The organism is Cyanobium gracile UHCC 0139 (genome assembly GCF_034931325.1).
Lineage (GTDB): Bacteria > Cyanobacteriota > Cyanobacteriia > PCC-6307 > Cyanobiaceae > Cyanobium > Cyanobium gracile_B.
Window position 1 is genome coordinate 1 of sequence record NZ_JAYGHX010000012.1, and the last position, 53,609, is coordinate 53,609.

At 67.9% G+C, this 53,609-nt stretch carries 63 protein-coding genes and 1 riboswitch; of the genes, 37 read left to right on the forward strand and 26 right to left on the reverse strand.

From position 1 onward, the window contains the following. Positions 1-276, forward strand: a 276-nt coding sequence (locus tag VB738_RS14595; RefSeq protein ID WP_323306437.1) for a hypothetical protein, incomplete at its 5' end; no start/stop codon positions are given. Between the two features lie 39 nt (positions 277-315). On the opposite strand, the gene VB738_RS14600 is transcribed toward VB738_RS14595, so the two are convergent. The 4 genes from VB738_RS14600 to VB738_RS14615 form a co-directional block, all read right to left on the reverse strand. Then, the gene (locus VB738_RS14600) at positions 316-891 is read right to left on the reverse strand and encodes a ferritin (RefSeq protein ID WP_323306438.1); all 576 of its coding nucleotides are present in this window, start codon (positions 889-891) and stop codon (positions 316-318) included. Between the two features lie 215 nt (positions 892-1,106). After that, on the reverse strand, positions 1,107-2,144 hold the full coding sequence (locus VB738_RS14605) for a histone deacetylase (RefSeq protein ID WP_323306439.1): 1,038 nt from the start codon (positions 2,142-2,144) through the stop codon (positions 1,107-1,109). Then, a complete protein-coding gene (locus VB738_RS14610) occupies positions 2,069-2,386 on the reverse strand; it encodes a DUF1830 domain-containing protein (RefSeq protein WP_323306440.1) in 318 nt (105 codons plus the stop codon). The genes VB738_RS14605 and VB738_RS14610 overlap by 76 nt, the downstream gene beginning before the upstream one ends. A 117-nt stretch (positions 2,387-2,503) precedes the next feature. Next, entirely contained in the window at positions 2,504-2,806 is a 303-nt protein-coding gene (locus VB738_RS14615; protein WP_323306441.1) for a hypothetical protein, read from the reverse strand. Positions 2,807-3,012: 206 nt separating this feature from the next. On the opposite strand from VB738_RS14615, the gene VB738_RS14620 reads away from it, so the two are divergent. Next, positions 3,013-3,429 (forward strand): DCC1-like thiol-disulfide oxidoreductase family protein, encoded by a 417-nt coding sequence (locus tag VB738_RS14620; RefSeq protein WP_323306519.1) that lies wholly within the window; start codon positions 3,013-3,015, stop codon positions 3,427-3,429. 27 nt (positions 3,430-3,456) lie between these two features. Here the strand turns inward: VB738_RS14620 and VB738_RS14625 are convergent, their stop codons facing one another. Both VB738_RS14625 and VB738_RS14630 read right to left on the reverse strand, forming a co-directional pair. Continuing rightward, positions 3,457-4,140, reverse strand: coding sequence for a M23 family metallopeptidase (locus VB738_RS14625; RefSeq protein ID WP_323306442.1), 684 nt, complete (start codon positions 4,138-4,140; stop codon positions 3,457-3,459). An 86-nt stretch (positions 4,141-4,226) separates the two neighbouring features. Further along, positions 4,227-4,946 carry a hypothetical protein gene (locus VB738_RS14630; protein WP_323306443.1) on the reverse strand — a complete coding sequence of 240 codons (720 nt, stop codon included), beginning with the start codon at positions 4,944-4,946 and terminating at the stop codon, positions 4,227-4,229. A 280-nt stretch (positions 4,947-5,226) separates the two neighbouring features. On the opposite strand from VB738_RS14630, the gene VB738_RS14635 reads away from it, so the two are divergent. Next, a complete protein-coding gene (locus tag VB738_RS14635; protein ID WP_323306444.1) occupies positions 5,227-5,484 on the forward strand; it encodes a hypothetical protein in 258 nt (85 codons plus the stop codon). A gap of 47 nt (positions 5,485-5,531) precedes the next feature. Then, positions 5,532-5,936 (forward strand): molecular chaperone DnaJ, encoded by a 405-nt coding sequence (locus VB738_RS14640; protein ID WP_323306445.1) that lies wholly within the window; start codon positions 5,532-5,534, stop codon positions 5,934-5,936. A gap of 27 nt (positions 5,937-5,963) precedes the next feature. Here the strand turns inward: VB738_RS14640 and VB738_RS14645 are convergent, their stop codons facing one another. The 7 genes from VB738_RS14645 to VB738_RS14675 form a co-directional block, all read right to left on the reverse strand. After that, positions 5,964-6,590: a methyltransferase family protein gene (locus VB738_RS14645; protein WP_323306446.1), complete on the reverse strand. Its 627-nt coding sequence runs from the start codon at positions 6,588-6,590 to the stop codon at positions 5,964-5,966. A 49-nt stretch (positions 6,591-6,639) separates the two neighbouring features. After that, a complete protein-coding gene (locus tag VB738_RS14650; RefSeq protein ID WP_323306447.1) occupies positions 6,640-7,563 on the reverse strand; it encodes a lytic transglycosylase domain-containing protein in 924 nt (307 codons plus the stop codon). A 38-nt stretch (positions 7,564-7,601) separates the two neighbouring features. Further along, entirely contained in the window at positions 7,602-9,554 is a 1,953-nt protein-coding gene (locus tag VB738_RS14655) for an alpha-amylase family glycosyl hydrolase (protein ID WP_323306448.1), read from the reverse strand. Positions 9,555-9,558: 4 nt separating this feature from the next. Continuing rightward, positions 9,559-10,467, reverse strand: coding sequence for a carbohydrate kinase (locus VB738_RS14660; protein WP_323306449.1), 909 nt, complete (start codon positions 10,465-10,467; stop codon positions 9,559-9,561). A 4-nt stretch (positions 10,468-10,471) separates the two neighbouring features. Continuing rightward, the gene (locus VB738_RS14665) at positions 10,472-11,350 is read right to left on the reverse strand and encodes an HAD-IIB family hydrolase (RefSeq protein WP_323306450.1); all 879 of its coding nucleotides are present in this window, start codon (positions 11,348-11,350) and stop codon (positions 10,472-10,474) included. Continuing rightward, positions 11,334-13,469 carry an HAD family hydrolase gene (locus tag VB738_RS14670; RefSeq protein WP_323306451.1) on the reverse strand — a complete coding sequence of 712 codons (2,136 nt, stop codon included), beginning with the start codon at positions 13,467-13,469 and terminating at the stop codon, positions 11,334-11,336. Before VB738_RS14670 ends, VB738_RS14665 begins: the two co-directional genes overlap by 17 nt. A gap of 257 nt (positions 13,470-13,726) precedes the next feature. Beyond that, the gene (locus VB738_RS14675) at positions 13,727-13,942 is read right to left on the reverse strand and encodes a high light inducible protein (protein WP_323306520.1); all 216 of its coding nucleotides are present in this window, start codon (positions 13,940-13,942) and stop codon (positions 13,727-13,729) included. Between the two features lie 176 nt (positions 13,943-14,118). Between VB738_RS14675 and VB738_RS14680 the strand changes: the two genes are divergently transcribed. Further along, entirely contained in the window at positions 14,119-14,364 is a 246-nt protein-coding gene (locus tag VB738_RS14680; protein ID WP_323306452.1) for a hypothetical protein, read from the forward strand. A 4-nt stretch (positions 14,365-14,368) separates the two neighbouring features. Here VB738_RS14680 and VB738_RS14685 read toward each other — a convergent pair whose 3' ends face one another. Together VB738_RS14685 and VB738_RS14690 are read right to left on the reverse strand one after the other, a co-directional pair. Next, positions 14,369-15,325, reverse strand: coding sequence for an isopenicillin N synthase family dioxygenase (locus VB738_RS14685; protein ID WP_323306453.1), 957 nt, complete (start codon positions 15,323-15,325; stop codon positions 14,369-14,371). Between the two features lie 12 nt (positions 15,326-15,337). After that, positions 15,338-16,144, reverse strand: coding sequence for a prohibitin family protein (locus VB738_RS14690; RefSeq protein WP_323306454.1), 807 nt, complete (start codon positions 16,142-16,144; stop codon positions 15,338-15,340). Positions 16,145-16,239: 95 nt separating this feature from the next. Here VB738_RS14690 and VB738_RS14695 point away from each other — a divergent pair, with 95 nt between their 5' ends. The 3 genes from VB738_RS14695 to VB738_RS14705 are packed head-to-tail and all read left to right on the forward strand — an operon-like array spanning position 16,240 to position 20,180. Further along, complete coding sequence (locus VB738_RS14695; protein ID WP_323306455.1) at positions 16,240-17,175, forward strand: malate transporter; 936 nt, start codon at positions 16,240-16,242, stop codon at positions 17,173-17,175. 36 nt (positions 17,176-17,211) lie between these two features. After that, positions 17,212-17,793 (forward strand): rhomboid family intramembrane serine protease, encoded by a 582-nt coding sequence (locus tag VB738_RS14700; protein ID WP_323306456.1) that lies wholly within the window; start codon positions 17,212-17,214, stop codon positions 17,791-17,793. Between the two features lie 5 nt (positions 17,794-17,798). After that, a complete protein-coding gene (locus VB738_RS14705; RefSeq protein ID WP_323306457.1) occupies positions 17,799-20,180 on the forward strand; it encodes a type II CAAX prenyl endopeptidase Rce1 family protein in 2,382 nt (793 codons plus the stop codon). Here VB738_RS14705 and ppk2 read toward each other — a convergent pair. From ppk2 to VB738_RS14720, 3 genes are all read right to left on the reverse strand, one after another. Then, positions 20,171-21,148, reverse strand: a complete 978-nt coding sequence (gene ppk2 / locus VB738_RS14710; RefSeq protein ID WP_416233189.1) for a polyphosphate kinase 2 — start codon at positions 21,146-21,148, stop codon at positions 20,171-20,173. The two genes, VB738_RS14705 and ppk2, sit on opposite strands and share 10 nt — an antisense overlap. A 93-nt stretch (positions 21,149-21,241) precedes the next feature. Next, positions 21,242-21,436: a hypothetical protein gene (locus tag VB738_RS14715; RefSeq protein WP_323306459.1), complete on the reverse strand. Its 195-nt coding sequence runs from the start codon at positions 21,434-21,436 to the stop codon at positions 21,242-21,244. Between the two features lie 59 nt (positions 21,437-21,495). Continuing rightward, entirely contained in the window at positions 21,496-21,633 is a 138-nt protein-coding gene (locus VB738_RS14720) for a hypothetical protein (protein ID WP_323306460.1), read from the reverse strand. Between the two features lie 228 nt (positions 21,634-21,861). Here VB738_RS14720 and VB738_RS14725 point away from each other — a divergent pair, with 228 nt between their 5' ends. The 9 genes from VB738_RS14725 to VB738_RS14765 all read left to right on the forward strand — a co-directional run bounded on the left by VB738_RS14725 (position 21,862) and on the right by VB738_RS14765 (position 29,836). Then, entirely contained in the window at positions 21,862-22,140 is a 279-nt protein-coding gene (locus VB738_RS14725; RefSeq protein WP_094584066.1) for a DUF3136 domain-containing protein, read from the forward strand. 68 nt (positions 22,141-22,208) lie between these two features. Then, positions 22,209-22,369: riboswitch (guanidine-I (ykkC/yxkD leader) on the forward strand. Between the two features lie 31 nt (positions 22,370-22,400). Continuing rightward, positions 22,401-23,615 carry an agmatinase gene (speB, locus tag VB738_RS14730; RefSeq protein WP_323306461.1) on the forward strand — a complete coding sequence of 405 codons (1,215 nt, stop codon included), beginning with the start codon at positions 22,401-22,403 and terminating at the stop codon, positions 23,613-23,615. 3 nt (positions 23,616-23,618) lie between these two features. Further along, positions 23,619-24,023 (forward strand): hydrogenase maturation nickel metallochaperone HypA, encoded by a 405-nt coding sequence (locus VB738_RS14735; protein ID WP_323306462.1) that lies wholly within the window; start codon positions 23,619-23,621, stop codon positions 24,021-24,023. Positions 24,024-24,029: 6 nt separating this feature from the next. Beyond that, the gene (gene hypB / locus VB738_RS14740) at positions 24,030-24,731 is read left to right on the forward strand and encodes a hydrogenase nickel incorporation protein HypB (protein WP_323306463.1); all 702 of its coding nucleotides are present in this window, start codon (positions 24,030-24,032) and stop codon (positions 24,729-24,731) included. Then, a complete protein-coding gene (gene glnT / locus VB738_RS14745) occupies positions 24,731-26,095 on the forward strand; it encodes a type III glutamate--ammonia ligase (protein WP_323306464.1) in 1,365 nt (454 codons plus the stop codon). The genes hypB and glnT (VB738_RS14745) overlap by 1 nt, the downstream gene beginning before the upstream one ends. A gap of 137 nt (positions 26,096-26,232) precedes the next feature. After that, positions 26,233-27,243 carry an ABC transporter substrate-binding protein gene (locus VB738_RS14750; protein WP_323306465.1) on the forward strand — a complete coding sequence of 337 codons (1,011 nt, stop codon included), beginning with the start codon at positions 26,233-26,235 and terminating at the stop codon, positions 27,241-27,243. A gap of 5 nt (positions 27,244-27,248) precedes the next feature. Continuing rightward, positions 27,249-28,025 carry an ABC transporter permease gene (locus VB738_RS14755; RefSeq protein WP_323306466.1) on the forward strand — a complete coding sequence of 259 codons (777 nt, stop codon included), beginning with the start codon at positions 27,249-27,251 and terminating at the stop codon, positions 28,023-28,025. A 5-nt stretch (positions 28,026-28,030) separates the two neighbouring features. Beyond that, positions 28,031-28,798 (forward strand): ABC transporter ATP-binding protein, encoded by a 768-nt coding sequence (locus tag VB738_RS14760; RefSeq protein ID WP_323306467.1) that lies wholly within the window; start codon positions 28,031-28,033, stop codon positions 28,796-28,798. A 12-nt stretch (positions 28,799-28,810) separates the two neighbouring features. Beyond that, entirely contained in the window at positions 28,811-29,836 is a 1,026-nt protein-coding gene (locus tag VB738_RS14765) for an aromatic ring-hydroxylating dioxygenase subunit alpha (protein ID WP_323306468.1), read from the forward strand. Here the strand turns inward: VB738_RS14765 and VB738_RS14770 are convergent. Further along, positions 29,809-30,024 (reverse strand): hypothetical protein, encoded by a 216-nt coding sequence (locus VB738_RS14770; RefSeq protein WP_323306469.1) that lies wholly within the window; start codon positions 30,022-30,024, stop codon positions 29,809-29,811. The genes VB738_RS14765 and VB738_RS14770 overlap by 28 nt on opposite strands. A gap of 19 nt (positions 30,025-30,043) precedes the next feature. Then, positions 30,044-30,913 carry a sugar phosphate isomerase/epimerase gene (locus VB738_RS14775; protein WP_323306470.1) on the reverse strand — a complete coding sequence of 290 codons (870 nt, stop codon included), beginning with the start codon at positions 30,911-30,913 and terminating at the stop codon, positions 30,044-30,046. Positions 30,914-31,073: 160 nt separating this feature from the next. On the opposite strand from VB738_RS14775, the gene VB738_RS14780 reads away from it, so the two are divergent. From VB738_RS14780 to VB738_RS14795, 4 genes are all read left to right on the forward strand, one after another. Continuing rightward, on the forward strand, positions 31,074-32,045 hold the full coding sequence (locus tag VB738_RS14780; RefSeq protein WP_323306471.1) for a fatty acid desaturase: 972 nt from the start codon (positions 31,074-31,076) through the stop codon (positions 32,043-32,045). A gap of 11 nt (positions 32,046-32,056) precedes the next feature. Then, positions 32,057-33,106 carry an alpha/beta fold hydrolase gene (locus tag VB738_RS14785; RefSeq protein WP_323306472.1) on the forward strand — a complete coding sequence of 350 codons (1,050 nt, stop codon included), beginning with the start codon at positions 32,057-32,059 and terminating at the stop codon, positions 33,104-33,106. Positions 33,107-33,163: 57 nt separating this feature from the next. Beyond that, entirely contained in the window at positions 33,164-34,411 is a 1,248-nt protein-coding gene (gene glnT, locus VB738_RS14790) for a type III glutamate--ammonia ligase (protein WP_323306473.1), read from the forward strand. Positions 34,412-35,052: 641 nt separating this feature from the next. Then, positions 35,053-37,053, forward strand: a complete 2,001-nt coding sequence (locus tag VB738_RS14795) for a glycosyltransferase (RefSeq protein WP_323306474.1) — start codon at positions 35,053-35,055, stop codon at positions 37,051-37,053. Here VB738_RS14795 and VB738_RS14800 read toward each other — a convergent pair. Next, entirely contained in the window at positions 36,962-37,318 is a 357-nt protein-coding gene (locus tag VB738_RS14800) for a helix-turn-helix domain-containing protein (protein WP_323306475.1), read from the reverse strand. The genes VB738_RS14795 and VB738_RS14800 overlap by 92 nt on opposite strands. A 145-nt stretch (positions 37,319-37,463) precedes the next feature. Here VB738_RS14800 and VB738_RS14805 point away from each other — a divergent pair, with 145 nt between their 5' ends. The 10 genes from VB738_RS14805 to VB738_RS14850 all read left to right on the forward strand — a co-directional run bounded on the left by VB738_RS14805 (position 37,464) and on the right by VB738_RS14850 (position 45,315). Beyond that, on the forward strand, positions 37,464-38,531 hold the full coding sequence (locus VB738_RS14805) for an alkene reductase (protein ID WP_323306476.1): 1,068 nt from the start codon (positions 37,464-37,466) through the stop codon (positions 38,529-38,531). A gap of 1 nt (position 38,532) precedes the next feature. After that, complete coding sequence (locus tag VB738_RS14810; RefSeq protein WP_323306477.1) at positions 38,533-39,051, forward strand: NAD(P)H-dependent oxidoreductase; 519 nt, start codon at positions 38,533-38,535, stop codon at positions 39,049-39,051. An 8-nt stretch (positions 39,052-39,059) separates the two neighbouring features. Next, entirely contained in the window at positions 39,060-39,752 is a 693-nt protein-coding gene (locus VB738_RS14815) for a pirin family protein (protein ID WP_323306478.1), read from the forward strand. A 72-nt stretch (positions 39,753-39,824) separates the two neighbouring features. Next, positions 39,825-40,190: a hypothetical protein gene (locus VB738_RS14820; RefSeq protein ID WP_323306479.1), complete on the forward strand. Its 366-nt coding sequence runs from the start codon at positions 39,825-39,827 to the stop codon at positions 40,188-40,190. Positions 40,191-40,203: 13 nt separating this feature from the next. After that, complete coding sequence (locus VB738_RS14825) at positions 40,204-40,632, forward strand: Hepatitis C virus core protein (protein WP_323306480.1); 429 nt, start codon at positions 40,204-40,206, stop codon at positions 40,630-40,632. Between the two features lie 95 nt (positions 40,633-40,727). Further along, positions 40,728-42,896 carry a glutamine synthetase III gene (locus VB738_RS14830; RefSeq protein ID WP_323306481.1) on the forward strand — a complete coding sequence of 723 codons (2,169 nt, stop codon included), beginning with the start codon at positions 40,728-40,730 and terminating at the stop codon, positions 42,894-42,896. Positions 42,897-43,030: 134 nt separating this feature from the next. Continuing rightward, on the forward strand, positions 43,031-43,297 hold the full coding sequence (locus VB738_RS14835) for a DUF3136 domain-containing protein (RefSeq protein ID WP_323306482.1): 267 nt from the start codon (positions 43,031-43,033) through the stop codon (positions 43,295-43,297). 109 nt (positions 43,298-43,406) lie between these two features. Then, positions 43,407-43,826, forward strand: coding sequence for a tellurite resistance TerB family protein (locus tag VB738_RS14840; RefSeq protein ID WP_323306483.1), 420 nt, complete (start codon positions 43,407-43,409; stop codon positions 43,824-43,826). After that, positions 43,823-44,956: an NAD(P)/FAD-dependent oxidoreductase gene (locus VB738_RS14845; protein WP_323306484.1), complete on the forward strand. Its 1,134-nt coding sequence runs from the start codon at positions 43,823-43,825 to the stop codon at positions 44,954-44,956. The genes VB738_RS14840 and VB738_RS14845 overlap by 4 nt, the downstream gene beginning before the upstream one ends. Before the next feature lie 86 nt (positions 44,957-45,042). Then, entirely contained in the window at positions 45,043-45,315 is a 273-nt protein-coding gene (locus tag VB738_RS14850) for a hypothetical protein (protein WP_323306485.1), read from the forward strand. A 34-nt stretch (positions 45,316-45,349) separates the two neighbouring features. On the opposite strand, the gene VB738_RS14855 is transcribed toward VB738_RS14850, so the two are convergent. From VB738_RS14855 to VB738_RS14865, 3 genes are read right to left on the reverse strand one after another with little or no spacing between them, the layout of a single operon-like run. Then, entirely contained in the window at positions 45,350-45,628 is a 279-nt protein-coding gene (locus VB738_RS14855) for a DUF427 domain-containing protein (protein WP_323306486.1), read from the reverse strand. A 59-nt stretch (positions 45,629-45,687) separates the two neighbouring features. Next, complete coding sequence (locus VB738_RS14860) at positions 45,688-46,290, reverse strand: DUF2808 domain-containing protein (RefSeq protein ID WP_323306487.1); 603 nt, start codon at positions 46,288-46,290, stop codon at positions 45,688-45,690. A gap of 27 nt (positions 46,291-46,317) precedes the next feature. Further along, positions 46,318-47,598: a glutathione S-transferase gene (locus tag VB738_RS14865; RefSeq protein ID WP_323306488.1), complete on the reverse strand. Its 1,281-nt coding sequence runs from the start codon at positions 47,596-47,598 to the stop codon at positions 46,318-46,320. A 120-nt stretch (positions 47,599-47,718) separates the two neighbouring features. On the opposite strand from VB738_RS14865, the gene VB738_RS14870 reads away from it, so the two are divergent. The 5 genes from VB738_RS14870 (at position 47,719) to VB738_RS14890 (ending at position 50,630) form a co-directional block, all read left to right on the forward strand. Further along, complete coding sequence (locus VB738_RS14870) at positions 47,719-48,237, forward strand: phycocyanin subunit beta (RefSeq protein ID WP_323306489.1); 519 nt, start codon at positions 47,719-47,721, stop codon at positions 48,235-48,237. Between the two features lie 521 nt (positions 48,238-48,758). Then, positions 48,759-49,148, forward strand: a complete 390-nt coding sequence (locus tag VB738_RS14875) for a hypothetical protein (RefSeq protein WP_323306490.1) — start codon at positions 48,759-48,761, stop codon at positions 49,146-49,148. After that, positions 49,133-49,414 (forward strand): hypothetical protein, encoded by a 282-nt coding sequence (locus VB738_RS14880; RefSeq protein WP_323306491.1) that lies wholly within the window; start codon positions 49,133-49,135, stop codon positions 49,412-49,414. Before VB738_RS14875 ends, VB738_RS14880 begins: the two co-directional genes overlap by 16 nt. A 14-nt stretch (positions 49,415-49,428) precedes the next feature. Beyond that, positions 49,429-49,767, forward strand: a complete 339-nt coding sequence (locus VB738_RS14885; RefSeq protein WP_323306492.1) for a P-II family nitrogen regulator — start codon at positions 49,429-49,431, stop codon at positions 49,765-49,767. A 140-nt stretch (positions 49,768-49,907) separates the two neighbouring features. After that, complete coding sequence (locus VB738_RS14890) at positions 49,908-50,630, forward strand: SDR family NAD(P)-dependent oxidoreductase (RefSeq protein ID WP_323306493.1); 723 nt, start codon at positions 49,908-49,910, stop codon at positions 50,628-50,630. 6 nt (positions 50,631-50,636) lie between these two features. Here VB738_RS14890 and hemN read toward each other — a convergent pair whose 3' ends face one another. Both hemN and VB738_RS14900 read right to left on the reverse strand, forming a co-directional pair. Then, the gene (gene hemN / locus VB738_RS14895; RefSeq protein WP_323306494.1) at positions 50,637-52,007 is read right to left on the reverse strand and encodes an oxygen-independent coproporphyrinogen III oxidase; all 1,371 of its coding nucleotides are present in this window, start codon (positions 52,005-52,007) and stop codon (positions 50,637-50,639) included. Positions 52,008-52,056: 49 nt separating this feature from the next. Next, a complete protein-coding gene (locus VB738_RS14900) occupies positions 52,057-52,746 on the reverse strand; it encodes a biliverdin-producing heme oxygenase (protein WP_323306495.1) in 690 nt (229 codons plus the stop codon). A gap of 148 nt (positions 52,747-52,894) precedes the next feature. Between VB738_RS14900 and VB738_RS14905 the strand changes: the two genes are divergently transcribed. Next, a complete protein-coding gene (locus VB738_RS14905) occupies positions 52,895-53,320 on the forward strand; it encodes a hypothetical protein (protein WP_323306496.1) in 426 nt (141 codons plus the stop codon). Positions 53,321-53,609 lie beyond the last annotated feature (289 nt).

The following is a 53,609-nucleotide window of genomic DNA, read 5'->3' on the forward strand; positions in this document are numbered from 1 at the left end:
GCCATGGCCGCCATGACCAACACCGGCGACAGCCTCATCGGCAGCCTCTGCCGCGACATGGCCGCGGTGCGCCAGCACTGGCTGCAACTGAAGGGACAGCGAGCCGTGTGCCGGGACGATCGGCTCCGCCTGAGGCTCGGCCGTGAAACCTGCCGACTGGAACAGCGGCGCTTGGAACTGCAGCGACAGGCCCGTGCGCTGACGCGCCTGCCCCTGCGCGATCCCCTCGGGGTCGCCTTCCTGCTGGAGATCACCAGCCGGCCCCTGGCCGCCTGAGCCGCGCAGGGACGGGAGCCGGTCCCCGCGGGTTCAGACCTAAGGCGCCGGCGGCGCCTGCGCCGCCGCCAGTTCCCCGTCAATCAGGAGCATGGAGGCAGCCTCCTGGCGCCCGAATCGCACCCGGCCGAGCAGGTGGGCCGCACCGTTCTCGGCGGCAATCTGGCCCTGGATCATCGGATCGAGGAAGACGGTGGTGCGCACATCGCCGGCGCGCTCGGCCATGGAATAGAGCAGCTGGAGCGACGTGGTGACATCGGCCTCGAGGCTGAAGGCGTCGGCCAAAACCGACTCGGGGTCACTCCATCGCTGGCAGGGGGCGGGCAGCTCCCCGAGGTCCACCGTCTGTCCACGGGCGATCAGATAGTCGGCCATCAAGCTGGCATGCAGCTGTTCGCCGCGGGACTCGGCCATGAGGTGGGCAGCGAATCCGCGCAGTTCCCGCTCGGCGAACCAGATGGACATGGCCCAGTAGGCGGCGCTGGCCTTGCGCTCCAGGCCGAGGTGGTCCTGCAGACCCTCGAGCAGCCCAGCCTCCATGGGCTGGGCCATGGCCCTTCCGGCGGGCCCGGTGGCCACCGCGGTCTTGGGTAGGGAGGAAGTCGAGGAAGTCATCGTGAGCGGCCTGGGGGGAAGGACCCATTCACCGTCCGCACAATTTAATGAGCCTGGTAACGAAACGACCCACTGGGGAGCGACCCTTTCCGCAGGGGTCGCCGGAAGGTGTCGCCGGGACGGGTCCCATGGGAGGCCGCCCTGCGCGTGCCCATGCTCGCCAGGGCGCTGCTCGGCCTGCTGAACAACCGCGAGACCTGGCTCTGGTGCCATGGTCAGCGTGGCCCGGTGTCCCCCAGCAGGCAGGCCACGTGGGCGGCACTGGCCGACGCCAGGCCTTCCAGGTCGTAGCCGCCCTCCAGAGCGGAGACCAGACGGCCTTGGGCATGGTCCGCCGCAATGGTGAGCATCAGCTGGGTGAGGGCCGCGAAATCGCTGTCCTGCAGGCGGAAATCCCCGAGGGGATCTCCGGCCCTGGAATCGAAACCGGCCGAAATCAGCACGAAGTCCGGGGCGAAGGCCTCAGCCAGCGGCAGCAGCTCCTCCCGCCAGGCGGCCACCAGCTCGGGCCCCGACGTCCCAGCCGGCAGGGGGCAGTTGCAGGTGGTGCCGGCGCCGGCCCCCTCCCCCTGATCCCGGCGGGTGCCGGAGCCCGGATAAAGCGGCGCCTGGTGGCTGCTGAAGAACAGCACCGAGGGGTCACCCCAGAAGATGTCCTGGGTGCCGTTGCCATGGTGCACGTCCCAGTCAACGACCAGGATCTTTTCGAGACCATGCACCGCCTGCAGATGGCGGGCGGCGACGGCCACGTTGTTGTAGATGCAGAAGCCCATGCCCCGCGCGGCACTGGCATGGTGCCCCGGGGGCCTGACAACGGCATAGGCCCGACGCACCCGCTGGTCCATGACGGCCTCCACTGCCGCCAGCACACCCCCCGCGGCCAGCCGCGCCGTGCGCTCCGAGTGGGGGCTGATGGCGGTGTCACCGGTGGAGAGCTGGTCACGGCCCGCCTGGATGTCCTGCTTGACCCGCTGGAGATAGCCCGGCGTGTGGCAGCGCAGCAGTTCCGCATCCGTGGCCGGACGAGGCGGCAGAATCCGGCAGCGGGCCAGCAGACCGGCCCGTTCCAGACCCTGGATCACGGCATCGACCCGGGCGGGGCACTCGGGATGCCAGGGGCCGGTGAGGTGCTCGCGATAGCTGGCGCTGCAGACGATGCCGGTGGTCGGGTCCGGCGTCAGTGGGGCAGAAGGCAGACCGAGCTGGCGTTGCCCCTCACCCCCACCGCTCGGCTCGGAACCTGGGGCAGCCATTCCGGACGCGACGACACCTCACTCTGCTGCATGGCCAGGGCGTCGGCGGGGAGCTGTTCGGTGAGGACGACACCCATCGAATCCCGCGCCCAGATCTCCACATCCGTGGCGGGCGGGCAATGGAAGGTGAGCACTTCAAAGGGAAAGACAACACGCTCGAGGAAGAAATCCTCGGGTCCGCAGCAGCGGATGATCCGCATCCGTTCCGAACAGTTGCGATAGCTACAAAGCAAGGCGTCCATGGCTCCCTCCAACCTGACTGCAACCTGACCATGGCATCAACACACGCTCCCCTGGCCGTGTCCGTTGCCGATGCGACGAAGGCTCGGCAATGAGTGTTTCTACCGCTTAAAGGAAGCTCAACTGCGTCTGAGCCAGTTCGGAGCTCCGCTGAACCAGTCACCCAGATCGTCCCGGCCGGGATTGAATCCGCCGTTGTCACAGGGGTCGCCCAGATCCAGCGAGCCCATGAAACGGTCGAGTTCCGATTCGGGCTCCCCCCTTCGCTGGGTGCGCTGGGCCCGCCGCAACCAGCTCCAGACACTGGCATCACGATCAGCGAACTTCTGAACATAGATGCGCTCATGGAGGCTGACAGGGCGGGAATCGGCAATCCTGCCGATGATCTCCTGGAGCCTCAGACGGGTGGTTGGTGTGAGCATCTTGCCAGTCATCCATTGGCAGAGGATCTAACCGTTCTGAGGAATCGAACGGTGCCGAGGATCACAGAATCCAGCCACCTGTCAGGACTTGGTGAAATCGATCCATGCCTGCTCCGGCGCCACTCTCTCGTCGCCGGCGGCAGAATCGCTAGACACGATCACGCGGCCGAGGCCACGGCCGCTCACCCTTGATTTCCCCTGCAACGATGGGCGCCCCCCCATCCCGACCGTTCGATACAGCCCCGCAGACCCTGCGACTCGTCTACGACGGAGGCTGCCCCTTCTGCCGTCACTTCGCCCTCAGCAGCGAACTGCGTGGCGGGATCCCCCATCTGCAGATCGTCGACGGGCGGGCCGACGCGGCCCTGCGCCGTGACCTCCGGGAACGGGGCCTGCCGCTGGCACAGGGCGCGGTCCTGCTCGAGGGGGAGAGGGCCTGGCACGGGGCGGAGGCGGTGCGCCAGCTGTGCGCCCTGATGCAGCCCAGCGATCCTCTGCTGCAGCTGCTGGCTTCACTGTTCGACGGACCGTCCCGCAGCCGCCGGCTCTACCCCCTGCTGCTGGGAGCGCGGCGCCTGGCGCTGGCCCTGCAGCGGCTGCCGCTGGATCCCGACCGCCCCTGAACGACGGGGCCCTCCGGCCCCCCTGGCTCAGGGCAGCGGCGGCAAGGGCGCCCGGCCCGCCACGGAGGGACCCGTGCCGATCGTCTGCAAGAGCGGGGAGGGATCCACCGCCACCAGCCGGCCCTGGCGCAGCTGGCGCCACTCGAAGTGCAGATGGGCCGTCGTGGCCGAGCCGCTGCTGCCCACCCGGCCGATGGGCTGCCCCGCCACCAGGCTCTCCCCAGGCAGAACCGCCACATCCAGCAGGTGGGCGTAGAGGCTCTGCCAGCCGAGACCGTGGTCGATCACCACGAGCAGGCCGTAGCCACCCACCTCATCCACCAGCCGCACGGTGCCCGGCAGCACGGCAAACACCGGCGTGCCCTCCGGGGCGATCAGATCGAGGCCGGTGTGCATGCGCCAGGCGTTGCGCGCGTCAGCCAAGCGCCAGCCGAAGGGGGCCTGCTCGCTGGGCTGCAGGCCGAGGGGGTAGCCCAGGGCTCCGGCCTGCTGCACCGGGAACGCCCCCACCGGAGCCGGCCGGTAGCGGGACCGCAGCGGGTCCGGCAGACGGTCGTTCTGCCCGAGGTCCCCCACCGGCACCTCGAGGGGAATCTCCGACGGCCGGGGCGGCGGCTCCCCCATCGCCAGCAGGGGAAGGGGCGCCAGGGACAGGGGCAGCAGCCAGGGCAGGGCCAGCGCCGTCAGAAACCGTCGGAAGCGGGAGTCCATCCGCCTGCTGCAAGGGAACCGTGCAGGTCTTGGTAACGCCCCCGGCCGTCGCTGCCAAGGCGGGATGCCCATGGAGACCGGCTCGGTCAGGGACCGCTGGCCATCTCCTGGCTCTCCGGCAGAACCACCATGGCATTGGCGACGGCGGTGTCCATCACAATCCGCAGCGCCAGGCAGGGATCGATCACCTCCCGACCCATGGTGATCGCCTTCTGGGCCACCAGGCCGAACAGGATCGGCCACTCCACCGGTTCGGGGCAGAACCGCTGCGCCAGCGGCAGAAGAGCCGGCCAGAGGCTGGGCAGCGCCTGCAGGGATTCCGGCGACGGCTGGTGGGCGTCGGGCACCTGCGGCACACCGAAGTCCCCCTGCCCGAGGCGTTCGATCCCTTGGCGCCAAAGGGCCGTCGGGTCCGGCAGGTCCGTGCAGCCCGCCTGCTGGGCGGCCCCGGCGGCCAGACCCCAGGTGGAGGTCGGATCGTTGAACAGGGCCTGGACGAGCCCCTCACCCACCAGGCAGGAGCCCCCGTCCCCGGTGTCCACCACATGCAGCCCCGCGAGCTCCGCCCGGCCGGCCGCCCGGGAGCGGGCCCGCACACCGACCTGGCAGGCCTGGCCCGCCAGGGCACCGCAGACCGCCAGCAGCGATTCGACGTGCACACCCCGCTCGGACGCCATGGCCTTCAGGAGCCGACGGCTGATCTCTTCGGCACCGATCCGGGCCCCGACCAGGGGGTCCTGGACCCGGCGGGCGGCGATGGCCTCATCGATGGCCGCATCGAGGGGATCGCGGGAGGGAGCTGTCATGGCCGCAGGGAACGGATCTCACGGGGGTCCATCACCAGCGTTCCCGGCCCCCGTCGCGACGCCATCGCCGCCACGGCAAGAGGGTGGGTCCGGCAGGGGAGATGGATCACCAGCGCGCCCGCGCGCTTGTCGCACCAGCCCTGGGGTCGGGGATCCCTGGCCGCCATCGGTGGCCAGGGATCAGGAAAGGATGCGCTGCGCTCCATCGGGTCATCTTCTCCTCACGAGAGCGTCACAGGGCGGAGCGGTGTTAGGACTGTGGGGATTCTCTCCATGCCCGATGCGAGCCCTCAGCTTCCTCTTCGCCCTGATGGTGGGTCTGGCGATGGCTTTTCTCGCACCGGCGTTGGCCGGCGGCCATGGTCAAGCCACCGCGGCGATGGCAGCTCCCGAAATGGCCGTAATCGCTCCCGTCTCCACCGGCGAGGCTGACACCGACAGCATGGCAACGGATCTCCTGCCCACCGATGTGCTCGCCAGCGACCTGCTCGCAGAACTGGGCATCGATCCAACCCTCACCCTTGATGGCGCCGTCTGAGTCGCAACCAACCTCTGCACGCAACGGTCGGGCTGGCACCTGAAACCATGGCTCGCACCCTGCTCGACACGCGCCTGACCCTGGTCTCCCTGCGGCAGGATCAACACGCCAGCGCTTCCTCGGAGGGGTCCGATGGGGCTGTCGGCAAAGGCTTCGCCTCGGCACGCTCCCGCGGCCATGGCAAGCCCTCGGGCACCAAGGGACGCCGCAAGAAGGGCACGGGCCTCTCCGCCGCCGACCACGGGCCCCTGGGCCGGAGCCCCAGCCTGGAGGCCATCGAAGCCAGGGCACGCCTCGGCCTGGCCCTGGGGGGTCGGCTGCGGGAGGCCGATGTGACGGTGGCCTGGAAGAGGGCCGCCGCCGAGCATCACCCCGACCGCGGAGGGCGTCACTCCACCATGCAGGCGGTGAATGCGGCCAGGGATGTCCTGCTCGGCAGGGGCCTCAGCTGACGACAGGCATCGGAACGATGCGCCCGCTCACACCACCCCCGGAAGCAGCCACCAGCTGCTTTGCCGATAGGCCTCGAAGCCTGGATAGCGTCCGGCCATGGAAGCATCCTTACGGATCATGCGGGACAGGTACAGCGCCAGAACGGAGGCGGGCAACAGCCAGGCCCACGGCGACCCGGCGATCACTGCGAAGCTGCTGTAACGGAGCAGGTCGCCAAGGTAGTTGACATGGCGAACGCGGCGCCACGCCCCATCCGCCACCAGGGTGGCCCCCAGGGCCTTGGCGGTCCCCTTCTGCACGTCGGCCGCCGTGTTCAGCAGCGATCCGAAAATGTAGAGACTGAGCCCCAGGGCGATCGTCAGCGGAGCCATGGGCATCGGATTGGCCATGGCCAGCCAGCCCGGCACGGCATAGAACACCCCGACGTAGAGCACCACCGCGACGGCCTGGGGCGGCTGAACCACCTCGGTGAAGAGTTGGGTGGTGCGCCAGGGGAACAGCACCTCCTCGAGCAGCCACCAGAGGCAATAGCTGACGTGAAGAGCCAGATAGATCGCGACCCGCTCGGAATCCAGGCCCAGCACCAGGGCAGGGATCAGCAGCCCCACGATGGTGGTCACCTTGGCGATGTTGATCGCTTGCAGCTGGGTCATCGGCGGCTGGGTCATCGGGGCCCGACGGGGTCCCATGCTGGCAGGCGGCTCAGCGCCCTGGAGGGGCCGAGGCGGGGAAGCGCTCCAGATAGGTGGCGACCGCCAGGGGACGGGGCTGGTTGTAGCCCACCGGCAGCCAGAGGTCGCCGGCAGAGGAGGCGTAATGGATCTCCCAGTGGTAAAGGCCGGTGAAGGCCGCCGGATCCATGCGCAGCAGCTCGGCGTACAGCAGCACGGCCCGGACGTAATACCGGCTGTTGTTGTAACCCCAGAGTCCCCGGCGGATGTCCCGCAGACCTCCGCGGCGCACCAGGTAGCGGGCCGCGGCATGGATGGCGTCTTCGGGATCGCGAATGTCTCCCTTGCCGATGCCGGGCTCGGCCCAGGTGCTGGGGAGGAACTGCATGGGGCCCCGGGCGTCGGCGACCGAGACGCCATCGATGCGGCCCATGCCCGTTTCGACCAGGTTGATGGCGGCCAGGACCTCCCAGGGAATCCCGGTGGCGGCGGACGCCTCCCTGTAGTAGCGGAGCAGGTCGGCCGCGGGCTCCGGGGGGATGATCCGCCAGGCGGGCACGACGGCGGGCCGTCGGCCTCCCCGATGCATGGCCAGAAACTCCCGGCGAGCCGCCAGGTGGCGGTCCATCACCCCCCGCCAGTGCAGCGGAAGGAAGGCCCGCACCCTGGCGGCCAGGGCCGGATCGGCGGCGAGCCGGCGATAGGTGACCTGCTGGCGATGTCCCAGCTCACCGAGGAGCCCGGGCGGGGTGGCGGCGGACCGGAGGGCCAGTTCGGCGGCCGCCAGCTGGGAAGCGATGGCAGCAGGGTCCGCCGGCAGCCGGGGATAGGCCCGCAGAGCGGGCTGCGGAGGCGACAGCGGTGTCGCCGTGGGCGCAGGCTGCACCGACGCGGTGACCGCCACCGCCGCCGAAGCCAGCAGCAGGGCCAACAGAACGGGTGTGACGACGCGCATGTGCAGGGGGAGCGTCGGGCGGCAGGAGGATCGGGCGTTCAGGTCTTGGTCAACCAGTAGAACTGGTAAGCCTGCAGCACGATGCGGCTGCCGGACTGGGACGGCCGGCGACCCGTGTGAAGATCAACCAGTCCGTCGTGACTGTTGAAGACCGATGGCACCAAGCTGTCGAAATCGAAAAAGCGGGGCTGGTCGTTGAAGTTGGCCACCACCATCACCAACTCCGATGGCCGCAGATGGTTGGTTCGCACGAACGCCAACAGATGGTCATTCTCCAGCGGCAGGATCTGGCGATTATTGAAATCAGCGAAGGCAGAGATCTCCTTGCGGATCGCGATCATCTTCTTGATCGCCGAGAAAATCACATACTCCACGGTTCCCTGCTTGCGCCTGAGCTCCGCCCTGTCCCAATCAATCTTTGGACGATGCACCCAGCGGGTGTCATTGCACTTGCTGGGGTCGTCATAAAAACTGTAATCGTTCAAGACACCCAAGGCATCGCCATTATAGATGAGTGGAATACCACCAAACGACAGAATGATGCCGTGCATCAGCAGAATGCGGCTGATGGCTGTGGCGATCAGCTGCTGATCCTTCGATTCGAGTGCCGACTCCAGTCCAACGAGTGAGGCCAGGGAGCCGCAGATTCGCGCATCACCCGTGGTGTCATTGGGCATGAAGGTAAGTCCCCTCGGAATCGCATCGAAATCCCCTTTGAAATAGTCGATCAGAAAGCGCCGGTGGGCACGGGGGTCGTAGCCCACCTGCTCGATGTCGATATCATCGAAGCCGAAGCCGATGTCGTCATGGCAACGGACGTAGTTAAGCCAGGTGGCTCGCTCCAGCTTATTGGGCAGGCTCTTGAGTCCCTGGCAGAGGAGCCGCGTGTTGCGGGTAGCCACAGCATCCCAAAGCAATGCCATCAGGGTGGCGTTGTAAGCAATTTCACATTCTTTGGCCACGATGGCGTCTTCGCCGAAATACTTGGTGATCTCGGTGGGGGCCACAATGGCCTCGGCGATGAACAGAACACCCGGCGCGGTCACCTGGCAGCAGTCCTTCATCAACTGCAGGATGAGGTGGGCCTTGCGTTCGTTCTGGCAGGTGGTACCGAGCTTCTTCCAGAGGAAGGCCACGGCATCGAGCCGTAGAACATCCACGCCCTGGTTGGCCCAGAACAGCAAGACATCGAGCATCTCGATGAAAACCGCCGGGTTGGAGTAGTTGAGGTCCCACTGGTACTCATGGAAGACCGTCATGACCCACTTGCCCATCTCCCCATTCCAGGTGAAATTCCCCGGGTCGCTCTCGGGGAAGACCTCGGGCATACTCTGCTCAAAGACATCAGGAATATCCCTGTCGTCGAAAACGTGGTAATAATCCTGATAGTGTTGTTCCCCAGCCATGGCACGCCGGGCCCACTCGTGTTCATCCGATGTGTGGTTCAACACAATATCCAGCACCAGCAGAATCTCACGCTTCCTGAACTCGTCGGCGATCCTGCGGAGATCATCGAGGGTGCCGACCCTGTCATCAATCCGGCGAAAGTCACTGATCGCATAGCCACCGTCACTCTTGCCGGATGGGCACATCAGGATCGGAAGGATGTGAACCATATTGATGCCCAGCTCCTGAAAGTAGCTGATCTTGCTGGCCAGATCTGCCAGGTTCTCCGCAAAGCCATTGGAGTAAACTGCCATCCCAACCCACTTCTGGGAGAGGAACCAGTTGTAATCATCCTCCCGACGCATGTCGAGCGATTCAAGATCAGCCGAACGATCAATGTAACCCCGAGCCATAGTCTCGACGAGACGCAGGAGCTGGAACTTGAAGTCGTCTCGATGACCGTAGAGGGTGACGAACAATGAATGGATGGCATAGAAGTTTGCACCCAGCCTGGTGTAGAAATGACGTAAGTCCTGGCGGCGGATCTCTGGACGAAGGTCATCCAGAATTGAATTCAGCAGCGAATGGGAGATTTGCTCGTACATCGACTCAGCCAACCCCCCATGACGTCAGGAACTGTGCATAGACCGACGGATCATCGATGGTGGCCCCACGGCGTGACACCAGGCCCGCAGCGAAATCCCCGGCACGGGCCAGGCTCTCGGCCCATGGCCACCCCTGGCTGAGTCCCAGCAGGAGCACGGCGGCAAACCCGTCCCCCGCACCAACGGTGTCGACGACCGGGCCAGCGGCGGCGGGAGCGACGGAAACGACCTCGCCGCCACGCCAGAGCAGAGCACCGAGGGCACCACGGGTAACCACAAGGGTCTCCAGCCGGTGGGACTCGGCGAAGCGATGCATCGAGGCGGCCAAGGCGACCCCGTCGTCCTCGTCGGGCGGGGCGTCAGCGGTCAACAGGGCCAGCTCCGCCGCATTGAGCTTGACGTGGTGGGCATCCTCCACCAGGGGCAGAACCGTCTCGATTGACCACCAGGGGCGGCGCAGGTTCACATCCAGGACGATCGGACCTTGATGCCGCGACTTCAGGGACGTCAATGCTGCCGCCGATGCGGGGTGTCGGAGGGCCAGGGTCCCGTGGTAGAGGAGGCCCATGGCAGAAACCGCGCACGGTTCGGGTGGATCGATGAAGTCGTAGGCACTGCCCGAGACGATCTCGTAGCGGGGCTCGCCACCCACGAGGGTCACGCTCACCTGACCGGTGGGATGGGACGGGTCTGACTGCAGAGCCGAGACATCCAGGCCCCAGCGCCCCATGGCGGAGCGGATTCGTTCGCCTCTGCCATCCCTGCCGACCCTACTGACGAGTCGGGGAGCCAGGCCGAAACCCCTCAGGTGCCAGGCCACGTTGAACGGGGCACCACCGAGGACCTCGGTGGCATCCGGAAAACAATCAAACAAAACTTCGCCGAAAATCGTGATCGAACAGTGCGTCTGCATCGGGTCAATCCAGCTCCCTCACGGCATCGGCATGGAAGTGGCCGATGCCTTCGAGGATGCCGGCACTGTAGTTGCCATTCATGCCCAGGAAGCCTCCCTTGGCAAGATACAAACGATCCCTCGTGCCGCTGCGTTCAGATTCGGCCGTGGCCTGAGCCGCCACGTCGGGATGGGCATTGGCGACCAGCACGGCAGGAATGGCGCTGGTGAGAACCGAGAGGTCATTACCACTGTCACCGGCAAAGATCGTCTGCCCGTGGGAAAATCCTTGCGCACGCATGAGAAACTCGACCGCATGGAGCTTTCCCGCCCGTTGCGGGAGAATATCCAGCAGCCCGATGGCTGCATTCTCGTCGATGCTGTGAATCAGAGAGGCAGCGATGGCGTGGTCCTCAAGGCGGGTAAGGATTTCCCTTGTCAGGACCGGCAGATCGGCATCCAGAGGGATGAAGTAGCTGAGTTTATGGGAATTCTGTCTGTTCTCAGGCTGCAGAGCCAACCCGGACAGACCAGCCAGAACCATCGCCAGATCTGACCAACCAAAGCCCTGCCAGTCGTGAGAAATGTGCAAAAACCACGCCTCCAGAGGAGACCAGCCATGGGTCCGTTTGTCGTAGATGGAACTGCCAACATCCCCAATGATCCAATCGGGCTCAGGAAGGCGGTACTCCTGGATTGCCTCTTCCACCAAGGCCAGATCTCTACCGGTCACGTAGGCCAGCGCCGTGTGCGGCCTGGAGACCAGACGCGCAAAGGCCGGGCGTGCACCCACCGACTCGGTGGAATCTCCGTTGGGCAGCAGGGTCCGATCGAGATCGGTGCAGATCAGAAGAGGTTCCATCAACGAATGGCGAACGGTTGCGGCATCAGTGGAAAAAACCATAGTGATCAATGGCCTCCAGGATACCCGCCGCATGCGATCCCTCGGAGAAATACACCCTTTCGGAATCATTGAGTTGGTCCAGCTCATCCCGATGGGGGCTGTCCACGACCACGCCCAGCGTGTTTCCCCGGAGCATATCCTCATCGCCCCGGGAGCCTCCATTCACCAGCACCTGCCCAAGGGGAATTTTCCACTGGTTGGCTACATATCGCAGGGCCTGTCCCTTGGACGCGCGGGCGGGAACAAAGTCAAGAAACTGACCGAAAGAGAGACTGGTGTGGGCAGCAAGTTCATGCTGACGCAGAAGAGTGAGAATCTCCTCCAGGGGAGGAGCCTGATGTTCATCGTAGTAATACGACAGCTTGAAACGGCTCTGGTGCTCCTTCGCCTGCAGGGTGAGGCCGGGCAGCGGTTCCATGAGTCGATGCAGGACCTGGGGGGTCCACAAATGGTCAATGTGGTGAGTCCAGGCAATGTCCGTGGTCAATTGGGGTGGGGTATAGATCTCCGTGCCAAGGCTGGTGATCAGGACATCGGGCATCGGAATCGCATGCACCTTGAGAAGCTTGAGGACAGAATTGAGCCGTCGACCGGTCGCAATACCAAAAAGGACTCTCCGGTGATGCTCCCGAATCAACTTCACAAACAGCGAAAGCGCCTCAGGATCGCCGAGCAGGGTGTTGTCGATAGCCGTAAAGATGGCGCGGGTTCGGGTTTGTACGGCCGGAGCCGTTGAGAGCGGAGCTGGACGGGCCGTGACACGAGCCTGAAGAACGAGACTTCCCAGACGTTCGAGATACTTCCTGGCATGGGCTTCCCACGAATAGTACTTGGCTACACTCACCAGACCGTGGCGGGAGAACGTCGCCCATAAGTCCTCATCCTCAAGGATCTTCAGCAGCGCTCTGGTGATGGAAGCCTCATCAAGGGGATCAATCAGCAGGCCATTTTTGCAGTTTCCAATGATGTCGACGGGCCCACCCACTTCGGTTGCCACAAGAGGCAGTCCGCTCGCCGCCGCCTCCAGCAAAGTGAGCCCGAACGGCTCCGTGAGTGCCGGGTTGACAAAGACACCTTTTGATGACGCCGCCAAGCGATAGATATCGGCCACATCGCTGGGGGAATGGTGCTTGGGCAAAGCCACCAGTCCACTGAGCTCATGGCAGTCAATGACCAGCAGCAATTCCGTGAGAACATTCTGGGCGCCTTCATGGAGCTCACGAATGTCGTTGCGATTGCCTGCCACGATGACAAGATTGGCGATCTCCCTGAGACGATCGGATTTGCCATAGGCTTCCAGAAGGGAAACAATATTCTTGCGCTTATCTGGCCTTGAAAGAGCCAGAATCATGGGTTTATCGGGATTGCGGAGATATTTGCCTAGGGTCTTAGTGAAGGCGACAGGTGCATCTCCAGGGCCGGGGGGATGGAACTGGTTCAGATCGGTTCCCGGTGGAATGACCGACATCTTCTCTGGGGTATAGCAATCGTAGAGCTCATATTGGTCTTCAATCTCATTATGTGTACTCGTGATGACAAGATTGGCACTGTTCAGGACATCTTCTTCGGCACTGATCCTCTCGGCCATCCGGTAGCGCTGCTGAATCTCCTCCACCGGCAATCCGAGGGCCAGAAGCCGCCTCACCTTGTCCCGGCCAAGGGAGTGGCCCGTGTGAATAAGGGGAAGGCCGGTGAGGTGGGACAGACGAACACCCACATAGCCGGCATCGGCATAGTGACTGTGCAGAACATCAGGTCGACGCGGCTGGCGAAGAAGCCAGGAGTGGAGCTCATCCGTGAAGGCATCAAGGTGGCCCCAGAGCTCTTCTTTTTGGAGGTAGAGATCAGGGCCCGCAGCGATTCGAATGATGCGAGCCTTGCTGTCGAGATGCTCCACAGGCCTGCCGTAATCCGGTGACACCTCAGGATCCCGGATACAGCGGGTGACCAGATCCACCTGGGCAACACCCGGCTGTCGAGCCAGGGCCCTGGTCAGCTCCACCACGTACTTTGTCTGTCCTCCGGTATCGGCGTCACGGCCTAATTCCAGATTCTCCCCTCGGATCAGGCCGTGAATGCTGATCATCAGGATGTAGAGAGAATGGTCGTTGGTATCCATCGTCATGGTTACGTGGCCGGACAAGCCTGCTGAGCACATCAAGGAAACCGTCAGACACGGAAAAAGCGAAACCAGCCAAGCCGAACGAGAGTGGCTGGATGATCACAACCCCCTGCATTCTACGGATAGTTATTCTACCTCAAATAGCGTCCAACGACCATAGTTTTTTTTCGCGGATGGCACGTCTGAACCGTGTTGCATCCCTGCGTGGACGACATCAGCCGTCCGCCCACCGGCCGAGGGCCTCGAGCACTGGCTCAGCCCAGCAGCCAGCGCAGCATCAGGGCAAGCTGACCGACGATCCCCCTGCCGGTGAGCTCCTCGCCGATCAGGGCCGCGGCGAAACCGATCATCGCCACCCGCCCGTTCAGTCGCTCAACACCCGAGAGGGCGGCCCGGTTCCAGGGGCGGGAAGTGGTGAGGCCCTCCCCAAAGCGCTCCAGAGGCTCGTACTGAAACGCCCGGTCGCCCACGGCCGTGCTGCCCTGTTCCCTGGTGGGCTCCTGCTTGCTGCCTTCGTCCACGGATTCCGCCCTCGGGTTCACCCAGCCTATGGGGCCCCGGCTGACGGGTGGCCCGCTGCGGCCTTTCCCCCATAGTACAGGCGCACCAGGGCTCCGCCATGGTGCCCGGCCAGAGCGATCCTGCGGTGCCTCCCCAGCGGACCAACCCCCTTCGCTTCCGCGAGGCCCGAGCCGGGCACCTCGCAGGGGTGGCCATGGCCGGCCAGCCGTGGTTCATCGGCCGGATCTGCGAGCTCAGCGGCATGTCTCCGGCGGATTTCGCCCGGTTGCTCAACATCGACACCGGCGACATCGAGAGAATCCCGACACACTGGATCGTCGACCTCATTGGCGACGACGGACTTCTCAACGACCGCAGTCCTGGCCAGTGATCGATCAGTTCTCAAGCAGATTGATGCGGTAAAGAACCTCCTCGAGGGCATCGGCAGCAGCTATGGCGCTGTAACGCTGCGGGTGATCCGGATCGCAGCAGGAGGGCACCGGCGCAAGAACTGTCCAGGGCCGGGCATGGCAGAACTGCACCACGCTGTGGCGTTCATCGGTGGCCCCAGGCGCCGCCACCACCCGATGCCAACCGGTGGGAATGCGTCCGTTCGAAAGCCGCTCCAGCATCAGCCCCGTGTTGATGATCACACGCCCGTCCGGAGGGGCGGCCTCCACCCATTCGCCGGACACACGCACCTGCAGCCCCGGGCCGGTGGCCCGCGGCAGGGCGGTGATCAGATTGATGTCACCATGGGCCGCCGCCCACAGATGTCCCTGCGCCGGCGCCTCGGCCATGGGGGGGTAGTGCAGGGCCCGGGTGAGGGTGGGGGCCTCCCACACCATCTCCTCGAAGAAGCCCTCGGCGCAGCCCATGCCCAAGGCGATCACCCTCAGAAAGCGTCGCTGAAGATCGTCGATCGCCCGGTGGAAGTCCCCCAGCACGGCGGTGATGCCGGGAACGGCTGCCTCCGGCAGAACCTGCTCGGGGTAGAACGACGGGAACCGGAGCCGCAGGGGATGCCCGGTGGGAAGGGGGGCAGACCAGTTCAGCATCTCCTTCCAGTCAGGCTGATCGCTGCCCGCGGCCGTCTCCACCAGCACCTCCGTGTAACCGGTCTGGCCGTTGGCGCCGGGCGCCCGGAAGCACCGCTTGGTGTCGGCGTCCAGGGCGAAGAACCGCTGCAGGAGCCCGTAGGCGGTGTCCAGCAGGTCGACGGGCAGATCGCTGCTGGTGTAAACGAAGCCGCTGGCCAGGCTGCGCCTCACCCCATCGACCACGGCGTCACGGGCCCTCCCGTCGCCCCGCTCGAAGGCCAGCAGGTCCACATCGAGAATCCCCTCGTCCATCGGGCGTCCAGCTCAGCGGCGGCCGTTGACGATCACCGGGCTGCCGCCGCCCCCGGCCGCCCCCGGCAGGGCCGGCACCACCGAGGTCTGACCGTCCCATTTATCCAGGAACAGCTTGTAGAGCACCTGGTCATCGAGGCTGGAGTTGAGGGTCTGGTAGCGCTTGGCTTCCTGCTCGGCAATCAGCACCTCCGTCTGGGCCCGCAGCAGTTGCTGCTCGGCGATCTGCTTCTGCTCAATCGCGGCGCGGTATTCCTCGGCGATCTGCAGACCGGTGAGATCCAGACCCTGGACGGTCACGTAGTCGAACTTGCGCAGCTCCTCGGCCACCTTCTCCTGCACCAGTTCGGAGATCGAGTTCCACTCGGTGGCGATCGTCACCAGTTCGTACTGGGAGAACACCGACTTGAGGGCCTTCAGCAGGGACGGCTGGATCACCCGCGGATAGATCTGCTGGTCGTCGGTGGCGATCGTTTCGTAGATGCGACCGGCCTCGGCGGGCTTCATGGCGTACTTCACCGTGGCGGTGGCCTGGATCACCTGCAGGTCCTTGGTGAGGGTGGAGAACTGCTCCGGCCGCACCTGGGTGCGCACGTCGAAAAGAGAGGTGTTCTGGGCCAGGGGGATCTTGAGGTTGGCCCCCGGCTGCCGCGGCGCCCCGGTGACCTTGCCGAGGGTGGTGACGACGGCGACGCTGCCCGCCGGCACGATGAACACCGTCTGGGTGAGCAGCACCAGCCCGGCGAGCACGGCGGCGAAGACCAGCTGCCAGAGGCCGCCGAAGCCGTTATCGGCACCGGAGCGCATGGGGGATTGCATCGGAGACCTGAACACCTGGAGAAGCGACGACCCTAGGCAGCGCCGCAGGCCGGGGGACGCCATCGTGGGGACGCCAGGAGGACGGTGGAGGGCTGGTGCTGCGGTTCCTGCTCGAACTGGTCCCTCCCCTGGGCCTCGGGCTGTTGCTGGGGGTGCGGTTCCCCGGGCTGCCGGGACGGCTCGCTCCGCCCTTGATCACCTGGGGCATCCCCATCAGCCTTGTGGCCCTGCTGCTGCGGGCGGGCTTCCGGGCCGAGCTGGTCGCAGCGGCCCTGATGGCGGCGGCCGCCTCGGGCCTGGGCCTGCTGCTGCTGCGCCTGCCGGCCCTGGGCCGGTACGTTCCCGGAGGAAGCCTGCAACTGGGTTGCATCGTCGGCAACACCGGCTACTGGGGGTTGCCTGTGGCCCTGGCCCTGCTCCCCGCCGAGGCCATCGGCTTCACGATCGCCTTCGATCTGATGGCCACCCTGATCACCTGGAGCCTCGGTCCGCTGCTGGTGGACCGGCACGCCGGCAGCGTCAGCCGACAGCTGCAGATGCTGGCCAGCAGCCCGGCCATGCGAGGGCTGGCTCTCGCCGTGCTCCTGCACCAGACACCCTGGAGCGCGGCGCTGGCCCAGTGGCTGTGGTGGCCGGCCCGGCTGGTGGTCCTGGTGGCCCTGGCCCTGGTGGGGATGCGGCTGGGCCTGATGCTGCGGCGCCGCTCTGCCGATCCGGTCCGGGGATCCGCCCTGGTGGCACCCCTGGTGGGCAAGCTCCTGGTGCTTCCGATGGCCATGCTGCTGCTGGCCAGCCTGCTGGGACTGCCCTCACCCTTGCGGGACGCCGTGGTGCTGCAGGCGGCGGCCCCCACCGCCCTCTCGGTGCTGCTGCTCACGGAAGCGGCCGCTGCCGGACAGCCAGAGGCCGCCGGAGCCGGGCAGCGGCAGGTGAGCGAGGCGGTGGCGACGCTGGTGCTCTGGAGCACCGCCCTGGCCCTGGGCACGGTTCCGCTGTGGTGGTGGCTGCTGAGTGGTCCCCTGGGGAGCTAGGACAGGCCAACACGCACTGCCCGTTCGCCTGCGGCCATGGCCGGTTCCCTTGCCGAGCGGCTCGACCGCAGCCTCTCCCGTCTGAAGGGAATGGCCGTGCTGCCGGTGCTGATCCTGGCGGTGCCCTGGGTCCAGGAGATCATCGACCAGGTCTTCTTCGGGGGTCGTTGGAACCTGCCGATGGTGCCGGGAGGCCCCTTCCTCGGGGTGCTCACCGCCCCCTTCAGCCATGGGGGCTTCGGTCACCTGATCAGCAACAGCCTCTGGTTCCTGCCCCTGTCCTGGCTGGTGCTGGCCAAGAGCCGGGGTGACTACCTGGCGGTGTGGCTGGGGGTCTACGCCACGGCCATCCCGGTCTGGCTGTTCTGGCACCAGGCCAGCCACGGCCTGTCCGGGGTGATCTACGGACTGCTGGGCTACCTGCTGCTGATCGGCTGGCTGGAGCGCCGCCCCCTCTCGATCCTGCTGTCGCTGAGCGCGCTGTTCGCCTACGGGGGGGCGCTGCCCAGCCTGCTGCCGTTCCTGAGCCCCCCGGGGGTGAGCTGGATCGGCCACGCCTCCGGTTTCGCCGGCGGCGTGCTGGCGGCCCTGGCGATCCACCGGGAAAGCGGCGGTTAGCACCCATGCCGCCGCCGCCAGCCAAGCCCGGGCCGCCTCGCCCCGACCGCCGCCGGCAGGCTGTTCTGGCGTCCGTCCTGGCCCTGGCGCTGCTGGTCCTGCCCCTGGCCAGGGGTGCCCTGGGCGCGGCGGCCCCGCCGCCGCCCACCAGCTACGACCTGGCCTGGCGGGCCCCCTTCAACCGCCCGGAGCACTATCCCCTGGCCCGTCGGCCGGATCCGGCCCTGTACCGCCCCCACCGCGACTGGTTCGGGCGCCTGATCCTTCCCGCGGTGGCCGAGATGGCCCCGGGCGGCGGCGACTGGGTGTGGCTGGAGCTGGAGCAGGCCCCGGCGGGCCAGGACGCCCTCGTCGGCCAGCGCCTACGGCTGGGCTGGCAGGACGAGCCGATGCTGCGGGCCCTGGTGGGCAAGGTGCGCACGCCGGTGCGGCTCGGGGAGCAGGCCCGGCTGGCGGCGCAACAGGGCAATGTGGTGCCCACCCGCCTCGACGGCCGCAACAACGTCGGGCCGCTGCAGACCCTGGCGGGGGCCCATCCCCACGACGACATCACCGTGGCGCTCGAGGAGGTGGAGGTCGAGCGGCGGGACGGGGACACCGTGCTCCGCATCGGTCGCCCGCCCCTGCAGAGCACGGGCCGCTGGGTGGCCCTGGTGCGGCTGCTTTCCCGCGACCCTCTCGACCCGGAGCGCTTCCAGGTCCAGCACTACGACCGGGGCCGGGGGGACTTCGGCGGCCCGACCGAGACGGTGCGACTGCCCCGCCAGCCCCCCGATCGCCATGGCCGGCGCTTCTTCGATCCGCAGGGACTGCTGGAGTCCCCCGCAGGCAAGGACGGCTGGTACCTCTACGGCGCCCCGGACAGCGACGGGACCTTCACCGCCCAGGCCCTGGAACCCCGCCATCTCACGCGTCTGGAGAGCGACCAGGTTCTGCGGGGCACCGCCGCCGGCCTCAACGCGATCAGCCGGATCAACTGGAGCGACGGCCAGACCCAACGCGGCCGCTTCAACCGGGTGGGCCTGGATCCCGATGGGGAGCACGCCCCCTGGCAACCGGGCGACCGATCTCTGGTGATCCACAACTTCGGCGGCATCGGCGGACCCGATGGCGAGCCGATCAGCGGCTTCACCGTGACGGGCCATTTCGCCTTCGGCGCCGCCCGGGTGGTGATCGATCCCTTCAGCGGGGAGCCCCGCTTCGACCTGCGCTACCACCAGATCTACGCCAACAATCCCAACGGCATCGTCTCGGGCAGCCAGGACTGGAGCGCCTACACCGGCAACCTGCAACGGGGCTGGCTCGGTACGCGGCCGATCTCGGACGTGCTGGTACGCACCGACCCCCTGCTGCTGGAGGAACTGGCCATCCAGGCGGAGGTGCTGATGGCCCGCTACCGCAGTGGCGACGGCAGCGGCGTCTCGCTGGTGTCGCCGGCCATCTCCTGCGTGCAGGATTCCAGCCAGGCCCTGTGGATCGCCATCGACCAGCTGCGCCGCCGCCGCCGAGCGCTTGACGGCAGCGAGCTGCCCCGGCTCGCCTCCCTGGCCCGCTCCCTCGATGCCCTGCTCACCCCCTTCGGCATGGTCCGCGCCGACTGGCGCCACAACGCCGCGCTGATGGACCGCCCCGGCGATGCACCGGACCGCTTCAGTGCCAGCCCCAGCCTCTGGGATGGGCTGCTCAGCTGGCGCTCGATGCTGCCCCGCCGTGCCCACGACGAGATGGCCCGGGTGTTCCTCCGCCACGGGGATCCGATGCATGTGCTTCGCACCAACCAGCTCCCGGGCGCCGACCGACGCCTGGCCCCCTTGGCGCCGACCCAGCTCCTCGGCCAGCTGCCCGTGGTGGGCCTGGCCCTGCCCCGGCTGATGGATGCCTACTTCACGCCCCTCAGTGGAGCCGGTCTGGCCCTGACGGTCCTGCTGCTGGGGGCCTACGCCGCCATCGCCCTGCCGCTGGGGCGCCGCAGCGGCTTCCTGCCGGCGACGGGTTCGGGGGGGACGCCCTGGGTGCTGCTGCGCCGGGCCCCGGCCCTGCTGCTGACACCGGCGCTGGTCGAAGAGACCCTGTTCCGGGCCGCCCTGCTGCCGCACCCCCTGGAGGGACTGGGCATGGCGGACACCATCGCCTGGGGGGCCCTGAGCGTGGGGCTTTTCGTCGTTTGGCATCCGCTGGCGGGCCGGCTCTGGTACCGCCAGGGTCGGAGGCTCTTCGACGACGGCCGCTTCCTGCTCCTGGCCGGTCTGCTGGGGCTGACCTGCGTGATTGCCTACGACCTCACCGGATCCATCGCGGCACCGGTGCTGATCCACTGGCTGGTGGTGCTGATCTGGCTGGAGGGGCTCGGGGGCCGGCGCTGGTTGGGCGAGGGGCCTCAGGGATAGGCGTTGGGCACGAAGAACTGTTCGTTCATCGGCGGACGCTGGTAGTCGGCACCGCTCTTGCGGGGAGGCAGTTCGATCGCCTTCGGGGTCATGTCCTCGTAGGGGACCTTGCTGAGCAGATGGCGGATGCAGTTGAGCCGGGCCCGGCGCTTGTCATTGGCCTCGACGGTGAACCAGGGAGCCTCCGGGATGTTGGTGTGGGCGAACATCTCATCCTTGGCCCGGGAGAACTCCACCCAGCGGTCCCGCGATTCCAGATCCATCGGGCTCAGCTTCCAGCGGCGGGCCGGGTCCTCCAGGCGGGAGCGGAACCGGGCCTCCTGCTCGTCATCGCTGACGGAGAACCAGTACTTGATCAGGGTGATGCCGCTGCGCACCAGCATGCGCTCGAATTCCGGACAGGAGAGCATGAATTCATCCACCTGCTCGGGCGTGCAGAAGCCCATCACCTTCTCGACGCCGGCCCGGTTGTACCAGCTGCGGTCGAACAGGACGATCTCCCCGGCGGAGGGGAAATTCTCGACGTAGCGCTGGAAGTACCACTGGCTCTTCTGCTGGTCGGAGGGGGTGCCCAGGGCGACCACGTTGCAGCCGCGCGGGTTGAGGGGCTCGGTGATGCGTTTGATGGTGCCGCCCTTGCCCGCGGCATCCCGGCCCTCGAACAGCAGGATCATGCGGTAGCCCACATGCTTGGCCCAGTACTGCATCTTCACCAGCTCCACCTGGAGCCGGGCCAGTTCCTTCTCGTAGAACTTGCGATCCAGCTTGGGGGGGCGTCCCTCGGAATGGTTGGCGAGGTCGTCGAAGATCGGCGAGGGCCTGTAGAGATCCGACTCACTCACCCCGGAGGAGCCGAGACCATTGCCGATGACCGAGTCGGACCCGTGCTTGGATCGGGATTCCTTCTTCTTCGGGGATTTGATCTTCAGGGTCTTGATCTTGAGACCACTTTTTTCCTTTTTGCCCATACCGCAGCGGGGGGTGTGCTGCCTCTGCAATAGCCGATCAACGCCCCCCCGAGAGCAGCAATAAGCACCCGCCGGCAAAGCGTGGGATTTTCTTCATGTTGGCCCGGTGGCGCCCATGGGGGTGGCGATCGGGGACGGCAGGTCGGAAGCGGCCACCCACTGGGCGATCAGCTGCTCCTGCCGCACCAGCCGATAGCGGTTCCGCTCACAGGGGTGCTGCCGGTACTGGTCCATCAGGCTCTCCAGCCTGGCGATGAGGGAGAGGTAGACGGGGTGGTTCTTGTTCATCACCTCAGCAGTGAGGCATCAGCAGGCAAAGGGGAACGGGGCCCTGGCCAGGGGGGCCCTCAGCCGGCGACGCTGACGCCGGGGGCCCACTGCGCGATCAGCTGCTCCTGGCGGACGACGCGGTAGCGGTTGAGTTCGTTGGGCAGGTCGGTGTACTGCTCGTTGAGTGCACGGAGCTGCTGCAGAAGCGCATTCATGACGGGATGGTCTTTGTACATGCCGGGCATTCGTCTGCTGACCAAACCTTAACTGAATCGGAAGGGCCGCCACCCCCCGGCGCCGCTCGGGTCAGCGAACCCCCATCGCGGCCCGCTCCGACCCGGGGAGGCAACGGCGCCGGATTGTCCCCGGATGGGGGGCGCGCCCCGGCCGCCGATGGACGACAGTGGAAGGATCTCTGCGGGGCCTGCCCCGAAGGATGGCCGATGACCGCCCGATCGCTTCCAGCGTCCCTGCCGAAGGTCACGATCCCGAAAGTCACCATCGGTGAACTGGAGGCCAACTATTCGATGTACTGCAAGGCCCTGCGGCTGCTGGTCCGGGAAGGTCGGACCCTCAAGAAGATCCAGCGCACGGTCTGCTGGCACCGACTCGAGCAGCTGCACCAGTGCCTGCCGAGCCAGTACAAGGACCCGGACTACCTCTTTCTGCTCCTGCGCCGCGAGACCAACCGCAAGGCGGCCGGTCTTCCCTGTCCTTCCTGAAGCCACCGCCCCCATCCCGTAGCAACCGTCACAACCGTCCCGCCCGGGGGCCTTCAAGATTCCAAGGCGGAAATTGCTTCTAGGGTTCCGGTCCCCCACTCCTGGCACTGCCATTGCTGGCCTTGCCGGCAGCCGGAGGGACGCCTGGTCCGAGAGAAGCGCACCCACCGGACCCCGAGAACCCTGTTCTCACCGGTGTGTGGCACGGAGGGACAAAAGCCCGGGAGACCGCCCCATCCCCACCGTGCCCAGAGGTCCGAATGAACGATCCGTCCAGCGGCAGCCAGGCCGATGCGGCCGATGCCTTCGACCGGGGTCGCCCACCCATCGGCAGTGAGGGGGCCCGGGCCCTCGAAAAGGAAGCCGCCCTGCCCCTGACCGGCTGGCAGCAGGAGGTCGACCAGGGCCTTCGTTATGGCCTGGAGGCGGCCGAGAGCATCGTCGATCGCCGCATCTCCACCTTCTCCCGTGGGGAGCTGCCCCACTACGCCGGCATCAACACCTTCATGAAGGCCCCCTACCTGGAGGACGTGAACCGGGTGGGGGAGTTCGACGTGGCGGTGGTGGGCGTGCCCCACGACAGCGGCACCACCTACCGCCCCGGCACCCGCTTCGGCCCCCAGGGCATCCGGCGCATCTCGGCCCTCTACACCCCCTACAACTACGAGATGGGGGTTGACCTGCGCGAGCAGATCACCCTCTGCGACGTGGGTGACATCTTCACCATCCCCGCCAACAACGAGAAGAGCTTCGATCAGATCTCCAAGGGCATCGCCCACGTGTTCGCCAGCGGGGCCTTCCCGATCATCCTGGGCGGCGACCACTCGATCGGCTTCCCCACCGTCCGGGGCGTCTGCCGCCATCTCGGCGACAAGAAGGTGGGCATCATCCACTTCGATCGTCACGTCGACACCCAGGAGAGCGACCTGGACGAGCGCATGCACACCACGCCGTGGTTCCATGCGACCAACATGGCCAACGCCCCGGCCGAGAACCTGGTGCAGCTGGGCATCGGCGGCTGGCAGGTGCCGCGGGAAGGGGTGAAGGTCTGCCGCGAGCGGGGCACCAACGTGCTCACGGTCACCGACATCTGCGACATGGGCCTGGAGGCGGCGGCGAAGTACGCCATCGAACGGGCCACCGACGGCACCGACTGCGTCTACATCTCCTTCGACATCGACTGCATCGATGCCGGTTTCGTGCCGGGCACCGGCTGGCCCGAGCCCGGCGGTCTGCTGCCGCGCGAAGCCCTCAAGCTGCTGGAGCTGATCGTGCGCAACGTGCCCGTCTGCGGCCTTGAGGTGGTCGAGGTCTCCCCCCCCTATGACGTCAGCGACATGACCTCCCTGATGGCCACCCGGGTCATCTGCGACACCATGGCCCACCTGGTGGTGAGCGGCCAGCTGCCTCGCAAGTCAGCCCCGGCCTGGCTCTCCAGGGACTGCAACATGCAGGTCGACCGTGCCTGGAGATAGAGCATGCATGAAGTCGACATGACGCGCTGCCTGCTGCTGTCCATGAACGAGTGGAAGCAGCAGCACGCTCCCCGGGTGCCGGCCGTGGATCGGGTCCATCTCGAGGTGGGCACCTTCACCTGCGTCGAACCCGACCAGCTGGTGGTCACCTGGGCCGATGCCGTCAAGGGCAGCTGGCTCGACGGCGCCGAGCTGGTCATCGAGTCGGTGCCCCTGGTGGGGCGCTGCCTCCGCTGCCAGGCCACCTACAGCCCGGATCCCGCCGACGGTTTCCGCTCCCCCTGCTGTCAGCACCCGATGGAGGAGATCGTCAGCGGCCGCGAGCTGCGGATCCGCTCGGTCGCCTACGGGTTCGAGTCCGCCCCCTCACCGACCAACCCCGTGTCCCATCCCACAGCCGCCCGCTGATCCGCCATGCACATGCCTCTCGAAGACAGCCTCGGTCTCAACCTGCTGGCGGCCAACCAGCACCGGGCCGAGCACAACCGCGAGCACTTCGACGCCTGGGACCTGCTCTGCCTCAACGTGATGAGCAGCCCCGGCGCAGGCAAGACCTCCCTGCTGGAGCGCAGCCTCGCCGCCCTCGCCGGCCGCTGGGCCATGGCCGTGCTGGAAGGCGACATGACCACCCTGCTTGACGCCGAGCGGCTGGAAGCCGTGGGGATTCCGGTGGTGCCGATCACCACCGGCCGCGCCTGCCACCTGGATGCCGCCATGGTCAGCGGCGGCCTCAAGCTGCTGCGCCAGCGGCTCGATCCCGCCGCCCTGGACATCCTCTGGGTGGAGAACGTGGGCAACCTGGTCTGCCCCGCCGAATTCGCCATCGGCGAGCACCGCAAGGTGGCCCTCCTGAGCGTCACCGAGGGGGACGACAAGCCCCTCAAGTACCCGGTCATGTTCCGGGAAGCCGACTGCGTGCTGATCACCAAGGTGGATCTGCTGCCCCACCTGCCGGTGGATGTGGAGCGGATCGAGGCCCACATCCGCCAGGTCAACCCCCGCACCGCCGTGTTCCGCCTCTCCGCCACCACCGGAGAGGGCTTCGAGGCCTGGCACGACTGGCTCGACGCCCAGCGCCAGGCCGTCCAGACCGCCCCCGCCCTGCTGCACGCCTGATGAGTCACCAGCATCCCGCCTCCGATCCCACCACGGCCCTGCAGGCCGACCTGCGTTCGAAGGGGGTCCGCTATGCCCTGGCGAGCTTCGTGGACCTGCACGGCGTGAGCAAGGCCAAGGCCGTGCCCCTCGAACACCTCGGCCAGATGATGGCCGGCTCGGAGCTCTTCACCGGGGCGGCCCTCGACGGCGTTCCCCAGGAGGTGAGCGACGACGAGGTGGCCGCCGTCCCCGATCCCGCCAGCGTCACCGTGCTCCCCTGGCAGCCGGAGGTGGCCTGGTTCGCCAGCGACCTGCATCTGCATGGCCGGCCCTTCGACGCCTGCAGCCGCCACATCCTCGGCCGGGTGCGCCAGGAGGCGGCGGCCATGGGCTTCCGCTTCAACCTCGGCATCGAGACCGAGTTCTTCGTGCTGAAGAAGGGGGCGGCGGGCGGCTGGGTCCCCTTCAGCGACCGCGACACCCTCGACAAACCCGCCTACGACGTACGCGGCCTGCTCGACAACCTGCCCTGGCTGGATGAGCTGGTGCAGGCGATGAACAGCCTGGGCTGGGGGGTCTACTCCTTCGACCACGAGGACGGCCCCGGCCAGTTCGAGACCGACTTCGACTACGCCGAGGTCCTCACCATGGCCGACCGGCTCACCTTCTTCAAGCTGATGGCGAAGGAGATCGCCCATCGGCACGGTCTGCTGGCGACCTTCATGCCCAAACCCTTCGGGGACCGCACCGGCAGCGGCGCCCACTTCAACATGTCCCTGGCGGACCTTCAGAGCGGGGCGAACCTGTTCGCCACGCCAGAGGCGACCCCCGGGGCGGTGACCCGGCTGGCGGAGCACTTCATCGCCGGTGTGCTCCGCCACGCCCCCGCCATCTGCGCGGTGATCGCCCCGACGGTCAACAGCTACAAGCGCCTGGTCGCCCAGGGGAGCATGTCGGGATTCACCTGGGCGCCGGTGTTCGTCTGCTATGGCAACAACAACCGCACCAATATGCTGCGCATTCCCTCACCCGGTGGCCGGGTGGAATGTCGGGCAGCCGACATCTCCTGCAACCCCTATCTCGGCGGTGCCCTGATGCTGGCGGCCGGCCTGGAAGGGATTCGGGAAGAACTGGATCCCGGCGCCCCCAACCTGGTGAATGCCTACACGCTCAGCGCGGCGGAACGGGCCGAACGCGGCTTGAACATGCTGCCCCGAACCCTTGGGGAGGCGGTGGAGGCCTTCGCGGCGGATCCACTTGCCGAAAGCGTATTCGGTGATGCCATGTACAAATCATTTATCTCCTACAAACGTGAAGAGTGGGAGTCTTACCACTCTGCTGTCTCCGAATGGGAACAGCAACGTTACCTGGAGTTCTTCTGACCCTCTTTACCGGGAGCTCCCTGCACCCGACACCCCCCAACACCCCCACGGACCCACGTCCTGAGTCCATCCTGGAGCTCGCCATCGGTGCGACCCTCCCCATCTCCTCAGCCACCACCATTTCCCCGATTCCCGTGATGTTGAAAGCCACCCTTTTCCGTCGTCAACGCCGGGCGATCGCCCTCGCCCTGATGGCAGCCCTCGGGGGAGGATTGCTGGCCGGTTGCCAGCAACCGGCCAGTCAGGAGACGCCCGTCAAGATTGGCTACAGTGCCTGGCCGGGTTGGTTCCCCTGGAAAGTCACCGAGGTCAAGGGGCTGTTCGAGAAGCAGGGGGTGCCGGTCGCGATGCAGTGGTTCGACGGCTATCTGGACTCGATCAACGCCCTCAACGCCGGCCAGCTGGACTGCAACAGCCAGACACTCAACGACACCATCAGTTCCGTGGCGGGGGGTGCCGACCTCCAAGTGGTGCTCCAGAACGATTTCTCCACGGGCAATGATCAGATCATTGCTGCGGCGGAGATCAAGTCGATTCCCGATCTGAAGGGCAAGAAGGTCGCCGCCGAGGAAGGAACCGTCGACCACTTCCTGCTGCTGAAGGTGCTCAAGGATGCGGGCCTCTCCGCCAAGGACATCACCTTCGTCCCGCTCGAAACGGGAGCCGCCGCCGCCGCTTTCGCGGCCGGCAAGGTGGATGCGGCCGGTGTCTATGCCCCCTTCACCACCCAGGCCCTGAAGCGGCCGGGCAGCCGGGCCCTGGCCACCTCCAAGGATCACCCCGGGGCGATCAGCGATCTGCTCGTCTGTCGCACGGAGTTCGTCGCCAAGAATCCTGAGAAGGTCCAGAAGATCGTCAACGCCTGGTTCGCCACGCTCAACACGATCAAAGACGATCCCGCCGGCACCCTGCCGATCCTGGTGGAGCGTTCCGGCGTCAGCGAAGCCGAATTCAAGGAGTACAACGCCGGCACCACCATCCAGACCCTTGAGGAGAACCGCAGCAACTTCAAGCCGGGCACAACGATGTTGTCCCTGCCCTATGCCGCCGAGCAGATCAGCGCCTTCCTGCTGGAGACGGGCCTGGCCAAGACCAAGCCTGACCTCACCAATCTGCTGAATTCCCAGTTCGTCGACAACGCCCGTTGAGCACCATGGCCCGGTCCCCCGCCCTGCGCCGCTTCCTCCGTCACCCCTGGGTCTTGGGGGTGCTCGGCATTCTCACCGTCTTCCTGGCGTGGTGGCTGGTCACCTCCAGCGGCATGGTCGACAAGCTCTTCCTGCCGGGCCCCGGGGCGGTGTGGATGGCGGGCAGCGGCCAGTTCCAGCGCGGCATCCTGGTGGCGGATGCGGTGGCGAGCATCAAGCGGGTCTTCATCGGTTTCGTGATTTCCGCAGGGCTGGCCCTGCCGATCGGCATCGCCATGGGCACGAACCGCACCATCTGCCACTTTCTTGAGCCACTGATGGCACTGATCCGCTATATGCCGGCTCCTGCTTTCATACCCCTGCTGATCATCTATTTCGGCCTCGAGGAACTGCCGAAGGTGATGCTGATCTTCATCGGCACCTTCTTCTTCAACGCCCTGATGATCATGGATGCGGTGAAGTTCGTTCCCTCCGAACTGGTGGAAACGGCCCTCACCCTGGGGGGACGGGGCCTGCCGATCCTGACCCGGGTGGTGGCCCCCTACATCGCCCCCCAGGTGCTCGACACCTACCGCATCAACATGGCCTCGGCCTGGAACCTCGTGATCGTCGCCGAACTGGTGGCCGCCAACGAGGGCCTGGGGAAACGCATCAGCCTGGCCCAGAGATTTCTGCGCACCGATGAGATCTTCGTTGGCCTGATCGTGATCGGCCTGATCGGCCTGATGATCGATCTGGGTTTCCGTTTCATGATGCGACGGGCCTGCTCCTGGGCCAACTGACCCCCATGCACCTCCAGGTCTCCCAAGTCTCCAAGAGTTTCGGCGAGGGGCGGGATCGCAAGCTCGTTCTGGAGAACATCAGCTTCGAACTGGTCTCGGGTCAGTTCATGGCCCTGGTCGGTAGTTCCGGCTCCGGCAAGTCCACCGTGATGCGCCTGATCGCCGGTCTGGAGCGGCCCAGCGAAGGCACGATTCAGCTGGACGGCGTGCCGGTCCGGCGCCCCGGCTCCGACCGGGGCATGGTGTTCCAGAAGTACAGCCTCTACCCCTGGCTCACGGCGGCGCAGAACGTCGCCTTCGGCCTGTCCCTCCAGGGACGGGACAGGGCTGAGATCCGCGAGCGGACCGCCTACTTCCTCGACGTGGTCGGGCTGGCGGACGCGGCCCGGCTGCTGCCGCGGGAGCTTTCGGGGGGCATGCAGCAGCGGGTGGCCATCGCCAGGGCCCTGGCCACCGAGCCGAAGGTGCTGCTGTTGGATGAACCGTTCGGGGCGCTGGATCTGCAGATCCGCGAATCGATGCAGGAATTCCTCCACGACCTCTGGAAGCGCACCGGGCTCACCGCCTTGCTGATCACCCACGACATCGAGGAGGCGCTGCTGCTCGCCGGCACCGTCCACATCATGGCGCCGCGCCCCGGCCGGATCGTCCACAGCGTCGACGTCCAGCTGGACCGCTCCGACCTGCGCCACCTGCGCGTGTCCCAGCCGTTCCTGGAACTGCGCGAGGAACTCGCCAGCCGCCTGCGCAGCCTGGATGGCTCCCTGCTCTGAACCGTCTGTTCCATGGACACCGCCAACCGGGCCGCCTTTCTGCCGACGGAGCTCTACGGCTCCCCGTCCGTCGCCGCCCTCGAGCGCGAGCACTACGCCACCCGCTTCTGGCACCCCGTCGCCGCCGCCGCCGATCTGCCGTCGGGGCATGTGCGTGCGCTGGAACTGCTGGGCGTTCCCGTGCTGCTCTGCCACGGCGGCGATGGCCTCGTGCGGGCCTTCCGCAACCGCTGTCCCCACCGGGCGGTGGCCTTCCTGGCCCCTCAGAAAGGCAGCGTGGCCTGCCGGAGACTGGTGTGCCCTTACCACGGCTGGACCTACGACCTGGGCGGCACCCTGCTGGCGGCTGCCCGGGAGTCGGAGTTCGTCGACCCGTTCGATCGCGGCGCATGGCCGCTCGAGGCCCTCGGCTGCCAGGTGCGGGCCTCCCTGATCTGGGTGGCCCTGGGGGCCGATCCGATCCCCCTGGACGACCAGCTGGATCTGCCGCTGCAGGAAGCCCCCGAAGCCCTGGCCCGGACCCTGGTGCCCCTGGCCTTCCACGAACGGGGGCTCGCCTGCAACTGGAAGATTGCCCACGACAACACCCTCGACGACTACCACGTCGCCATCGCCCACCCCACCACCCTGCATCGGCTGCAGGGCCCGGTGCGCGACTACCGCCATCGCTTCGGCACCTGGGCCAACGTGCTGGCCACCCCCTCCCCAGAAGGAGACGGAGAGTTCCTCACCTTCGGCCTGCCGCCTTGGAACCACCTGCTGCTCTGGCCCGACGGACGGATGGCGATGATCCAGTTCCTGCCTGAAGCGCTGGACACCTGCCGGATGCAGGTGTGGCTGCTGGGACCCGCCTCACGCCAGGAGGAAGGGGAGGCGCTGATGGCGGAGATGGTCCACTTCCTGGCCGAAGACCGCGTCCTGGTGGAATCGGCGCAGCGGGGCTACGGGGATGGGTTCCGCACCGGCCCTCCGCACCGGCTGGAGGCCCGGATCCTTCACCAGCAGGCGATCTACGCGGCGCTGCTGGAGCCCTGGTAGGCGTCGGGGCGGATGCCCAGGTAAGCGGCCTCCTTGAACAGGGCGCGCTTGGCGTCAGCGTCCTGGCGCTGCTCCGCGATGGCGTAGCGGGCGCGAAGGGAGGCGACCAGGGTGTCCTGGCGGGGGTCGGACCCTTCGCCGGAATGGCTGGCCGACGGTGTGGCGGTCGGGGCGTCGATCACGGTCATCACGACGTAACTCTGTTCACTATGAACACACTCTATCGCTGTTTCCGGCTAATGGCTGGCTGCGCAACCAGTGCGCCATCGCCGTGTTGATCGTCAGCAGATCGGCCACCGGACGGTCGGTGAACGGCAGCGTGGGCAGGTAGCCGTCCGGTCCGAACTCGGGCGTGAAACTCGGCGGCGGTGCCCCCCGTTGCACCGCCCGTTCGGCGAACAGTTGCCAGCAGGCCAGGTGGGCAGCAAGCGCCTCGGCATGTTCGGGCGCGAAAGGGTGGGACACCTGGGGCCCCTGGGCATGACCCACCCGGGCATGGATGTGGTCGACCCTGTCGGCCATCGCCTGCACCGGCTCCAGACCCGGGGTCATCAGCCGTTCGGCCACGACGCACCAGTGGCTCAGGTCGGCCGTCAGCCGCAGCCCGGGCACGGCCTCCAGGAGCGCCGCGATCGTCCAGGGCATCCCCAGGCAGCGGGAGCGGTGGGTTTCGAAGCTCACCGGCAGACCACTGGCCGTCGCCAGGGCTTCGGCCTCGGCCAGGAAGTCCCGTTGTCGCTCCAGGGGCCAGGCGTCGCTGCCGGTGAGCACGGTCACCCGGTGGGGGCGGAGATCGGCACAGCGGTTCAGCTGGGCGCCCAGTTCGGCCAGGTGCTGCGCCGGCGTGAGGGCCAGCTCGGGCACGTAGCCGCCGCCGGTGACCACCTCCAGCACCAGGGGGATGCCGCACGCCTGCAGGCAGTCGGGTCCGTCCGGGTCGCCGACCAGTGACGGATGGTGGATGTTCAGCTCCAGCCCGTCGAAGCCCCCCCGCTCGGCCGTCTCCAGGGCCGTGGTGAGGGGCCCCTCGAAGCCCCAGAGGGAGAAGAACAGCAGGGATGGCACCGGAGAACGCACGACGCAGATCCCACTCTTCCCTGCCGCAGGGCGCCGTTGGGTAACCATCCCCACCGGGCGCCATCCCCGGCGCAAGTGTTCGTGGCGAACGGTGTCCGGCGGACTCCGAGCGGGACAGTGGGTCGACGACGTCTCCCTCCGCCGACCAACGGCGACCTTCGTGACCGCCTCCCCACCCTCCGCCCCACCGGCGGCCGGCCCGGGCGCCGCTGCGCCGCTGCTGTCTGCTCCGCTGCTGCAGCGCCTCAACGAGCGACGGGACGGGCCCGGCTGGCGCCGGCTGGCCTTCCACCTGACGGTGCTGGGCCTGGGCGCCCTCCTCTGGGGATGGCCCATGCCGACAGCCCTCCCCACCGCTTCGTTCTGGGCCCTGCGGCTTGTGGGCCTGCTGCTGCTGGGCTGGGGCCTGGCCTTCGGCTTCTGCGCCATGCACGAGTGCGGCCACCGCACCGCCTTCGCCGGCAAGACCCTTAACGACACCGTGGCCTGGTGGGCCGGTCTGCTGAGCTTCTACAACGCCGATTACTACCGGCGCTACCACCAGTGGCACCATCGCTTCACCCACCAGCCGGGCCTCGATCCGGAACTGGAGGAGGCCCCCCCCAGCACGCTCGCCGGCTATCTGCTCGAGCTCAGTGGCGTGCCCTGGTGGATCGGCAAGCTGCGCGGCCACGCCGCCGGCCTGCGCGGTGACTTCGGCGGCAGGCCCTACATCCCCGCCGAGGCGACCGCGGCCGTCACCCGCTCGATCCGGCTTCAGGTCGCCGTCTACGCCGTCCTGCTCGCCGCCTCCCTCTGGCAGGCCAACGGCACCCTGTTCTGGTTCTGGCTGCTGCCCCTGGCCGTCGGCCAGCCCCTGCTGCGCTTCGTGCTGATGGCCGAGCACGGCGCCTGCAGCACCGACAGCGACGGCCTCAGCAACACCCGCACCACCCTGACGCTGCCGCCCCTGCGCTGGCTGATGTGGGACATGCCCTTCCACGTCGAGCACCACCTGTACCCCTCGGTGCCCTTCCACGCCCTGGCCGAGGCCCATGGCCATCTGGCGCCCCATCTGGTGCACACGGGCCAGGGCTATCTGGCGGTGCACCGCGACGTCCTGCGCGATCCCGCCCGACTCGCCCTCCCCTGAATCCCGATCCCTTGCACCCCAGACCCGCCCCACCGCGCCGCTTCGCGCTCGGGGACTTTCCTCTCGCGGCTGGGGGGACGCTTCCCTGCGCCTGGCTCGACTACCGGGTCTACGGAACGCTCGCAGGCGACCGCTCCAACCTGGTGCTCTACCCGAGCTCCTACGGCGCCTGGCCCGAGGACATCGACTGGGTGGTGGGACCGATCCTTGATCCCGAGCGCTGGTGCGTGGTGCTGGTGAGCCAGTTCGGCAATGGCCGCTCCACCAGTCCCAGCAACTCAGGAGCGACCCTTGCGGCCGGTCCCTGGCCCGTCGATCACCGCGACAACGTGGCCGCCCAGCTGCGGCTGCTGGAGGAGGTCTTCCAGGTGGCCGCGCCGGCCCTGATCTACGGCTGGTCGATGGGGGCCCAGCAGGCCTACCACTGGGCCGTGCTGGAGCCGGAGCGGACCCGGCGGATCTGCTGTGTCTGCGGCACGGCGCGCACCACCGCCCACAACCGGGTGTTCCTGCTCAGCCTGCGCCAGGCCCTCACCGCCGATCCCCACTGGGATGGGCTCCGCTTCCGGGGCGTGCCCGAGCAGGGGTTGCGCACCTTCGCCCTGATCTACGCCAGCTGGGCCGCCAGCCAGCCCTTCTATCGCCGCGGCGCCCATCGCCAGCTGGGCTACGCCAGCGTCGACGCCTACGTAGAGCAGGCCTGGCTGCCGGCTTACCGCCGCCACGACCCCCATGACCTGCTGGCCATGCTCGACGTCTGGCTGGCGAACGACGTGGCGGCCGCCGCCGGGTTCAGCGCCAGCGATGCCACGGGCGATGACGATCCCGAGGCCGACCTGGCCCAGGCCCTGGGCCGGATCCGCGCCCGCACCGCCGTGATCGCCGGCCGCCACGACCTCTACTTCACCCCTGAAGACTGCCAGGCGGAGGCCGCCCTGATCCGCGAGGCCCACTTCGAGGTCCTGGAGTCCGACCTGGGCCACCGGGCCGGCAACCCCCGCGACGCGCCCGCCGAGCAGCGCCAGCTGCGGGCCGCCATCGACCGCCTCTGCGCCGACTGACGGCTCTGCACCGACTGAGGGCCTCCGCCCCAGCCCCCTTCCCCCTCACCACCCCCGATGACCGATCTGGCCCGCTTCGCCGCCACCCATGGCATCCGCCATTTCCTCTTCTCCTTCTGCGACCTGTTCGGGGTGCAGCGGGCCAAGCTGGTGCCGGCGGCCGCGGCGGCCGAACTGGCCCGATCCGGGGCCGGCTTCGCCGGTTTCGCCGCCTGGCTGGACATGACCCCGGCCGACCCGGACGTGCTGGCGATTCCCGATCCCAGCAGCCTGATGGTGCTTCCCTGGCAGCGGGACGTGGCCTGGGTGGCCACCGATCTGCAGGTGGAGGGCCAGGTGCTGGAGCAGTCGCCCCGCTGGGTGCTGCAGCGCCAGATCGCCCGGGCGGCGGCCCTGGGCCTGCAGTTCCGCAGTGGCGTGGAGGCGGAGTTCTTCCTGATGGACCCGGAACGGGACGCCATCGCCGATGGACTCGATCGGCAGTCCAAGCCCTGCTACGACCAGCTGGCCCTGATGCGCCACTACCCGCTGATCAGCGAACTGCTCGACGGCATGGAGAGCCTCGGCTGGGGGCCGTACCAGGCCGACCACGAGGACGCCAACGGCCAGTTCGAACTCAACTGGACCTATGCCGAATCGCTGCTGACCGCCGATCGCCATGCCTTCTTCCGTGTCATGGCGGCCGCTCTGGCGGAACGCCATGGGGTGCGGGTGAGCTTCCAGCCCAAGCCGATCCCGGCCCTCACCGGCAATGGCGCCCACCTGCACGCCTCGCTCTGGGACGAGGGGGGGCGCAACGTGTTCCACGACCCGGCCGGGGAGAAGGGCCTGTCGGAGGTGGCGTACCGATTTCTCGCCGGCCTGCTGGCCCACGCTCCGGCCCTGTGCGCCCTCACCAATCCGGTGGCCGGCAGCTACCGGCGCCTGGCGCGGTCCGTCACCAGCTCCGGTGCCACCTGGTCCCCCTCCTGGATCAGCTACGGCGGCAACAACCGCACCCACATGGTGCGCATCCCCGACGACCAGCGGATCGAGCTGCGACTCGGCGACGGCGCCGCCAACCCCTACCTGCTCCAGGCGGCGGTGCTGGCGGCGGGTCTGGACGGCATCGAACGGCGGCTCGAACCCGGCCCCCGCAGCGATCTGAACACCTACGTGGAGGCGCCGGCGGGGGCGGCCTCCCTGCCCACCTGCCATGCCGATGCCCTGGAGGCCTTCCGCCACGACGCGCCGCTGCGCGAATCCCTGGGGGAGGCGTTCTGCACCGCCTACGAGGCCCTGGTGGCGCAGCGCAACGACGAGTGAAGGGCGAACGGAATGGCCCACCCCCCGCAGGGGCAAAGACCGGCACGATTGCCTATGGCCACGGCGGCCGGGAGGGATGAGAGTGAGCGCAGAAACCAGGAGGCTCCAGCGATGGAAGACACCCCGCCCGGTCAGATGTCAGGAGTGTGCTGACGGCAGGCCCCTGCTCCAACAGTCTTGTTCCCCATAACGGTTTCCCGGTCGTTCGCCGACCACCCGATGCATCGTTCAGGTGCCCACGGGTCCATGGAAACCGGCCCCTGGATGCCCCGGCCCCAGGTGCCTCCCTCCGCAGCTCCGACTCCGAAACCCACCCCCGGGGACTCCGATGGATCCCCAGCCCCGCTGACCTCCCCTTGATGGCGCGTCCATGGCGGAGGAGCATCCTCGGCTCCCTCCCCATCACCCATCCACGGTCCCCAAGGACCCATTCGTCAGCCCTTCCGATCGTCAACCCGATCTGATCGTCAACCGTCACACCGACCGTTCAACCGGAGTCACCACCGACATCAGACAACCCGAACCACGTCCGGAACATCACCGTTCCACCCCAAGCCCGGCGATCCTGGACGCCGGGCTTTTTCATGGGTCATCGACACCGGGGGAACCACCTAGATTTGCTTAACAATCGGTCAGGGTCGATGACACGCCTGCCCTGGGCCGTCCTGCTGCTGACACTGCTGGGGGCCCGTTATCTGGGCTGGCGCTTCACCGCCAGCCTCAACCTGGCCACGCCGCTGACAACCAGCCTCAGCCTCCTGACCCTGGCGGCGGAGCTGGTGCTGCTGGCCGGATTCTTCCTGCAGCTCTGGTTCACGCTCCTGCCCGAACGGCCGGCCCCCGCCACGGGGCCCATCCCCACCCCCGTCCCGTCGGTCGATGTGCTCGTGCCCAGCTGCGGCGAGCCTGCCGATCTGGTGGAGCGCTGCCTGCGGGGCTGCCTGGCGATGGACTACCCCAGCCACACGGTCTGGCTGCTCGATGACAGCGACCGACCGGAGCTGGCGGAGCTCTGCGACCGCCTCGGCTGCCGCTATGTCGCCCGGCAGGAGCACGCCCATGCCAAGGCGGGCAACCTCAACCACGGGCTGCGCCACTGCAAGGGGGAACTGGTGGCGGTCTTTGACGCCGACGTCGTGCCCCTGCGGCCCTTCCTGCGCCGCACCGTCGGCCTGTTCGCCGACCCGACCGTTGGATTCGTGCAGACCCCCCAGAGCTACATGAACGCCGATCCGGTGATGCGCAACCTGAGCCTGGAGCGCTGGCTTCTGCCGGACGAGGAAAGCTTCTACCGCTGGATCCAGCCCACCCGCCAGAACCTCAATGCCGTGGTCTGCGCCGGCACGTCCTTCGTGATGCGGCGCCAGGCGCTCGAGCGGGTGGGCGGCTTCGAAACGGACACCCCATCGGAGGACCTGGCCACCGGCATCCGGATCACCGCCGCCGGCTACCGCAATCACTACCTCTCGGAGAAGCTGAGCGCCGGCCTGGCTCCCTTCACGGCCGCGGCCATGGCGCGGCAGCGCTGCCGCTGGGGCAGCGGTTCGCTCCAGACCCTGCGCACGGGCGCCGATCCGCTGCGAATCCCCGGGCTCAGCCCGCTGCAGCGGCTGGCCTACAGCGAGGGCATCCTGCACTGGTTCACCTTCCCCGCCCAGCTGGTGCTGCTCTGCACGCCGCTCAGCCTGGGCCTGCTGGGCATCGCCCCGATCCTTTTCTCCGGCGATGCCCTGCTCACGATCGCCATACCTTTCGTCCTGAGCCAGCTGCTGCTCACCCGCTGGCTGAGCGGGCACGCCCGTGCCGCGATTCTGCCGGAGCTGTACCGCTGGATCTTTCTGGTACCGGTCTGTGCCGCCGTGGTCGCCACAGCCCTGGGCCGGCCCCGGCGCTTCCGGGTCACCCCGAAGGCGGTGGTCGGCCGGGACTCCGGCCCGGATGCGGGCCTGCTGCTGCCGCTGCTGGCACTGCTGGCCCTGCAGCTGGTGGCGCTCTGGAACATGGCCCCGGGTCGGCTGCCGCTGCTGGCAGGCCAGGAGGGGCTGCCCCCGGTCTCGGCCGCCACCGTCGGGGTGGTGCTGGGCTGGAGCCTGCTCAACGCCCTGTTGCTGATGCTGGCGATCCGGAGCTGCTGGGATCGGCCCCACCGGGATGGGGTTCCCTGGTTCGCGGTGTCGGTGCGCGTGCAGCTGCAGCACAGCGGCGGGATGGTCCACGGGCGCCTTCGGGCCGTCAGCGCCACGGGCGCCGAGCTCGGCCTGGAGTGCCCGGAGGACGCTTCGGTGCTGCAGGCGGCCGACAGCCTGACCCTGGTGGGTCTGGTGCCGGGTCTGGCGCTGCCGTTCCTGGCGATGGCCCGGGAGGACCGTGCCATCGGTGGGGTCTGGGGACCACTCTCCCCGCCCCAGCGGGATCAGCTGGAGACCCTCCTCTACCGCCGCGAGGGGCTGTGGCCCACCCTGCGGGCCCCTTTCGAACTCCGCACCCTGCCCCTGGTGCTGCTGCGCACCCTGCAGCGGGTGGAACCGGAAAGCTGGTTCCGCCGCAGCCTCATTCCCCAGCTTCCTCCGCTGGTGGGGCTGCCGCTCCCCAGGCGTGCAGACCTTCCAGCACGGGCAGGAGCGCCCGACCCCGCTCGCTGAGGTCGTATTCCACCCGCGGCGGCACCTCACCGAAGACACGCCGGCAGACGACGGCATCGGCCTCCAGCTCCCGCAGCTGGGTCGTCAGGACCTTGTGGCTCACCCCCACCAGGGACCGCTGCAGGGCCGAGAAGCGCTGGGGACCATCGCGCAGCCGGCAGAGGATCATCAGCTTCCAGCGACCGCGCATCACCTGCAGCGCCAGCTCCGCCGGGCAGAGCTCGGAGCCACCGGAGGGCTCGGGATCGGGAAGGGTGGCCGTCACGGGTCCGGGTTACCGAGGGGTGCCCCAGGCACAAGCCGGTGCGTTCTTGTCAGTCAGGGTTCACGTCCGCCAGAGTCCCTCCCATCACCTTAACAATCCCTTACGGCCCGGGGCATCCCCGCTCCAGCCGGCCGGTCACCACCCCATGAGCGATCTGTTCACCCCCCTGCGTGTGGGCCCCTTGCGGCTGCCCAACCGGGTGCTGATGGCCCCCCTCACCCGATCCCGGGCCGAGCCGGGTCACGTCCCTGGCCCGCTGATGGCCACCTACTACCAGCAGCGGGCCAGCGCCGGCCTGCTGATCGCCGAGGCCACGATGGTGATGGAGGGCAACTCGGCCTTCTGGCACGAGCCCGGCATCCATTCGGCTGCCCAGGTGGCGGGCTGGCGGCTCACCACCGACGCGGTCCATGCCGCCGGTGGGCGCATCGTGCTGCAGATCTGGCATGGCGGACGGGCCTGCCACCCCCTGCTGAACGGGGGCCGCCAGCCGGTGGGCCCCAGCCCGATCGCCATCACCGGCGACGAGGTGCACACCCCTGAGGGGAAGCAGCCCTACGTCGTCCCCCGGGAACTGGCCGACGACGAGCTGCCGGCGATCGTGGCGGGGTTCCGGCAGGCCACCCGCCATGCCATCGAGGCCGGCTTCGACGGGATCGAGGTCCATGGCGCCAACGGCTACCTGCTCGATGCCTTCCTGCGGGACGGCAGCAACCGGCGCCAGGGTCCCTACGGCGGACCGGTGGCCAACCGGGCCCGGCTGCTGCTGGAGGTGCTGGAGGCCGCCCGGGCCGAATCGCCCCTGGTGGGCCTGCGGATCTCGCCGCTGAACGGCTACAACGGCATGGTCGACAGCGACCCCATCGGGCTGTCGAGCTGGCTGGCGGAGCGGCTGGAGAGCACCGGCCTGGATTACCTGCACGTGATGCGGGGCGACTTCCTCGGCCAGCAGCACGGCGATGTGCTCACCCCGATCCGGGCCGGTTTCAGCGGCGTGCTGGTGGGGAACATGGGCTACACGGCCGAGGAGGCCAACGCCGCGATCGCCGCCGGCCAGCTGGACGCGGTGGCCTTCGGCACGGCATTCCTGGCCAACCCGGACCTGCCCGAGCGCCTGCGCCTGGGCGCTCCCCTGCAGGCCCCTGATCCGTCCACCTACTACACCCCCGGGCCAGCCGGCTACACCGACTACCCCTTCCTGGAATCCGCCTGACATGTCCCCCGATCTTCTGGTCCTCAGTGCCAGCAACGGCGAGAACCTCAAACTCGCCGAGCGTTTCGCCGCCGCCGGCCGCGCCCGCGCCATGGCCGCCGAGGTGCTCGACCTCACCAGCCTGTCCCTGCCGCTCTACAACCCCCGCACCCATGCGGCGTCCGGCCTTCCCGCCGAGGTGGAGGGGCTGAGCCGCCGGCTGGAGACCGCCCCCCGCTGGGTGATCTGCGCCCCCGAGTACAACGGCTCCCTGCCCCCGGTGCTGACCAGCGCCATCGCCTGGCTCTCGGTGCAGGGGGACGGGTTCCGCACCCTGTTCAACGGCCGGCCAGTCGCGATCGCCACCCATTCCGGCGGCCCCGGTATCGAAGTGCTGGCTGTGCTGCGCATCCAGCTGGCCCACCTCGGTGCCCACGTGGTGGGTCGCCAGCTCTCCAGCAGCCGCAGCAATCCCGCCAAGGACAGCAGCATCGACGACATCGTCCACCGTCTGCAGCGCATGGAACCGATCCAACCCTGAGCCCCACCATGACCCTCGTGTTCCGCCCCGCCGGTGAGCGCTTCCACAGCCGGCTCGACTGGCTGGACAGCTGGCACAGCTTCTCCTTTTCGCACCACCACGATCCCGCCTGGATGGGGTTCGGACCGCTGCGGGTGATCAACGACGACACGATCGCCGCCGGCCGCGGCTTTGGCTTGCATCCGCACCGGGACATGGAGATCGTCACGGTGATGGTGGACGGCCAGCTCAACCATCACGACTCCATGGGCCACAGCGAGATACTGCGGGCCGGAGAAGTTCAGGCGATGAGCGCCGGCACCGGCGTGGTGCACAGCGAGATGAATCTGGGCGACACCCCCTGTCGGCTGCTGCAGATCTGGATCGAGCCGGATGGCCCGGGCCACCCCCCTGCCTATCGCCAGGAGCCCTTCCATCTCCAGTCCGGTTGGACACCGCTGCTGGACCCGGATGGACGGCAAGGAGCCCTGGCCATCAACCGGCGGGTGCGGCTCTGGCGGGCCAGAGCCGGCGCGGGCGAGCGACTGGAGCTGGCGATCGCCACCGATGCCACCGGCTGGCTGCAGGTGATCGATGGGCAAGGCACGGCCTTCGACCGGCCGGTGCAGCGGGGTGATGGTCTCGGCTTTGCGGCGACCCCTTCGGACAGCCTCCAGGCCGGCCCCGACGGGGCGGACGTGCTGCTGTTCGAACTGCGCTGAGCGGCTCCCGGCAGGCCACGGCAGGCGCCGCCCCCCGGCACGGGCCCAGGATGGGGGGAACAGCCCGACGTCATGGCTCGCTTCCTGCTGCTCTTCAGGCCCCGGGTCCCCCAGCCGCCGACGGAGCTGATCGGTCGGCTGGATCCTCTGGTGCTGCGGTTCCACGCCGACGTGGAGCACCGCTCGCCCGCCCATCTCAGCGCCATCGTCAGGGGTGAACACGAGACGCTGCGGTTGCAGTTGATCGCCGACGTGCAGGCCAAGGCGGATGGGCCCGTGCTGGAACTGGTGCTGATGAGCCGGGAGGCCATGGGGGCGGGCGCGCCCCACACCAAGGAGCTGTTCGAGGCCCTGGTGGCGATCGCGGCCGAAGTGATGCCCGACCTCGAGCTGGTGTTTCGATCCGACAGGGACGGCGCCCTCCCCGACCGCAACTGAGAGAATCGCTCGAATGCAGACGCTCTCGCCGACCCCTGCCGCCCTCGCTGAGCTGCAGCCGCCCCGCGGCTATCGCGTGCTCGCCTGGCTCGGTCTGGCGGTCAACCTGCTGGCCCTGCCTCTGGGCCTGGCGGCGATCCTCTTCTCCAGCTTCTGGCGGACGGCCAATGTCGTCGTCTACACCAGTGCCGTGCTGCCGGCGGTGGCCCTGGGCGTGGTGGCCTGCGTCGCCCTGCTGAAGTGGCGCCTCTGGGGTCAGGTGCTGGCGATCGTGGCGCTGTCGCTGGATCTGGCGATCGAGATGGCCTACGGCATCGTGCGCCTGGCGCTGGTGGGTGAGGAACGGCTCCTGTTGGCGGTGGGCGCTCCCCTGGCCTGGGGCCTGACCCTGGCGGCCCTGGTGTTCTGGTGCCGTCCCGCGATCCGCTCCTACCTGCGCTGAGGACCACCGGGCAACCTGCCGTTCTGTATCAACGGCACCACCCATGGGGCAGGACACAAGGATTGGATACCCCCCAGCCGACCCATGCTGTTTCCATGCCCAGCCCCCAACGCTTCGCCGCCCTGCAGGAGATTCACAGTCGTCTTCCGGTGGTGACGCCTCCCATCGAGTCCCTCGATGACCTCTGGGCCAGCGACGTGTTCAGCCTGGCCAAGATGAAGGCAGCGCTGCCCAAGGACATCTTCAAGTCGGTGCAGCGCACCATCCGGGAGAGCGGCAAGCTCGACGTCTCGGTCGCCAACGTGGTGGCCCAGGCGATGAAGGAATGGGCCACCGGCCGCGGCGCCCTCTACTACGCCCACGTCTTTTACCCGCTCACCAACGCCACCGCTGAGAAGCACGACGGTTTCATCTCGGTGCAAGGCGATGGCTCGGTGATCACTGAGTTCACCGGCAAGGTGCTGGTCCAGGGCGAGCCCGACGGCTCCTCGTTCCCGAGCGGCGGCATCCGCACCACCTTTGAGGCCCGTGGCTACACCGCCTGGGATATCACCAGCCCGGCCTTCCTGATGGAGACCCCCAACGGTCTCACGCTCTGCATTCCCACCGTCTTCATCTCCTGGACCGGTGAGGCCCTTGACAAGAAGACCCCGCTGCTGCGTTCCAACGCCGCCATGAACAAGCAGGCCCAGCGCCTGCTGCGGCTGCTCGGTGAAACCGATGTGGCCCCGGTCAACTCCAGCTGCGGTGCCGAGCAGGAGTACTTCCTCATCGACAGCGCCTACGTGCCCCTGCGTCCCGACCTGCTGCTGGCCGGCCGCACCCTGTTCGGCAAACCCTCCGCCAAGGGCCAGCAGTTCGACGACCACTACTTCGGCGCCATCCCGCAGCGGGTTCAGGTGTTCATGCAGGACGTGGAACGCCAGATGTACAAGCTGGGCATCCCCGCCAAGACGCGCCACAACGAAGTCGCCCCCGGCCAGTTCGAGCTCGCCCCGTTCTTCGAGGCGGCCAACGTGGCCACCGACCACCAGCAGCTCACGATGACGATCCTCAAGAGCACGGCGCGGCGCCACGGCATGAACTGCCTGCTGCACGAGAAACCCTTCGAGGGCATCAACGGTTCCGGCAAGCACGTCAACTGGTCGGTGGGCAATGCCACCCAGGGCAACCTGCTGGATCCTGGCAACACTCCCCACGAGAACATGCAGTTCCTGCTGTTCTGCGGCGCCGTCATCCGCGGGGTGCACCTTTACGGTCCGCTGCTGCGGGCCGTCGTGGCCACGGCGGGCAACGACCACCGCCTTGGCGCCAACGAGGCCCCTCCGGCGATCATCTCGATGTACCTCGGCAGCCAGCTCGAGGATGTGTTCCGCCAGATCAAGGACGGCGACGTGACCGGCTCCACCCATGCCGGCGTCATGCAGCTGGGCGTCGACACCCTGCCCGAGTTCCCCAAGGATCCCGGCGATCGCAACCGCACCTCCCCCTTCGCCTTCACCGGCAACCGCTTCGAGTTCCGTGCCGTCGGCTCCAACCAGTCGGTGGCGGGGCCCCTGGTGGCCATGAACACGATCCTGGCCGACTCTCTCGCCTACATGAGCGACCAGCTGGAGCAGAAGATGGCCGCGGGCGAAAGCCTGCCCGGTGCCGCCTTCTCCGTGCTCAAGCAGATCATGACCGACCACGGCAACGTGGTGTTCGGCGGTGACGGCTACTCCAGCGAATGGCACAGGATGGCCGTGGAGGAGCGGGGCCTGGAGAACCTGCCCACCACCGCCGATTCCCTGCCGGTTCTGCAACGGCCTGAAATCCGCGACCTCTTTGCCAGTCAGGGCGTTCTCAGCCCCCTGGAGCTGGAAAGCCGCTTCGAGGTCTACGCCGAGCAGTACGTGCTGGCCATCGACGTGGAGGCCAAGCTGGCCGTGCAGATCGCCCAGACCCAGATCTACCCGGCCGCCATGCGCTACCTGGGTGAGCTGGCCAGTTCCCTGCAACTGCAGACGGCGATGGGCCTCCAGGTGTCGCCGGAAACCCAGCAAAAGGTCGCGTCCCTGAGCGCCAAATCGATGGAACTCAGCAATGCGCTGGAAAGTGCCATCAGCCAGGCCCCCCACGGCACCATGGCCCACATGCGCTATTCGGCCGACACCCTGATGCCCCTGATGCACCAGCTGCGGGAAGCGGTCGATGGCCTCGAGGCGGTGGTTGACGACAACCTCTGGCCCCTGCCCTCCTATCAGGAGATGTTGTTCATTCGCTGAGCCTCCCCGGCGCTGCAAGGAAAGGGTCCTTCGGGGCCCTTTTTTTTGCCCCTCAGGGGGGAGGACCTCACGTTCTGCACGCTTGGTTCCCTTCGGCACAGTCGAGCCGTGAGGGGAGGTGCTGGAGTCGTTGGATGCGTCCTCCATCCGACCCGCTCCCCACCGCCGACGGATCCCCCGAACTCCGGGATCTTGAGGATCGCTACGGCTCCTACTGCAGGGCCATGCGGATGCTGGTGCGGGAAGGGAAGAGCCTCAAGACTGTGCAGCGGACCGTGTGCTGGCAGCAGCTGGCCCGCCTGCACGACAGTCGCCCGGCCCGCTATCAGGAACCCGATGCCCTCTACCTGAAGCTGTGCCGGGAAGGCGGCAGCGGCGGGGCTGCGACGGCCAGGCGCTGAGGCCCAAAGGGCCCCACCGGGGACTCTTTCGTGGATTCGGTCACATCGGCCACTGACAGGCACCCCTGGAGAGAACGATGACGGGTGTTCCTTGCTTTTGACGCGATCCATGGACGCACCTACGGCCTTCGCCGCGGTCGCACTCGCCGCCGTCTCCTGGGATGGCGCTCTCACCATGGCGGGCACACGGGCCCTGCGCCACGCCCTTGATTACCGCGCCCCGTTCAAGGGTCGCAGTGACAAGGAGATGATCACCCTGATGGACACCCTGCTTCAGGGCCTGCGGGCCAAGGGGTCGATCGGGCTGATGGAGGAAGCGGCCTCGGTGCTCGATGACCGCCAGCGCCACACGGCCTACGCGGTCGCGGCGGAGATCATGCGCTCTGACGGCCCTCTGAAGGACCAGGAGCAGAAGATCCTCACCGACCTGGCCACCACCCTGCGCCTGGATCCGGAGGAAACCAGCAAGGTGCTGGAGGTGATGGATGTCCTCCATGCCAGCATCCTGGAGCCTGCCGTGAGCGCATGAGTTCCGCCCCCGCCGGCCTTCGCATCGCCGTGGTGGGGGCCGGCAGCTCCGGCCTGCTGCTCTCGGTGATCCTGCAGCGCCAGGGCCACAGGGTCACCCTGTTCGAACGCTCACCGCGGCTGCGCAGCGACGGTTGCGGGATTCTGCTGGTGAAGAGCGGCGTCGAGGCGGTGGCCGCGGCCGCCATCCCCGGTCTGCTCGACGATCTGCTGGCCGGCGGCCATCCGGTGCAGCGGTTCGTCTTCCGCAACCTGAGGGGTGATCTGATCGAAGCCAGCCCGGCCGATCGGCAGGCCGGCGAACTGCCGTCGCTGCTGATTCACCGCCGCGCCATCCTGGACGCCCTCTGGCGCCATTTCGATCCCGCTGGCTTCCAGGGCGGTCGCTCCCTCGTCAGCTGGAGTCAGAGCGACGCAGGCGTCGAGGCGAAATTCGCCGAAGGCCCCCCATGGACAGGCGATCTGCTGATCGGGGCCGACGGAATCTTCTCCAAGGTGGCCGCCTTGCTCCGCCCCGACCGGCGCTTGCAGTACCTCGGCGATCGGGTCTGGCGTGGGGTCGTGACGGACGAGACCTTCTGCGCGGGCGGGGATTTCTTCGTCTACGCCCGCGGCCGGGGCATCTACGCCAACTTCTTCGATCTGGGCCCCGATGGGGAAGGCCAAGGGCGCACCCACTGGGGCTTCTTCCAGGAGGAGGAGCTCCCCGACGACCGGCAGACCCGGCAGAGGCTGCTGGAGGAGGGGGTGCCCGCCGCCGCCCTGGCCAAGCTTCCCGCCGATGCGGCCGCGGTGATCGCCGCCACGGCCCCGGAGGGGGTGGTGGCGAACTGGTCGTTCGACATCGATCCCCTTCCCGCCCTCGTCGCCGGACGGGTGGGCCTGATCGGCGACGCCGCCCACGCCATGAGCTCCTCCCAGGCCCGGGGGATGACGGCGGGGCTGGAGGATGCGGTGGCCCTGGCGGCACGGCTGGCGCCCGGTGCCGCCGCCACCCCGCAACTGGCGCTCCAGTCCTACCAGGAGGAGCGGCTTCCGGTGGTCCACCGCTACCAGGAGCGCAGCCGCCAGGTCAGCCATCGGACGGGTAGGAAGCGTCCGCCGACCCGCGATACCGCCGGAACCCGGTAGCGGAGCAACACCGAAAGATGTTGTGAAGGTGACAGTTCGGATCTGGCACAGGGGTCAGAATGCCAATCCTGTATACGAGGCAAGACGTGGCGATCTCCTTACCTCAGTCCTCCCGCTCCCGCAGCACCGCCCAGACGCGCAGCAACGTCCAGACGTGCCGCAGCTATCGGCTGGTGGATCAACAGGGTGATCCCCATCCCATCCTCGACGACCTCTACGACTCCCTCGATGCCGCCTGGAGCGAAGCGCTCAACTGGTGGCAGGAGGAGTTTGGCCCCGTGCAGGGTCCCGTCGGCATCGGCGTGGAGGTGAGCACCCTCAGCGGTGAGTGGCGCACACTCCGATATCCGGGCAGCTGAATCCTCTGGCAGGGCCCTGGCAGCGAACGTGGCCTCAGGCCACCGTCACCCCTTTCCAGAACGCCACCCGACCCCGGATGTTGCTGGCCGCTTCCTTCGGCTCCGGGTAGTACCAGACGGCATTGGCATTCTCCTTGCCGTCGATGATCAGGTCGTAATAATGGGCTTCGCCCTTCCACCCGCAGAAGGAGCGGTGGCTGGAGGGGCGGATGCAGGCTGGATCGAGGGCATCGGCCGGGAAGTAGGCATTGCCTTCCACCGTCACGATGTCGTCACTGCTGGCGATCACCTTTCCGTTCCAACTGGCCTTCATCGTTGGCATCCTGTGGGGATTCCATCTTGGCGCCTGCCCAACGGCGTCGGCCGATCCCCTCACCACTCATTGGGCTGATAGATCCGCAGGGTCCCCACCCCCACCGGGCTGGCCACCGGCTCGGGGCCGGCCGGGATCGCCGTCACCTGGAACAGGTACGTATCCGCCTGGACGGGGTTGAACCAGGGCCGCAGCGACACCGTCACGGTCGCGCCGGGCGGCACGGGCTCGGGGAAACTGAGGCTGAAGCGCCGGGCGGCAGGATCGAACTCCGCCTGCACCGGGATGCGGCGTCCCTCGCGGCGGGGCACACCGAGAAAGGCGCGGGTGCGCTCGACGGCAAACGGGAACTGCCAGTCGGCACCACGGGTCTGCTGGATGGTCATGCCGCCGAGGGAGGCCCCCGCCCGTTCATCAAGGCTGACGGTGAAGAAGTACTCCGCCGGCGACTGGCCCACGTTGGTGGTGTAGCTGGTGAGGGTCACCTTCCACGGGGCCCTGACGAACTGGGTGCGGCCTCCAAGCTCCAGGGCCTGAGCGGCGGGTGCGGCGGCCGCCAGGGCCAGGCACAGCCCCGCCAGCGGCGGCACCATGCCGCCAAGGCCCCGACGGAAGCCCTGGAGGAGGCCCCCCAGGGGCGCCTGACCCGAAACGCCTGCCATGGCCTCCACCCGCATCGACCTTCAACGCTAGGGGCCGCCGCCGACGGGGCGGTTCACGGCGGCCAGGAAGGGGGAGGGATCCTGGTCGCGGCGATGCTGCAGCGGGATCGGCTCCCCCTCCGCCAAAGGATCGGCCGGATCGAGGCGGGCAGTGGCCTCCAGGGCGCGCCGCAGCAAGCGGGCGGCGTGCAGCGGCATGTCCCGGGGCACGCTGACGCGATCCCGCAGGTAGCGCAGGCCACGGGCCGAACCGGGGGGAGGCGGACAGTCCTGGCCCGTGATCAGCCGGGTGAGGGCACAGCGCAACGGCCGCTCGAACCCCTCGGCTCCAAGGGGATTGCGCGCCAGGAGGGGCCGCCGGTGCTGGAGCACCCGGGCCAGGGCCACGGAGGCCGCGTCGGCCGGCTCGCACTGGCTGGTTTCAGGGTCGGACCCGGGTGGCGCGACGATCGGCCAGGGCCCGGCATCGATCCGCTCGGCCAGATCCCGCTGCTCGCCGCTGCCGCTGGCATGACAGCCACCCATCTGGGGAGGCAGGTCATGGGCGTGGGTGTGGAAATCGCTCTGGGTGCCGAGGTAGGTGGAGCGCGCCTCAAGGGCCCGGAACCAGCGATCGATGGCGGGATGGTGCTCCCGCAGCAGGTAGCCCTTGTAGTAAGCCAGGCTGGCGTTCATGCGCTCGAGGTAGGGCACGAAGATCAGATCCACCGTGCCCAGGTCCTTGAGCAGAAACGGTCCAGGTTCTGCCTCGAGAGCGGCCGCGAACCGTGCGGCCCAACGGTCGAAGCCCTCCCGTCCCCTGGCCTCCTCGGCGGCCCCCCGGGCCGGGACGCAGAGCCACTGGCACCAGGCGCGGAACAGCTGACGCTCCAGCTGGCGCAGTGGCAGGGCCCGGGACGACTGCATCGCCTCCCCCAGGGGGCCGAAGCTCTGCTCGAGGGCCTCGAGGATGCGGTCGCTTTCGGTGATCAGGCGACCATCGAGCTCAAGGGCCGGCAACATGCCGCTGGGCACCCGCTGGGTGTACCACGGCTCCTTGCGCCCGTAGCAGAACATCGTCACCTTGCAGGTCCGGTGGGGAACCTGCTTCTCCTCCAGCCACAGCCAGACCTTCTGGCAGTAGGGGCACCAGGCGTGGTGGTCGCGGTACAGCGTGACCCGGACCTCGGCCTCCGGGCGGCCGAAGAGCCGCAGCAGGGCCTGGGAGCTGGTGGGACCATCCGTTCGATCGCTCGGCACTGGCGCTGCCGCCAGGGCCAGCGCACCCCAGTCCATCGGCTCGGGAGGCATGCGTGCGGGGCCGGCCATGCAGGCGCGAAGGGGCCAACCACCCTAGTCAAGCTGCCAGGTGGGCGTCCTCAGGAGTGCTCGCACAACCCCGGCCGGCGAATCTAAAGTTCCAATCTCCCTCGATTCCGAGCAATTCCCATGTTCGACGCCTTCACCAAGCTCGTCGCCCAAGCCGACGCCCGCGGCGAATTCCTCAGCCCCGGCCAGATCGACGCCCTGGGAGCCATGGTGGCCGAGAGCAACAAGCGGATGGACACGGTCAACCGCATCACCTCCAACGCATCCAAGATCGTCACCAACGCCGCCCGCGACCTGTTCGACCAACAGCCGGCCCTGATCGCCCCCGGCGGCAACGCCTACACCCACCGCCGCATGGCCGCCTGCCTGCGCGACATGGAGATCGTCCTGCGTTACATCACCTACGCGATCTTCACCGGCGACGCCTCCGTGCTCGAGGACCGCTGCCTCAACGGCCTCCGCGAGACCTACCTGGCCCTCGGCGTGCCCGGCGCCTCCGTGGCCGAAGGCATCCGCAAGATGAAGGAGGCCGCCATCGCCATCGCCAATGATCGCAACGGCATCACCCCCGGTGACTGCTCCGCCCTGATGTCCGAGGTGGGCACCTACTTCGATCGTGCCGCCGCCGCCGTCGCCTGAGCCGAGCCCCGAGGCCGCGACAACGATCACGCCGGGGCCCAGCCCCGGCTTTTTTGTGACCGTTCGCTGGCCGGAGGTCCTGTTTGTGCGTTTCGCTACACAGCCTTCCTTCCCCTGCACTGATGGTGAAATCCGCCTCGTCCCAGGTGTCCCTCCCACCGATGCATGGATCACTGATGCATGGATCACTGATGGATGGGTCACCGATGGATGCACCGTCGTCGTTCGCTCGGGCGACTTTCGGTCGCCTCTGCAATCGCACTCTGGATGGGCTGCAGGATCAACGGCCCAGGGGAATCGCATTCCAGGAATGTGCGGAACAGCCGCATGATGCGTTTCTTCCTGCCGGGGCTCACCGCCGTTCCCTGGGTGATACCGGGGTACAGCCTGGCCTTCGACGTCGGCCTCGGCTGCCCCCTCTTCGGCGGCCTGGGCTGGATGGTCCTGCAGGGGATTGGCGGCGCACTGGGCAACCGCCCCTCTCCGCCGGCTTCCCGATCAGCGCCACGTCCCTCGCCCTGGTGGAGGGCATCCGTTTCTCCGGCGGCACGGTGGTTCCCATCGGTTCCGCCACGGCGGCGGTCATGGCCGCCGCCATCCTCGGCCAAGTCACCTGCTGGCCCGACCGCAAACGTCCGCCCCGCGCCGTCCCCTTCATCCTGCTGGTGGCCGCCCCCCTCTGGTTCGGTTTGAACGGGGCCAGCATGGTCGCCTCCAGGGCGGAGGGGCACGCCTTCCTCAACCCCACCGCCGCCGCAGGCTTCGTCGACATGGAACATTCGATCCTGATCGGCATCCTCACGGCGGCCGCCTGCCTGCTTGTGGTCACCATCAAGTCGGCCATTCGGTTTGACGACTGCTCGACACCTTCCTGCGCCACGGCGTCGGAGGGAGCATGGGTGCCGTGCTGACGGGGATGCTCGCTTCCAAGTCCCTTGTGCCGGGGGATTCCTTCCCCTTGTCGGCCAAGATCCTTGAGGAATCAGGAAACTTCGGCCCGCTCATCGCCCAGTTCAAAGCCGTTATCCTCACCTATGGATTTGTCGGGCTGGGTACGGCTATTATTCTCTGGATTCTCGGTGTCCTGATGCCCCTTCGTGTCAGCATCGAAGAGGAAGAGCGCGGTCTCGACTTCGTGGCTCACGGGGAAGAGGCGTACCATCCAATGACCAACTGACGACCAAACCTTCCATGAAAATGATCACGGCCATGGTCCGCCCCTCCAAGGTGGATGCCATCAAGACAGCACTCGTCGCCCTTGACATCATCGGCATGACGGTGACCGATTCCCGTGGATTCGGTCGCCAGAAGGGCCAGGTCGAGCGCTACAGGGGAACGGAGTTCACCGTCGAGTTCCTTCCCAAGGCAAGGATCGAGATCGTCGTCCCCACAGCCAAGGTGGACGCGGCGATCGCCGCCATCACCGAAGCTGCCCACACCGGTGAAATCGGCGATGGCAAGCTCTTCGTCACCCCGGTGGAATCGGTGATCCGGATCCGCACCGGCGAATCCGGCGAATCCACCCTCTGAGAAGCTGCCGCCGACAACGGTGAGTCCCCCCGGAGCTGGCCGACAAGGTCAGCTCCTTTTTGTGATCTCCTGACGGGTCCAAAAGGCCCCTCCCTGGCCATCCGCCAGGATTTCGGCACCCGCCGCCGCCGTCGCCGGCCATGGAGAAACCCCGCACCCTGCTGATCAGCGGCGCCAGCCGTGGCATCGGCCGAGCGATCGCGGAACGGGCCCTGGCCGAGGGCCATCGGCTCAGCCTTGGCCTGCGGGATCCCGCCGCCCTGGCGGAAGGCCCGCTTCGGGAGACCGCCCGCCAGGGGACCGACAGGGTGCTCCTGCATCCCTACGAGGCGCGCGACCCCGCCCAGGCCACGGCCTGGGTGGAGGCGACCCTGGCCCGGTACGGCGCGATCGATGGGCTGATCCACTGCGCCGGGCTCTTCTCCCGGGTGGGCCTGCTGTTCCCGCCCGGCGGCGAAGGGGAGATCGAGGACCTGTGGCGCGTGAATCTGATGGGTCCCTGGTGGCTCACCCGGGCCGCCTGGCCAGCGCTGGTGGCCAGCGGCGACGGCCGGGTGATCACCCTGGTGTCGATGAGCGGCCAGCGGGTGAAGGGTTCCCTGACGGCCTATCCCTGCAGCAAGTTCGCCCTGATGGCCCTGTGCCAGTCGATGCGCAACGAGGGTTGGGACGCCGGCATCCGGGTGACGGCGATCTGCCCGGGCTGGGTCAACACCGCCATGGCCTCCCAGGTGACGGCCCTGCCGGCCGAGGCCATGACGCAGCCCGAAGATCTGGCCGCCCTGACCGCTCAGCTGCTGCGGCTGCCCGCCAGCGCCGTTCCCTTCGAACTGAAGATCAACTGCGTGCTGGAACCCTGCTGAGGCCGCTCAGATCAGCCGCGAGCCGGAGGCCGCCTGGCGCTGGGAGGGATCGAACACCGCCGCCACGGTGCGGATCAGCCAGCGGCCCGATGCGGTCACCTCCACCAGGCCCTGGCCACCGGCCTGGCTGAGCCGCACCAGGCCGTCTTCGGCCAGGTCCTCGAGGGCGGCCCACTCGGCGGCATAACGCTCCGGATTGATCACCACCCGGAACTGGCACATCACCTCCCGGATCAGCTCCCGCCGCTCCAGCACCTCCGGATCGCTGACCACCAGCCCCCGCTCCACCGGCAGCTGGCCGGCGGCGAGGCTGGCGGCGTAGGCCTTGAGATCCCGCTGGTTCTGGCTGAACAGGCCGGGGAACTGGCTGATCGCCGTGGGGCCCACCCCAAGCAGCTCCAGTTCCCCGCCGGTGGTGTATCCCTGAAAATTGCGGTGCAGGCGCCCCTCCCTGGCCGCCACGGCCAGGCTGTCGCCGGAGAGGGCGTAGTGATCCATGCCGATGGCGTCGTAGCCGCACCCGCCCAGGCGGGCGGCGGCACTGTCGAGCATCTGCAGCCGCTGAAGTTGGCTGGGCAGATCCGTCGCCGCGATCTTGCGCTGCAGGGGCAGTTGCTCGGGCAGGTAAGCGAAGGAGAACAGGGACACCCGATCGGGGCGCAGGTCCTGCACCAGGGCCAGGGTGGCGTCGAACCGCTCCGGGGTCTGGAGCGGCAGACCGCAGATCAGATCCACGTTGACGCTGGCGAAGCCCGCCTCCCGCATCCAGGCCATGGCCCGGCGCAGCTGGTCGACCGGCACCACCCGGTTCACCGCCTGCTGCACCAGGGGGTCGGCATCCTGGATGCCGAAGCTGATCCGGGAGAAGCCCAGGCGGCGCAGCTCCATCACATCCTGGCGGCTGAGGGCTTCCGGATTCACCTCGATCGAGGCCTCCAGATCGCTCGCCAGATCGAAGTGGCGCTCGATCAGACCCCAGAGGCGCTCGCGCTCGGGGATCGTCAGATAGTTGGGGGTGCCCCCGCCCCAGTGCAGCTGGGCGAGGCGACGCCGCTGGGCGGAGAGGCGGGTGATCAGCTCCAGCTCCGCGGAGAGGGCCTCCAGGTAGGGCTCCACCACCTTCGAGCCGGCGCCGGTGGTGATGCGGTTGCAGCCGCAGAACCAGCAGGCGTTGCGACAGAAGGGCACATGCACGTACAACGACAGCGGCGCGTCGGTGGGGCGGGCCAGCTGGGCCTCCAGATCGGCCGAGCTGACGCCCCCGTGGAACGCCGCGGCCGTGGGGTAGCTCGTGTAGCGGGGGACGGGCCGGTCGTGCTTGAGCAGCAGATCGATCGGGGTGCTGGGGCGAGGAGCAATGGTGGCCGCAGGTGTCATGGGGAGGGGGGTTGGGGGCTGAAGGGGCCGATGGGATGGGGAGAGGTGGTCAGGCGGCGAGGGTCCCCAGCTCCGCCAGCAACCGCTGGGTGTCCTGGAAGGCGATCACCGATTCCTCCAGCAGCTCCAGCTCCTCGTCTTCGCTGAGGTCCATCCGTTCGATGGCGTCATGGAGCTCCTGCTTCAGCTCGGGGATGGGGCGCTGGAACTCCCAGAACTGCACGGGCGGCAGGCCCTGGCTGGCGAGGATGGCCTTGGCCTGCTCGGCCAGTTGCTGGCCCCCGGAGAGATCGCCGCCGTAGCGCACGTAGACGTGGGCCATGAACCGGTGCGGGGCCTGCTGGGCCAGGCGCTGCAGATGCTCCAACCAGATCGCGGCCGCCGCGGAAGCGGGCGTGGCCGGGACAACGGCCAGCCTGGCGATGTCCTGGTCGAGGGCCTGGCTGCGGGCCAGGTCGGCCCAGGGGAAACCCTCGGCTCCCAGGGCGGCGGCGAGCAGGGGACCCCGGGCCTCGATCAGGGCGTAGGCGGGGGCAAGGGCACGGATCAGGGCCGCCAGCTGGAGGGGTTGGGCCTGCCCCGCCAGCAGCGACCGTGAAAAGGCCATGCCCTCGGCCTGGTGGTGGGCAGCACCGATGCGGCCATGGAGCCGACGCACCCGGGGGCCGAACCCCTTGCGGGCGAGGACATCGGCGGGCCTGGCGTGGTCGGAGATGGCGGCAGGGATGGCGGTGGTCATGGGGGACGGAACCGAAGGAGAACGGGCCCGGAGGGGCGCTGATGCCTACGGTATAACGGTACTGTTGTTCCATGCTTCTGTGGCAACAAATTCGTTGCATCCGCCGCCTTCGCTCCCCGCCCCCGTCCCCTCCACGCCCCCCTCCGCCATGTCCACCACCACCCAGAACCCGACCACCGCGCCCCTGCGCTCCCTCTCCTTTCTGGTGGCCCCCCTGGGCCAGCTCAGCGGGGACGGCCAGCTGCGGGAACTGATCGAGGAACGCCGCCAGCGCAAGGGCGCGGACGTGGAGCTCTGGTATCTGGGACCGGAGCTGGTGGAGGAGCTGCGCCTGGCCCAGGCCTTCCGCAATCCCCCTGCGAAAGACCAGGACCAGGCACGTCCACAGGAGACCATCGAAGCGATCGTGGCTGGGGACGCAGCGGTGATCACCTGGCTGGAGCTGCGCTTCGGCGGTTGCACCGGCAGCCTGGCCCTGCAGGCTGGCTGGCTGCAGGAGCGTGCCGGGGCGCTGCCGCCCCGGACCCCGGTCGCCGACACCGCCACCAGCACCGCCCGCTGCGCCCACACCTAGGGATTCCGGAGCCGGTGGCCTCCGGCTGCTGGCCGCGGGGAACACCCCCTGCGGTGGTCCCGGGGCCGTGACAGCGACGCCCAGCGGTGTTTGTGTTGGGCTGACGGCCCGATCCCCCGGGCGGAGGCGCAGTGAAACCGACCCCAACGAACCCACCGGCAATGACCCTTTCGAGCCATCCCCTGGCTCCTGCCGCCGGTGCCTGATCTCACCCCGGCCGTCGGCGGCACCTCCGCCGCCCCCTTCTGCAACCTGCTGCTGCCCACCGGCGCCCAGGCGCGGGGGCGCA

Excerpts from the sequence above, each read along its gene's own strand:
- VB738_RS14845 (WP_323306484.1), top strand. The coding sequence starts at position 43,823 with ATGAGTTCCGCCCCCGCCGGCCTTCGCATCGCCGTGGTGGGGGCCGGC.
- VB738_RS14615 (WP_323306441.1), bottom strand. The coding sequence starts at position 2,806 with ATGCTCACACCAACCACCCGTCTGAGGCTCCAGGAGATCATCGGCAGG.
- VB738_RS14610 (WP_323306440.1), bottom strand. The coding sequence starts at position 2,386 with ATGGACGCCTTGCTTTGTAGCTATCGCAACTGTTCGGAACGGATGCGG.
- VB738_RS14835 (WP_323306482.1), top strand. The coding sequence starts at position 43,031 with ATGCGTCCTCCATCCGACCCGCTCCCCACCGCCGACGGATCCCCCGAA.
- VB738_RS14655 (WP_323306448.1), bottom strand. The coding sequence starts at position 9,554 with ATGTACGAGCAAATCTCCCATTCGCTGCTGAATTCAATTCTGGATGAC.
- VB738_RS14770 (WP_323306469.1), bottom strand. The coding sequence starts at position 30,024 with ATGACCGTGATCGACGCCCCGACCGCCACACCGTCGGCCAGCCATTCC.
- VB738_RS14900 (WP_323306495.1), bottom strand. The coding sequence starts at position 52,746 with ATGACCACCGCCATCCCTGCCGCCATCTCCGACCACGCCAGGCCCGCC.
- VB738_RS14795 (WP_323306474.1), top strand. The coding sequence starts at position 35,053 with ATGACACGCCTGCCCTGGGCCGTCCTGCTGCTGACACTGCTGGGGGCC.
- VB738_RS14660 (WP_323306449.1), bottom strand. The coding sequence starts at position 10,467 with ATGCAGACGCACTGTTCGATCACGATTTTCGGCGAAGTTTTGTTTGAT.
- hypB (WP_323306463.1), top strand. The coding sequence starts at position 24,030 with ATGCACATGCCTCTCGAAGACAGCCTCGGTCTCAACCTGCTGGCGGCC.
- VB738_RS14885 (WP_323306492.1), top strand. The coding sequence starts at position 49,429 with ATGAAAATGATCACGGCCATGGTCCGCCCCTCCAAGGTGGATGCCATC.
- VB738_RS14600 (WP_323306438.1), bottom strand. The coding sequence starts at position 891 with ATGACTTCCTCGACTTCCTCCCTACCCAAGACCGCGGTGGCCACCGGG.
- VB738_RS14840 (WP_323306483.1), top strand. The coding sequence starts at position 43,407 with ATGGACGCACCTACGGCCTTCGCCGCGGTCGCACTCGCCGCCGTCTCC.
- VB738_RS14650 (WP_323306447.1), bottom strand. The coding sequence starts at position 7,563 with ATGCGCGTCGTCACACCCGTTCTGTTGGCCCTGCTGCTGGCTTCGGCG.
- VB738_RS14830 (WP_323306481.1), top strand. The coding sequence starts at position 40,728 with ATGCCCAGCCCCCAACGCTTCGCCGCCCTGCAGGAGATTCACAGTCGT.
- VB738_RS14890 (WP_323306493.1), top strand. The coding sequence starts at position 49,908 with ATGGAGAAACCCCGCACCCTGCTGATCAGCGGCGCCAGCCGTGGCATC.
- VB738_RS14880 (WP_323306491.1), top strand. The coding sequence starts at position 49,133 with ATGGGTGCCGTGCTGACGGGGATGCTCGCTTCCAAGTCCCTTGTGCCG.
- VB738_RS14670 (WP_323306451.1), bottom strand. The coding sequence starts at position 13,469 with ATGGATACCAACGACCATTCTCTCTACATCCTGATGATCAGCATTCAC.
- VB738_RS14735 (WP_323306462.1), top strand. The coding sequence starts at position 23,619 with ATGCATGAAGTCGACATGACGCGCTGCCTGCTGCTGTCCATGAACGAG.
- VB738_RS14605 (WP_323306439.1), bottom strand. The coding sequence starts at position 2,144 with ATGGCTGCCCCAGGTTCCGAGCCGAGCGGTGGGGGTGAGGGGCAACGC.
- ppk2 (WP_416233189.1), bottom strand. The coding sequence starts at position 21,148 with ATGGGCAAAAAGGAAAAAAGTGGTCTCAAGATCAAGACCCTGAAGATC.
- VB738_RS14860 (WP_323306487.1), bottom strand. The coding sequence starts at position 46,290 with ATGGCAGGCGTTTCGGGTCAGGCGCCCCTGGGGGGCCTCCTCCAGGGC.
- VB738_RS14665 (WP_323306450.1), bottom strand. The coding sequence starts at position 11,350 with ATGGTTTTTTCCACTGATGCCGCAACCGTTCGCCATTCGTTGATGGAA.
- speB (WP_323306461.1), top strand. The coding sequence starts at position 22,401 with ATGAACGATCCGTCCAGCGGCAGCCAGGCCGATGCGGCCGATGCCTTC.
- VB738_RS14685 (WP_323306453.1), bottom strand. The coding sequence starts at position 15,325 with ATGGACGAGGGGATTCTCGATGTGGACCTGCTGGCCTTCGAGCGGGGC.
- VB738_RS14720 (WP_323306460.1), bottom strand. The coding sequence starts at position 21,633 with ATGAATGCGCTTCTGCAGCAGCTCCGTGCACTCAACGAGCAGTACACC.
- VB738_RS14820 (WP_323306479.1), top strand. The coding sequence starts at position 39,825 with ATGGCTCGCTTCCTGCTGCTCTTCAGGCCCCGGGTCCCCCAGCCGCCG.
- VB738_RS14865 (WP_323306488.1), bottom strand. The coding sequence starts at position 47,598 with ATGGCCGGCCCCGCACGCATGCCTCCCGAGCCGATGGACTGGGGTGCG.
- VB738_RS14640 (WP_323306445.1), top strand. The coding sequence starts at position 5,532 with ATGGCTCGCACCCTGCTCGACACGCGCCTGACCCTGGTCTCCCTGCGG.
- hemN (WP_323306494.1), bottom strand. The coding sequence starts at position 52,007 with ATGACACCTGCGGCCACCATTGCTCCTCGCCCCAGCACCCCGATCGAT.
- VB738_RS14810 (WP_323306477.1), top strand. The coding sequence starts at position 38,533 with ATGTCCCCCGATCTTCTGGTCCTCAGTGCCAGCAACGGCGAGAACCTC.
- VB738_RS14635 (WP_323306444.1), top strand. The coding sequence starts at position 5,227 with ATGCGAGCCCTCAGCTTCCTCTTCGCCCTGATGGTGGGTCTGGCGATG.
- VB738_RS14705 (WP_323306457.1), top strand. The coding sequence starts at position 17,799 with ATGCCGCCGCCGCCAGCCAAGCCCGGGCCGCCTCGCCCCGACCGCCGC.
- VB738_RS14765 (WP_323306468.1), top strand. The coding sequence starts at position 28,811 with ATGGACACCGCCAACCGGGCCGCCTTTCTGCCGACGGAGCTCTACGGC.
- VB738_RS14855 (WP_323306486.1), bottom strand. The coding sequence starts at position 45,628 with ATGAAGGCCAGTTGGAACGGAAAGGTGATCGCCAGCAGTGACGACATC.
- VB738_RS14645 (WP_323306446.1), bottom strand. The coding sequence starts at position 6,590 with ATGACCCAGCTGCAAGCGATCAACATCGCCAAGGTGACCACCATCGTG.
- VB738_RS14825 (WP_323306480.1), top strand. The coding sequence starts at position 40,204 with ATGCAGACGCTCTCGCCGACCCCTGCCGCCCTCGCTGAGCTGCAGCCG.
- VB738_RS14870 (WP_323306489.1), top strand. The coding sequence starts at position 47,719 with ATGTTCGACGCCTTCACCAAGCTCGTCGCCCAAGCCGACGCCCGCGGC.
- VB738_RS14620 (WP_323306519.1), top strand. The coding sequence starts at position 3,013 with ATGGGCGCCCCCCCATCCCGACCGTTCGATACAGCCCCGCAGACCCTG.
- VB738_RS14715 (WP_323306459.1), bottom strand. The coding sequence starts at position 21,436 with ATGAACAAGAACCACCCCGTCTACCTCTCCCTCATCGCCAGGCTGGAG.
- VB738_RS14805 (WP_323306476.1), top strand. The coding sequence starts at position 37,464 with ATGAGCGATCTGTTCACCCCCCTGCGTGTGGGCCCCTTGCGGCTGCCC.
- VB738_RS14755 (WP_323306466.1), top strand. The coding sequence starts at position 27,249 with ATGGCCCGGTCCCCCGCCCTGCGCCGCTTCCTCCGTCACCCCTGGGTC.
- VB738_RS14905 (WP_323306496.1), top strand. The coding sequence starts at position 52,895 with ATGTCCACCACCACCCAGAACCCGACCACCGCGCCCCTGCGCTCCCTC.
- glnT (WP_323306473.1), top strand. The coding sequence starts at position 33,164 with ATGACCGATCTGGCCCGCTTCGCCGCCACCCATGGCATCCGCCATTTC.
- VB738_RS14690 (WP_323306454.1), bottom strand. The coding sequence starts at position 16,144 with ATGCAATCCCCCATGCGCTCCGGTGCCGATAACGGCTTCGGCGGCCTC.
- glnT (WP_323306464.1), top strand. The coding sequence starts at position 24,731 with ATGAGTCACCAGCATCCCGCCTCCGATCCCACCACGGCCCTGCAGGCC.
- VB738_RS14630 (WP_323306443.1), bottom strand. The coding sequence starts at position 4,946 with ATGACAGCTCCCTCCCGCGATCCCCTCGATGCGGCCATCGATGAGGCC.
- VB738_RS14815 (WP_323306478.1), top strand. The coding sequence starts at position 39,060 with ATGACCCTCGTGTTCCGCCCCGCCGGTGAGCGCTTCCACAGCCGGCTC.
- VB738_RS14625 (WP_323306442.1), bottom strand. The coding sequence starts at position 4,140 with ATGGACTCCCGCTTCCGACGGTTTCTGACGGCGCTGGCCCTGCCCTGG.
- VB738_RS14760 (WP_323306467.1), top strand. The coding sequence starts at position 28,031 with ATGCACCTCCAGGTCTCCCAAGTCTCCAAGAGTTTCGGCGAGGGGCGG.
- VB738_RS14725 (WP_094584066.1), top strand. The coding sequence starts at position 21,862 with ATGACCGCCCGATCGCTTCCAGCGTCCCTGCCGAAGGTCACGATCCCG.
- VB738_RS14700 (WP_323306456.1), top strand. The coding sequence starts at position 17,212 with ATGGCCGGTTCCCTTGCCGAGCGGCTCGACCGCAGCCTCTCCCGTCTG.
- VB738_RS14750 (WP_323306465.1), top strand. The coding sequence starts at position 26,233 with ATGTTGAAAGCCACCCTTTTCCGTCGTCAACGCCGGGCGATCGCCCTC.